Annotated in this window: 51 protein-coding genes and 2 tRNA genes (1 of these 53 cut by a window edge); 18 read left to right on the forward strand and 35 right to left on the reverse strand. The window is 62.6% G+C overall.

Annotation, left to right across the window (positions count from 1 at the left end):
- Positions 1 to 587 precede the first annotated feature (587 nt).
- From msrQ to mrcB, 9 genes are all read right to left on the reverse strand, one after another.
- Positions 588 to 1199 (reverse strand): protein-methionine-sulfoxide reductase heme-binding subunit MsrQ, encoded by a 612-nt coding sequence (gene msrQ, locus ACIQYU_RS23135; RefSeq protein WP_207834435.1) that lies wholly within the window; start codon positions 1197 to 1199, stop codon positions 588 to 590.
- Positions 1199 to 2212: a protein-methionine-sulfoxide reductase catalytic subunit MsrP gene (msrP, locus tag ACIQYU_RS23140; protein WP_207834433.1), complete on the reverse strand. Its 1014-nt coding sequence runs from the start codon at positions 2210 to 2212 to the stop codon at positions 1199 to 1201. Before msrP ends, msrQ begins: the two co-directional genes overlap by 1 nt.
- Before the next feature lie 79 nt (positions 2213 to 2291).
- Positions 2292 to 3143: a CDP-diacylglycerol--serine O-phosphatidyltransferase gene (gene pssA, locus ACIQYU_RS23145; protein ID WP_003250045.1), complete on the reverse strand. Its 852-nt coding sequence runs from the start codon at positions 3141 to 3143 to the stop codon at positions 2292 to 2294.
- Between the two features lie 150 nt (positions 3144 to 3293).
- On the reverse strand, positions 3294 to 4310 hold the full coding sequence (gene ilvC / locus ACIQYU_RS23150) for a ketol-acid reductoisomerase (protein WP_013974255.1): 1017 nt from the start codon (positions 4308 to 4310) through the stop codon (positions 3294 to 3296).
- Between the two features lie 55 nt (positions 4311 to 4365).
- Complete coding sequence (ilvN, locus tag ACIQYU_RS23155) at positions 4366 to 4857, reverse strand: acetolactate synthase small subunit (RefSeq protein WP_003250040.1); 492 nt, start codon at positions 4855 to 4857, stop codon at positions 4366 to 4368.
- Between the two features lies 1 nt (position 4858).
- Positions 4859 to 6583, reverse strand: a complete 1725-nt coding sequence (locus ACIQYU_RS23160; protein ID WP_207834424.1) for an acetolactate synthase 3 large subunit — start codon at positions 6581 to 6583, stop codon at positions 4859 to 4861.
- A 408-nt stretch (positions 6584 to 6991) separates the two neighbouring features.
- Positions 6992 to 7324, reverse strand: coding sequence for a YqcC family protein (locus ACIQYU_RS23165; RefSeq protein WP_207834413.1), 333 nt, complete (start codon positions 7322 to 7324; stop codon positions 6992 to 6994).
- Entirely contained in the window at positions 7324 to 8142 is an 819-nt protein-coding gene (locus ACIQYU_RS23170; RefSeq protein ID WP_267955817.1) for a M48 family metallopeptidase, read from the reverse strand. The genes ACIQYU_RS23165 and ACIQYU_RS23170 overlap by 1 nt, the downstream gene beginning before the upstream one ends.
- 15 nt (positions 8143 to 8157) lie before the next feature.
- Entirely contained in the window at positions 8158 to 10479 is a 2322-nt protein-coding gene (mrcB, locus tag ACIQYU_RS23175; RefSeq protein WP_063911765.1) for a penicillin-binding protein 1B, read from the reverse strand.
- Between the two features lie 116 nt (positions 10480 to 10595).
- On the opposite strand from mrcB, the gene ACIQYU_RS23180 reads away from it, so the two are divergent.
- Positions 10596 to 12158 carry a bifunctional aminoglycoside phosphotransferase/ATP-binding protein gene (locus ACIQYU_RS23180; protein ID WP_333956867.1) on the forward strand — a complete coding sequence of 521 codons (1563 nt, stop codon included), beginning with the start codon at positions 10596 to 10598 and terminating at the stop codon, positions 12156 to 12158.
- A 240-nt stretch (positions 12159 to 12398) separates the two neighbouring features.
- Positions 12399 to 12677, forward strand: coding sequence for a TfoX/Sxy family protein (locus ACIQYU_RS23185; protein WP_207834408.1), 279 nt, complete (start codon positions 12399 to 12401; stop codon positions 12675 to 12677).
- A 178-nt stretch (positions 12678 to 12855) separates the two neighbouring features.
- On the opposite strand, the gene ACIQYU_RS23190 is transcribed toward ACIQYU_RS23185, so the two are convergent.
- The 4 genes from ACIQYU_RS23190 to ACIQYU_RS23205 all read right to left on the reverse strand — a co-directional run bounded on the left by ACIQYU_RS23190 (position 12856) and on the right by ACIQYU_RS23205 (position 16510).
- Positions 12856 to 13737, reverse strand: coding sequence for a ChaN family lipoprotein (locus tag ACIQYU_RS23190; RefSeq protein WP_402802393.1), 882 nt, complete (start codon positions 13735 to 13737; stop codon positions 12856 to 12858).
- 87 nt (positions 13738 to 13824) lie between these two features.
- Positions 13825 to 14592 carry a heme ABC transporter ATP-binding protein gene (locus ACIQYU_RS23195; protein WP_402802394.1) on the reverse strand — a complete coding sequence of 256 codons (768 nt, stop codon included), beginning with the start codon at positions 14590 to 14592 and terminating at the stop codon, positions 13825 to 13827.
- Positions 14592 to 15575, reverse strand: coding sequence for an iron ABC transporter permease (locus tag ACIQYU_RS23200; RefSeq protein ID WP_207834452.1), 984 nt, complete (start codon positions 15573 to 15575; stop codon positions 14592 to 14594). Before ACIQYU_RS23200 ends, ACIQYU_RS23195 begins: the two co-directional genes overlap by 1 nt.
- Before the next feature lie 50 nt (positions 15576 to 15625).
- Positions 15626 to 16510, reverse strand: coding sequence for a hemin ABC transporter substrate-binding protein (locus tag ACIQYU_RS23205; RefSeq protein ID WP_241106008.1), 885 nt, complete (start codon positions 16508 to 16510; stop codon positions 15626 to 15628).
- A 148-nt stretch (positions 16511 to 16658) separates the two neighbouring features.
- On the opposite strand from ACIQYU_RS23205, the gene ACIQYU_RS23210 reads away from it, so the two are divergent.
- Positions 16659 to 17003, forward strand: coding sequence for a Rieske (2Fe-2S) protein (locus ACIQYU_RS23210; RefSeq protein ID WP_207834384.1), 345 nt, complete (start codon positions 16659 to 16661; stop codon positions 17001 to 17003).
- Here ACIQYU_RS23210 and sfsA read toward each other — a convergent pair.
- A complete protein-coding gene (sfsA, locus tag ACIQYU_RS23215) occupies positions 16966 to 17679 on the reverse strand; it encodes a DNA/RNA nuclease SfsA (protein WP_207834381.1) in 714 nt (237 codons plus the stop codon). The genes ACIQYU_RS23210 and sfsA overlap by 38 nt on opposite strands.
- Positions 17679 to 18851 carry a pyridoxal phosphate-dependent aminotransferase gene (locus ACIQYU_RS23220; RefSeq protein ID WP_063911773.1) on the reverse strand — a complete coding sequence of 391 codons (1173 nt, stop codon included), beginning with the start codon at positions 18849 to 18851 and terminating at the stop codon, positions 17679 to 17681. Before ACIQYU_RS23220 ends, sfsA begins: the two co-directional genes overlap by 1 nt.
- Before the next feature lie 210 nt (positions 18852 to 19061).
- Between ACIQYU_RS23220 and dksA the strand changes: the two genes are divergently transcribed.
- From dksA to ACIQYU_RS23285, 13 genes are all read left to right on the forward strand, one after another.
- Complete coding sequence (gene dksA, locus ACIQYU_RS23225) at positions 19062 to 19505, forward strand: RNA polymerase-binding protein DksA (RefSeq protein WP_025340685.1); 444 nt, start codon at positions 19062 to 19064, stop codon at positions 19503 to 19505.
- Between the two features lie 64 nt (positions 19506 to 19569).
- Positions 19570 to 20457, forward strand: coding sequence for a tRNA glutamyl-Q(34) synthetase GluQRS (gene gluQRS, locus ACIQYU_RS23230; RefSeq protein ID WP_207834450.1), 888 nt, complete (start codon positions 19570 to 19572; stop codon positions 20455 to 20457).
- A gap of 245 nt (positions 20458 to 20702) precedes the next feature.
- A complete protein-coding gene (locus tag ACIQYU_RS23235; protein WP_003250005.1) occupies positions 20703 to 20879 on the forward strand; it encodes a hypothetical protein in 177 nt (58 codons plus the stop codon).
- Positions 20863 to 23838 carry a sensor histidine kinase gene (locus tag ACIQYU_RS23240; RefSeq protein WP_207834379.1) on the forward strand — a complete coding sequence of 992 codons (2976 nt, stop codon included), beginning with the start codon at positions 20863 to 20865 and terminating at the stop codon, positions 23836 to 23838. The genes ACIQYU_RS23235 and ACIQYU_RS23240 overlap by 17 nt, the downstream gene beginning before the upstream one ends.
- 4 nt (positions 23839 to 23842) lie before the next feature.
- Positions 23843 to 25285: a sigma-54 dependent transcriptional regulator gene (locus ACIQYU_RS23245; RefSeq protein WP_063911775.1), complete on the forward strand. Its 1443-nt coding sequence runs from the start codon at positions 23843 to 23845 to the stop codon at positions 25283 to 25285.
- A 1005-nt stretch (positions 25286 to 26290) separates the two neighbouring features.
- Positions 26291 to 27679: a polynucleotide adenylyltransferase PcnB gene (locus ACIQYU_RS23250; protein ID WP_039615244.1), complete on the forward strand. Its 1389-nt coding sequence runs from the start codon at positions 26291 to 26293 to the stop codon at positions 27677 to 27679.
- Positions 27676 to 28155 carry a 2-amino-4-hydroxy-6-hydroxymethyldihydropteridine diphosphokinase gene (gene folK / locus ACIQYU_RS23255; protein ID WP_063911777.1) on the forward strand — a complete coding sequence of 160 codons (480 nt, stop codon included), beginning with the start codon at positions 27676 to 27678 and terminating at the stop codon, positions 28153 to 28155. The genes ACIQYU_RS23250 and folK overlap by 4 nt, the downstream gene beginning before the upstream one ends.
- Positions 28156 to 28417: 262 nt before the next feature.
- Positions 28418 to 29218: a 3-methyl-2-oxobutanoate hydroxymethyltransferase gene (gene panB / locus ACIQYU_RS23260; protein WP_063911778.1), complete on the forward strand. Its 801-nt coding sequence runs from the start codon at positions 28418 to 28420 to the stop codon at positions 29216 to 29218.
- The gene (panC, locus tag ACIQYU_RS23265; protein WP_207834375.1) at positions 29215 to 30078 is read left to right on the forward strand and encodes a pantoate--beta-alanine ligase; all 864 of its coding nucleotides are present in this window, start codon (positions 29215 to 29217) and stop codon (positions 30076 to 30078) included. The genes panB and panC overlap by 4 nt, the downstream gene beginning before the upstream one ends.
- Before the next feature lie 263 nt (positions 30079 to 30341).
- The gene (gene pgi / locus ACIQYU_RS23270) at positions 30342 to 32006 is read left to right on the forward strand and encodes a glucose-6-phosphate isomerase (RefSeq protein WP_063911780.1); all 1665 of its coding nucleotides are present in this window, start codon (positions 30342 to 30344) and stop codon (positions 32004 to 32006) included.
- A 198-nt stretch (positions 32007 to 32204) separates the two neighbouring features.
- Complete coding sequence (gene acs / locus ACIQYU_RS23275; RefSeq protein WP_333956857.1) at positions 32205 to 34139, forward strand: acetate--CoA ligase; 1935 nt, start codon at positions 32205 to 32207, stop codon at positions 34137 to 34139.
- Positions 34140 to 34181: 42 nt separating this feature from the next.
- A complete protein-coding gene (locus tag ACIQYU_RS23280; protein ID WP_402802400.1) occupies positions 34182 to 35051 on the forward strand; it encodes an oxygenase MpaB family protein in 870 nt (289 codons plus the stop codon).
- A 78-nt stretch (positions 35052 to 35129) separates the two neighbouring features.
- Entirely contained in the window at positions 35130 to 38066 is a 2937-nt protein-coding gene (locus tag ACIQYU_RS23285; RefSeq protein ID WP_402802401.1) for a DUF748 domain-containing protein, read from the forward strand.
- A 136-nt stretch (positions 38067 to 38202) separates the two neighbouring features.
- Here ACIQYU_RS23285 and ACIQYU_RS23290 read toward each other — a convergent pair whose 3' ends face one another.
- A complete protein-coding gene (locus ACIQYU_RS23290; RefSeq protein ID WP_010955354.1) occupies positions 38203 to 38616 on the reverse strand; it encodes a VOC family protein in 414 nt (137 codons plus the stop codon).
- Positions 38617 to 38676: 60 nt separating this feature from the next.
- Here ACIQYU_RS23290 and ACIQYU_RS23295 point away from each other — a divergent pair, with 60 nt between their 5' ends.
- On the forward strand, positions 38677 to 38979 hold the full coding sequence (locus tag ACIQYU_RS23295; protein WP_207834355.1) for a putative quinol monooxygenase: 303 nt from the start codon (positions 38677 to 38679) through the stop codon (positions 38977 to 38979).
- 70 nt (positions 38980 to 39049) lie between these two features.
- Here ACIQYU_RS23295 and ACIQYU_RS23300 read toward each other — a convergent pair whose 3' ends face one another.
- The 16 genes from ACIQYU_RS23300 to rlmE form a co-directional block, all read right to left on the reverse strand.
- Complete coding sequence (locus tag ACIQYU_RS23300; protein WP_063911786.1) at positions 39050 to 39400, reverse strand: BON domain-containing protein; 351 nt, start codon at positions 39398 to 39400, stop codon at positions 39050 to 39052.
- 263 nt (positions 39401 to 39663) lie between these two features.
- Positions 39664 to 41769 (reverse strand): polyribonucleotide nucleotidyltransferase, encoded by a 2106-nt coding sequence (pnp, locus tag ACIQYU_RS23305; protein ID WP_207834354.1) that lies wholly within the window; start codon positions 41767 to 41769, stop codon positions 39664 to 39666.
- Positions 41770 to 42019: 250 nt separating this feature from the next.
- Positions 42020 to 42289 (reverse strand): 30S ribosomal protein S15, encoded by a 270-nt coding sequence (gene rpsO, locus ACIQYU_RS23310; protein WP_003249971.1) that lies wholly within the window; start codon positions 42287 to 42289, stop codon positions 42020 to 42022.
- A gap of 147 nt (positions 42290 to 42436) precedes the next feature.
- Positions 42437 to 43354, reverse strand: a complete 918-nt coding sequence (truB, locus tag ACIQYU_RS23315) for a tRNA pseudouridine(55) synthase TruB (protein WP_013974284.1) — start codon at positions 43352 to 43354, stop codon at positions 42437 to 42439.
- Between the two features lie 3 nt (positions 43355 to 43357).
- Positions 43358 to 43756: a 30S ribosome-binding factor RbfA gene (gene rbfA, locus ACIQYU_RS23320; protein WP_063911788.1), complete on the reverse strand. Its 399-nt coding sequence runs from the start codon at positions 43754 to 43756 to the stop codon at positions 43358 to 43360.
- A gap of 116 nt (positions 43757 to 43872) precedes the next feature.
- Positions 43873 to 46413 (reverse strand): translation initiation factor IF-2, encoded by a 2541-nt coding sequence (infB, locus tag ACIQYU_RS23325; protein ID WP_207834352.1) that lies wholly within the window; start codon positions 46411 to 46413, stop codon positions 43873 to 43875.
- Between the two features lie 27 nt (positions 46414 to 46440).
- Positions 46441 to 47922 carry a transcription termination factor NusA gene (gene nusA, locus ACIQYU_RS23330; protein ID WP_063911790.1) on the reverse strand — a complete coding sequence of 494 codons (1482 nt, stop codon included), beginning with the start codon at positions 47920 to 47922 and terminating at the stop codon, positions 46441 to 46443.
- 59 nt (positions 47923 to 47981) lie between these two features.
- Positions 47982 to 48440: a ribosome maturation factor RimP gene (gene rimP / locus ACIQYU_RS23335; protein ID WP_003249960.1), complete on the reverse strand. Its 459-nt coding sequence runs from the start codon at positions 48438 to 48440 to the stop codon at positions 47982 to 47984.
- Between the two features lie 130 nt (positions 48441 to 48570).
- Positions 48571 to 48647, reverse strand: a tRNA-Met gene (locus tag ACIQYU_RS23340).
- Positions 48648 to 48747: 100 nt separating this feature from the next.
- Positions 48748 to 48833, reverse strand: a tRNA-Leu gene (locus ACIQYU_RS23345).
- 21 nt (positions 48834 to 48854) lie between these two features.
- The gene (secG, locus tag ACIQYU_RS23350; protein WP_015271857.1) at positions 48855 to 49253 is read right to left on the reverse strand and encodes a preprotein translocase subunit SecG; all 399 of its coding nucleotides are present in this window, start codon (positions 49251 to 49253) and stop codon (positions 48855 to 48857) included.
- Between the two features lie 4 nt (positions 49254 to 49257).
- A complete protein-coding gene (gene tpiA, locus ACIQYU_RS23355; protein WP_063911791.1) occupies positions 49258 to 50013 on the reverse strand; it encodes a triose-phosphate isomerase in 756 nt (251 codons plus the stop codon).
- A 65-nt stretch (positions 50014 to 50078) separates the two neighbouring features.
- Complete coding sequence (gene glmM, locus ACIQYU_RS23360; RefSeq protein ID WP_063911792.1) at positions 50079 to 51419, reverse strand: phosphoglucosamine mutase; 1341 nt, start codon at positions 51417 to 51419, stop codon at positions 50079 to 50081.
- A 16-nt stretch (positions 51420 to 51435) separates the two neighbouring features.
- Positions 51436 to 52287, reverse strand: a complete 852-nt coding sequence (gene folP, locus ACIQYU_RS23365) for a dihydropteroate synthase (RefSeq protein WP_207834350.1) — start codon at positions 52285 to 52287, stop codon at positions 51436 to 51438.
- 8 nt (positions 52288 to 52295) lie between these two features.
- Positions 52296 to 54200, reverse strand: coding sequence for an ATP-dependent zinc metalloprotease FtsH (gene ftsH / locus ACIQYU_RS23370; RefSeq protein ID WP_015271861.1), 1905 nt, complete (start codon positions 54198 to 54200; stop codon positions 52296 to 52298).
- A gap of 203 nt (positions 54201 to 54403) precedes the next feature.
- On the reverse strand, positions 54404 to 55030 hold the full coding sequence (gene rlmE, locus ACIQYU_RS23375; protein WP_025340705.1) for a 23S rRNA (uridine(2552)-2'-O)-methyltransferase RlmE: 627 nt from the start codon (positions 55028 to 55030) through the stop codon (positions 54404 to 54406).
- Between the two features lie 102 nt (positions 55031 to 55132).
- On the opposite strand from rlmE, the gene yhbY reads away from it, so the two are divergent.
- Positions 55133 to 55441 (forward strand): ribosome assembly RNA-binding protein YhbY, encoded by a 309-nt coding sequence (gene yhbY / locus ACIQYU_RS23380; protein WP_003249945.1) that lies wholly within the window; start codon positions 55133 to 55135, stop codon positions 55439 to 55441.
- A gap of 144 nt (positions 55442 to 55585) precedes the next feature.
- On the opposite strand, the gene ACIQYU_RS23385 is transcribed toward yhbY, so the two are convergent.
- The 3 genes in view from ACIQYU_RS23385 to carB are tightly spaced (each overlapping or abutting the next) and all read right to left on the reverse strand, a layout consistent with a single transcriptional unit that may run on beyond the window.
- Positions 55586 to 56026 (reverse strand): MFS transporter, encoded by a 441-nt coding sequence (locus ACIQYU_RS23385; RefSeq protein ID WP_207834348.1) that lies wholly within the window; start codon positions 56024 to 56026, stop codon positions 55586 to 55588.
- Entirely contained in the window at positions 56004 to 56486 is a 483-nt protein-coding gene (gene greA, locus ACIQYU_RS23390) for a transcription elongation factor GreA (RefSeq protein ID WP_013974292.1), read from the reverse strand. The genes ACIQYU_RS23385 and greA overlap by 23 nt, the downstream gene beginning before the upstream one ends.
- Positions 56483 to 57508, reverse strand: the end of a protein-coding gene (gene carB / locus ACIQYU_RS23395; RefSeq protein WP_207834346.1) for a carbamoyl-phosphate synthase large subunit. 2196 nt of this gene lie beyond the right edge of the window; only the last 1026 of its 3222 coding nucleotides appear in the window; its start codon lies beyond the right edge, outside the window — the gene reads right to left on this strand; its stop codon occupies positions 56483 to 56485. Before carB ends, greA begins: the two co-directional genes overlap by 4 nt.

Consider the following 57508-nt stretch of genomic DNA (forward strand, 5'->3'; position numbering starts at 1 on the left):
GCTGATAATCTTTGTGACTATCAGTCCGTACTCACAAGCACCCACACGAATTGCTTGATTCGATTTGTTAAAGAGCGTTTGGTCAAGAGCTTTTCATCTCAACCGAGGCGCGCATTCTACGCTTTCCTCATTTGCTGTCAAGCGTTTATTTTGAAGTTTTTTGCGAGAAACTCGTTTGACTTCAAACACTTGACTCGCTGCGATCTCTCGTAGCGGGAGGCGAATAATACAGCGTTTAAAACCGCTGTCAACCTTCATCTCAACCGCCATCGATCATTTGATCGAAGCCCTTTCAGCACCTTCCGAATCGTCTAACTCGTTGAATATCAAGGAGTTTGTCGTTCCGTTGCCGCTGGAAGTGGGGCGCATTATAAGGGGATTCGGATGGGCGTCAACCTTTAATTTCAAGAAATTGAAATATAAGAGAAAAAGACCGTTTCAGGGCCACCAGGTGCTTGCCACAAGCCTTGCTGCGCCTGTGAGATCGAGCGCCGCGCGGGCGGCGCTCGATCTCACAGGCGCCAGAAGACTAAAGGCAGGCACATCTCGAATCCAACTCAATTTCATGACAGGCCCCAAACAGCCCCTCAAACCGCCTTCCCCTGCCTCCGAGCAAGCTTGGGAAGCACCCGCGAAACCACAGGAACCCGCAACGCCATTAACACAACACCAATAAAGGCATAAACAGCCCACTCCCGCAGATCCGAGCGCACGATCCACAGAAAATGCAGCAAACCCAACCCAAGTATCACGTACACCAACCGGTGCAGCTTCTTCCACCTCGCCCCCAACCGCCGCTGGCTATACCGATTCGAGGTAACCGCCAGGGCCAGCAACCCGAGAAACCCAAGCGCACCCACAATAATGTAAGGCCGCTTGCGCAACTCCACCGCCAACTGCCCCCAATCCAGCCCAAGGATAAAGAACAGATAAGCCAGGATGTGCAGCACGATATAGGCAAACACCCACAGACCCAGCTGCCGGCGCACCACGATCCAGCCAGACCAGCCCGTCAGTTTCTGCAGCGGGGTCATGCTCAAGGTAACCAGCAGAAAGGTCAGCGCCCCGAGCCCAAGGCGGTCCATCATGATCTTCCCGGGATCAGGCCCCAGCAGATTCATCGCTGCCTCATACAACCACCACACCGGGAACAGGCATCCCACGACAAAGATGGCCAGACGAAACCAGGGGTAACGCATCAATAGTTCTTCCGCAGATCGAGCCCGGTATACAGCGACGCCACTTCATCGGCATAGCCATTGAACATCTGGGTTTCCCGCACATTGGGACTGAACAGCCCGCTGGGCAGCCGCCGCTCGCGCGCCTGGCTCCAACGCGGGTGGTCGACCGTCGGGTTCACATTGGCATAGAAACCGTATTCATCCGGCGCCAACCCTTCCCAGGTGGTGCCGGGCTGGTCGGCCACCAGGCTGATACGCACGATCGACTTGATGCTCTTGAAACCATACTTCCACGGCACCACCAGCCGCAACGGCGCACCATTCTGACTGGGCAGCTCCCGGCCATACATCCCGACCGCCAGGATCGCCAACGGATGCATCGCCTCGTCCAGGCGCAAGCCTTCTCTATATGGCCAGTCGATCAAGGCGAACCCCGAGCGCTGCCCCGGCATGTGCTCCGGATCCTTCAGGGTTTCGAAGCGCACATAACGCGCCCTGGAAGTCGGCTCGACCTGCTTGAGCACCTGCGCCAACGGAAAGCCCAGCCACGGAATGACCATCGACCATGCCTCTACGCAACGCAGCCGGTAGATGCGCTCCTCAAGCTGGTACGGTTTGACGAAGTCCTCCAGCGCATAGCGCCCGGGCTTACCCACTTCACCATCGACCACAACGCTCCACGGTTCGGTTTTCAGGCTGTCGCCATTGGCCGCCGGGTCGCCCTTGTCGGGCCCGAACTCATAGAAGTTGTTGTAGTGGGTGGCATCCTTGAACGGCGTGATTGCCTCCCCCTTGACCGTTACTGCCTGCCATTGCGTGGCCGCGAGCTTTTCATTGAACCAGCCCGGCGCCTTGCCCGCCTCGACATCGGCGTAACGGCTGGCCTCGGCCGCGCGCGTCATGCCCGGCAAAGCGCCCAGGGCCAGGCCGGCCAACGAGCCACCCAGCAGGGTACGACGGGAGAGGTAGATGCCTTCGGGGGTGATCTCCGACGCCTTGCACTCGGAAGACCTGGGTAGCTTGATGAGCATGAGCGGCTCCACAGCACTGGATAACGGATGTACCAGTAAGACTATGGAGCCGGCGGGTTATTCCAGCATTAAATGATTGTCACGCTTTGCGACGACGTGCCTTCAGCAGGAACTGGATCGGCCCCGAAGCCGCATAGGCAAGGAAGATCAGCAGCAGGATACGCGGCGGGTCGCTGAACACCACGGCAAACACCAGCACCACGGCCAGGATCGCCACGAACGGCACACGGCCCTTGAGGTCCAGTTCCTTGAAGCTGTTGTACTTGATGTTGCTGACCATCAGCATGCCGGCAGCAGCCACCAGCAGTGCCACCAGGAACGACAGCTTGGAGCCCTGGATGCCGTAGTCACTGAACGCCCACACGGTACCCGCGACCACGCCCGCGGCAGCCGGGCTGGCCAGGCCGATGAAGTAGCGCTTGTCGGCGGTGCCGACCTGGGTATTGAAGCGTGCCAGGCGCAGTGCTGCACCGGCCACATAGATGAAGGCGACCATCCAGCCGACCTTGCCCATGTCGCCCAGCGCCCAGCCAAAGGCCAGCAAGGCCGGAGCCACACCAAAGGCGACCATGTCCGACAGCGAGTCGTACTCGGCACCAAAGGCGCTCTGGGTGTTGGTCATGCGCGCGACACGGCCGTCGAGGCCGTCGAGCACCATGGCCACGAAGATGGCGATGGCAGCAAAGGCAAAGTACTTGCTCGCCTCGCGCGGGTCACCGGCGCTCAGGGCGCTCTGCGCGCTCATCGAGCTGATGATGGAATAGAAACCGGCAAACAGGTTGGCGGTGGTAAACAGGTTGGGCAGCAGATAGATGCCGCGATGGCGCACCTTGCGCCCTTCGGCGTCATGCCCTTCTTCAACGTGCTCATCGACAGGTAGCAGGCTTTCGGCGTCGGAGGGCTTGTTCGGCTCTTCGGGACGTTCGCTCATGGAGGGTACCTTGCAACAGGATGGAAAATGTTCGACACGGGCCTGCAAAACAGGTTCTGACGGCAAGCCACTGGTCTGCTTTATACCAGAAGCTGACTGCCAGAACGAAAAAACGCGGCCGAAGCCGCGTTTTTCATCTTTCGACAAGACTTAGTTCTTGGTCTTGTCGACGATTTTGTTAGCCGAGATCCACGGCATCATCGAACGCAGTTGCTCGCCGATGATTTCGATGCCGTGAGCGGCGTTGTTACGGCGCTTGGCGGTCATCGATGGGTAGTTGGTAGCACCTTCGGAGATGAACATCTTCGCGTACTCGCCGTCCTGGATGCGCTTCAGGGCGTTGCGCATGGCCTTGCGGGATTCTTCGTTGATGACTTCCGGACCGGTTACGTACTCACCGTACTCGGCGTTGTTGGAGATCGAGTAGTTCATGTTGGCGATGCCGCCTTCGTACATGAGGTCAACGATCAGCTTCAGCTCGTGCAGGCACTCGAAGTAGGCCATTTCCGGCGCGTAGCCAGCTTCGACCAGGGTCTCGAAACCGGCCTTGACCAGCTCGACGGTACCGCCGCACAGAACGGCCTGCTCACCGAACAGGTCGGTCTCGGTCTCGTCCTTGAAGGTGGTTTCGATGATGCCGGTACGGCCGCCACCTACGCCCGAAGCGTAGGACAGGGCGACGTTCTTGGCGTTGCCCGAAGCGTCCTGGTAGATAGCGATCAGGTCAGGGATGCCGCCGCCTTTCACGAACTCGGAACGCACGGTGTGGCCAGGGGCTTTCGGCGCGATCATGATCACGTCGAGGTCGGCACGCGGAACGACCTGGTTGTAGTGGATCGAGAAGCCGTGGGAGAAGGCCAGGGTAGCGCCCTTCTTGATGTTCGGCTCGATTTCCTGCTTGTACAGCTGGCCCTGGAATTCGTCCGGGGTCAGGATCATGACCAGGTCGGCAGCAGCGACGGCAGAGGCAACGTCGGTCACTTTCAGGCCGTGGGCTTCTGCCTTGGCAACGGTGGCCGAACCTTTACGCAGACCGATGGTGACATCCACACCGGAGTCCTTCAGGTTGCACGCCTGAGCGTGGCCCTGGGAACCGTAACCGATGATGGCGACTTTCTTACCCTGGATGATGGAAAGGTCGCAGTCTTTATCGTAGAAAACTTTCATGAAAATACCCCTGGTTATATCTCGGCCCCTGCGGAGCCATCGCTAATTTTTGAATTTAGATGCTGAGCACTTTGTCGCCACGGGCAATGCCGGTAACGCCGCTGCGCACGGTTTCGAGAATCGATGCAGTGCCGATCGCCTGGATGAAGCTGTCCAGTTTGTCGCTGGTGCCGCTCAGCTGTACGGTGTACACGCTGGCGGTCACATCGACGATCTGGCCACGGAAGATATCCGTGGTGCGCTTGATCTCGGCGCGCTGGGCACCGGTGGCCTTGACCTTGACCAACATCAGTTCACGCTCGATATGAGCGCTTTCCGACAGGTCGACGAGCTTGACCACTTCGACCAGCTTGTTCAGGTTCTTGGTGATCTGTTCGATCACTTCGTCATGGCCAACGGTGGTCAGCGTCAGACGCGACAGGGTCGGGTCTTCGGTCGGCGCCACGGTCAGGCTTTCAATGTTGTAGTTACGCTGGGAGAACAGGCCGACCACACGGGACAACGCACCTGGTTCGTTTTCCAGCAGCAGGGAAATGATGTGCCGCATATCAGGTACGCTCCGTCTTGCTCAGCCACATGTCACGCATCGAGCCATCCTTGATCTGCATCGGATAGACGTGCTCACTGCGGTCAACCGCGATGTCGATGAACACCAGGCGGTCCTTCATCGCAAACGCTTCTTCCAGCTTCGGCTTGAGGTCCTTCAGGCTGGTGATGCGGATACCCACATGGCCATAGGCCTCGGCCAGCTTGATGAAGTCAGGCAGCGACTCGACGTACGAGTGCGAGTGACGACCGTTGTAGGCCATGTCCTGCCACTGGCGGACCATGCCCAACACACCGTTGTTCAGGTTGACGATCTTCACCGGCAGGCCGTACTGCATGCAGGTGGACAGCTCCTGGATGTTCATCTGGATGCTGCCTTCGCCGGTCACGCAAGCAACGTCCTGGTCCGGGAAGTTGAGCTTGACGCCCATCGCCGCCGGGAAGCCGAAGCCCATGGTGCCCAGGCCACCGGAGTTGATCCAGCGGTTCGGCTTGTTGAAGCGGTAGTACTGCGCCGCGAACATCTGGTGCTGGCCCACGTCGGAGGTGACGAAGGCATCGCCATTGGTCACTTCGCACAGGGTCTCGATGACTTTCTGCGGCTTGATGACATTACCGTCGCCCTTGTCGTAAGGGAACAGCTCGCCATTGCCACGCCATTCGTCGATCTGCTTCCACCAGGCATCCAGCGCCGCCTTGTCAGGCTGCTCGCCGATTTCCTTGAGGATGCCGAGCATTTCGCTGAGCACGCTGTCGACCGGGCCGACGATTGGCACATCGGCCTTGATCATCTTGGAGATCGACGCCGGGTCGATGTCGATGTGGATGATCTTGGCGTTCGGGCAGAACTTGGCCGGGCCGTTGACCACGCGGTCGTCAAAGCGGGCACCGACGGCGAAGATGACGTCGGCATGGTGCATGGCCATGTTGGCAGTGAAGCTGCCGTGCATGCCGAGCATGCCGAGGAACTGGCGGTCGGTACCCGGGAAGCCACCCAGACCCATCAGGGTATTGGTGACAGGCAGGTTCAGCGACTTGGCGATATCGGTCAGGGCTTCGGAGCCACCACCGAGAATCACGCCGCCACCGGAGTAGACGATCGGGCGCTTGGCCGCCAGCAGCATCTCGGCCGCCTTGCGGATCTGGCCGGAGTGGCCGCGTACCGCCGGGCTGTAGGAGCGCAGCTTGACCTTTTTCGGGTAGACGTATTCGAACTTCTCGGCCGGGTTGGTCATATCTTTTGGAATGTCGACCACGACCGGACCTGGGCGACCGGATTGCGCCAGGTAGAATGCTTTTTTCAGAACTTCGGGGATTTCGCTGGCATGTTTGATCATGAAGCTGTGCTTCACGATCGGCCGCGAAATACCGATCATGTCGGTTTCCTGGAAGGCATCGGTCCCCACCATGGTGCTAGGCACCTGGCCGGACAGAATGACCATCGGAATCGAATCCATGTAGGCGGTGGCAATACCGGTAATGGCATTGGTCGCGCCCGGGCCGGAGGTTACCAGCACCACGCCGGCCTTGCCGGTGGCGCGGGCGTAGCCGTCCGCCATATGGGTAGCTGCCTGCTCATGACGAACCAGGATGTGCTCGACTTCCGGTTCCTTGAACAGCGCGTCGTAAACATGCAGGAGAGCACCACCAGGGTACCCGTAGATGTGCTTAACGCCTTCGTCACGCAAGAAGCGGACGACCATCTCAGCGCCAGATAAAAGCTCCACGTTGTTCACCTCTAAAACGCCAGAATACCGCCCTCACTGGACGGGTCTTAATAGGTTTACTGCCAAGCAGAGCATGAGCGAACGTCAGCACTGACTGAGCAAGTATTGGGAGCGCCCCAGAGTGTTGCGGGGTTTTCCCACCCAGCGCGAGGTAACGCGTTGCGGGGTGTAACAGGTCGGCGCGGGTGTGCGCCTCATGATCTGCTTAGCGGGTCTGCTTCTGGCAGTCCCTCTACAGCGGAGATTGGATTCTTCTGATTCGGCGCCAACAAGTCAAGAAAAATTATTGCCAATTTTTCCCCAAGATGAATTCCTGCCACCACTAAAAATCGCTTCAGCAGCAGAATTAATAAGATTTCCATAAAAAAGGGCCACAATCTGCGGCCCTTGAAGGAAAAACTGAAGAAATCAGGCGGAAGGAGCAATCAATTGGTCAAATGCTGCCAACAGGCGGCGCAGCTCACGACTTTGCTCTGGCCGGTCGGTAAACACGGTTTCGGCCATGACCAGGATGCCGGAGGCGTTGGGCAGCGGCTGACCCAACTCGATGATGATCTTCATGCGCGGCAGGAAGATCCATTGCAGCCACTGCTCGAAACTGAGGGTATCGACAGCGAAAGGCACCGTACTGGCCAGTGCCTCATCGCTGGGTGGCTCGTCACCCCACCAGCCTTGCACCTGCAGTTCACGCTCGATCAGCATCAGGTGGTCGGCAATATCCAGAATACGCTGCTCGATCATCACGAATTGACCCGGGCCTTTTGCCGGGCCAGGGCGGCGCCAGCGCTGTCACCCTGCTTTTCGCGGGCCTGGGCGATGGTGTTCCACAGCTCGGCCTGCAGGCTCGGGCGGCCGTTGGCGTAAGTCAGGGCGCGACGCGCCAGCTGCTCGGCCTGCGGCGCATCACCTTGCGACAGGCGCACCTGGGCCAGGCGGTACAGCACCTGTGGCTCGCGCGGGGCAATGCGCTGGGCGCGCTCCAGGCTCGAGGCGGCACCGTTGAAGTCACCACTGCCCTGCTGCGTCTTCGCGGTAGTCAGCAGCGCCAGCACCGGGCCGTCCAGTTGCTCATCGGCCGACAGGCCACCCGCAGCAGCGCTGCTACGTGGGATACCGGTTGGCGCACTGGTGCTTTGCGAAGCGCTGTTCATCGCCGCGATGTCGAAGGGTTCGTCGGCGATCGGGTTGGGGTTGGTGGTCATCGGTGCCGAACCGACCGGCGCTGTAGTGATCGGTCCGGAGGTGATCGGCCCCGGGGTAATCGGCGAGGTGCTGATCGGCGCCGCGCCATTGGCCGCCGGGAACGTCTGGATGCCCGAAGCGCCAGCGCCCTGGGGGATCATCACGGTGACGCCGGAATCCTCAGGCAGCGTTTGCGCCTGCGCGGTGCCCGCGTTATAGCCACCCGCAGAGCGGTTGGCCGTCACGCGTTCACTGTTGGACACGCGGGTGCTCGAGTCGACCACCGGAATATTGCCGCGCGGGACGCTGGCGCACCCCTGGAGCACCGCCAGCGCCGTCACGGCAGGAAACAGCCACTTGTTCACGTCACACCTCATCAATGCAGCCTGTGCTTAATTCATCCAGCCCTTGACCCAGTCCATGACCGATTCAACTGGATCCTGCTCGCCGCCACAGGTCGCGCCGGCGGGCGGTTCACTGCCGCGAATATACGGCATCTGCACCGCTCCCGGACAGCTGCCATCAGACCCATGGCCACTGTATGGGTCGATCCAGGCCTGCACCACGTTATCCGGTTGCGGCATGTCCAGCGGCAGCGGGTCGGCCTTTTTCATGAAGCTGGTCCACACTTGCAGGGCACCGGTGGCGCCGGTAAATGGCGTTTTGCCGTTATCGTCACGGCCCATCCACACCACCGCCAGCAGGTCCTGGCTGAAGCCGGAGAACCAGCTGTCGCGCGAATCGTTACTGGTACCGGTCTTGCCCGCCAGGGTGAGGTTGCGCGGCAACGTGTTGTATACCGAGCGGCCGGTGCCCTCGCGCATCACCCGCTGCATGGCGTTCTGCACCAGGTAGATGGCCCCCGGGTCGAAGGTTTGCTGGATCTGGAACGGGTAGCGCTTGAGCGGCTCACCTTCGGCGGTGAGCACGCTGCGGATACCGCGCATCGGGGTGTTGAAGCCGCCGTTGGCGATGGTCTGGTACATGGTCGCGACCTGCATCGGCGACATGCCGCCGGCACCCAGCAGCATGGCCGGGAACGCCGGCCAGTCGACATTCACGCCCAGCCGGCCAATGGTCTTGATCACGTTGGGCACGCCCACTTCCAGGCCGATCTTGGCAGTCGACAGGTTGTAGGAGTTGGCCAGACCCTGATACAGATAGATGGTGCCATGCGGGCGGCGGTCATAGTTTTGCGGGCGCCAGACCTGGCCATCGGCACCTTTGACCGAGAACGGTTCGTCCTGCACCCAGCTGGTCAGGGTGTACTTGGTCGGTTGCTCCAGCGCGGTCAGGTACACCGCCGGCTTGACCAGCGAGCCGATCGGCCGCACGGCATCGATGGCGCGGTTGAAGCCGGCGAAGCCGGCCTGGCGGCTGCCGATCAGCGCCTGCACTTCACCGGTTTCCGGGTTGGTCACGACCATCGCCGACTCCACCTCGTCAGCGCCCTTGCGGCCCGCCAGGCGCTTGAAGGTCTCGCTCATCGAGGTTTCGGCCTTCATCTGCAGGATCGGGTCGAAGCTGGTGAAGATGCGCAGGCCTTCTTCGGTCAGGTCTTCATCGCGGTAGTCCTGGCGCAGCTGACGCTTGACCAGGTCGAGGAAGGCCGGGAACGAGCTGTCGGCCAGGCTGCCACGCTTGGTCACGCCCAGCGGCATCTTCTTCGCGGCATCGACTTCTGCCTGGCTGGCCACGCCCTGCTCGGCCACCAGATCGAGCACCAGGTTGCGGCGGGCCAGGGCGCGGTCAGGGTAGCGACGCGGGTTGTAGTAGGACGGCCCCTTGACCATGCCCACCAACAAGGCGATCTGGTGCAGTTTCAGCTCCGACAGCGGTTGGCTGAAGAAGAACTGGCTGGCAAGGCCGAAGCCGTGCACCGCACGCTGGCCATCCTGGCCGACGAACACCTCGTTGAGGTAGGCCTCGAGGATCTCGCGTTTGTCGTAGTGCAGTTCCAGCAGCACGGCCATCATCGCTTCGGTCAGCTTGCGGCTGAGGCTACGCTCGCTGGTGAGGTAGAAGTTCTTCACCAACTGCTGGGTCAGGGTACTGCCCCCCTGGCGCATGGAACCTGCCGAGGTGTTGACCCACATGGCGCGGGCGATGGACTTGGGCGACACCCCGAAGTGGCTGTAGAAGTCGCGGTCTTCCGTCGCCACCAGGGTTTCGAGCAGGTACGGCGGCACCTGGTCGATCTTGATCAGGATGCGGTCTTCGAGGTTTTTCGGGTAGATGCCGCCGATCATCAGCGGCTCCAGGCGCACTACGTCGAGCGTCTTGCCGTTGGCGCCGGAAAGGCCCGCCACGTAATCGCCGGAGAAGCGCACACGCACGAACTGCGCCGGCTCCATGCCCTCGTAGAACTGGAAGCCACGGGTATTGAGCTCGACGGTATTGCCGTTGACTGCCGCCGCCCCCGGGCCGTTGGCCGCGCTTTCACGCCGGTAACCGAGCGCGTCCAGCTCGGTGAGGAAGTCGTTCTTGCTCAGTTTCTGGCCGGTGAACAGTTCCAGCGGCCGGGCATACACCTTGGCCGGGATGGTCCAGCGCTTGCCGGAAAACTTCTCCTGGACGATGGCATCGAGGTAAACCGCGAAGCCGGCGACGATCACCAGGCCGACCAGGCTGAGCTTCAAAGCCCAGCCCAGCCAGGCGCGGGAGCGGCCGGTCGGGCGTTTCTGAGGGGTACGGGGATTTCGGGTTCGGGTCATGACGGCGGATTATACGCACTTTATAAAGGCTGGGCAGACGCCCCCGGCGGTAGGCAGGGACGGCACCATTGACCATAATGGCGCATTCGAATTCCCTGCCCCCGGAAGGATTTCCCGTGAGCCAAGCCCTTATCACTGCGTTGCAGAACCCAGCCCTGTACCCTCACCCCGTGGATGGGTTCCAGCTCATCGAGACGCATATCTCCTGGGTATTGCTCACCGGCGAGTATGCCTACAAGGTCAAGAAACCGATGAACTTCGGCTTCCTCGACTTCACCAGCCTGGACCAGCGCCAGCATTTCTGTAACGAGGAATTGCGCCTGAACCAGCGCCTGACCGACGGTCTGTACCTGGAAGTGTTGCCGATCACCGGCAGCGTTGACGCACCACAGATCGGTGGTGAAGGCGAAGCCATCGAATACGTGCTGAAGATGCGCCAGTTCCCCCAGGGGCAGATGCTCAACACCCTGCAGGCCAATGGCGAGCTGAATGCTGCGCACATCGACCAGATGGCCCGGCAGATCGCCGAATTCCATCTGCAGGCCCCGCGTGTGCCGGTGGAGCACCCACTGGGCACACCAGACAGCGTGATGGCGCCGGTGGAGCAGAACTTCGAGCAGATTCGCCCGTTCCTCAGCGACAAGGCCGACCTGCAACAGCTCGACGCCCTGCAGGCCTGGGCACGCAGCAGTTTCGAGCGCCTGCATGGCCTGCTGGAAAAGCGCAAGGCCAATGGTTTCATCCGTGAATGCCACGGTGACATCCACTTGGGCAACGCCACCCTGATCGATGGCAAGGTGGTGATCTTCGACTGCATCGAGTTCAACGAACCGTTCCGCCTGACCGACGTGTATGCCGACACCAGCTTCCTGGCCATGGACCTGGAAGACCGTGGCCTGAAATGCCTGGCCCGGCGCTTCATCAGCCAGTACCTGGAACTGACCGGCGACTACGAAGGCCTGGAACTGCTCAACTTCTACAAAGCCTACCGCGCGCTGGTGCGGGCCAAGGTGGCGCTGTTCAGCATGCCGGCCGATGCCGATGGCGTGCAGCGCGCCACCACCCTGCGCACCTACCGCAACTATGCCAACCTGGCAGAAAGCTACAGCGCCATCCCGTCGCGCCTGCTGGCCATTACCCACGGCGTTTCGGCAGTGGGCAAAAGCCACGTGGCCATGCGCATGGTCGAGGCCCTGGGTGCCGTCCGCGTGCGTTCGGACGTGGAGCGCAAGCGCCTGTTCGGCGAACAGCAGCAGGCTGACGCTGGTCAGCTGAGTACCGGCATCTATGACCAGGACGCCAGTGTCGCAACTTACCAGCGCCTGCACGAGGTGGCGGCGACCGTGCTGCGTGCCGGCTTCCCGGTGGTGCTGGATGCCACCTACCTCAAGCGTGAACAGCGCCAGGCCGCAGCGGACATCGCCAGCCAGACCGGGGTGCCGTTCCTGATCCTCGACTGCCATGCGCCGGATGCGGTCATCGCCAGCTGGCTGGAGCAGCGCCAGGCAGAAAACACCGACCCGTCGGATGCCACCCTGGAAGTGGTCAAGGCCCAGCAGGCCAGCCGTGAGCCGCTGGATGCACAGGAACTGGTGCAGAGCACCCGCGTCAATACCCAGAATGCCGGTAGCATGGACCAGGTGATCGAGCAGATTCGCCAGCGCCTGCCTGGCCTGTAAGCTCAGCGTTTTCCTGGGCCGACCTCTTCGCGAGTGAACCCGCTCCCACAAGGTTATCTGCAAGCCTCACGACTGACGCAGTACCTGTGGGAGCGGGCAAGCCCGCGAAGAGGCCGGCACAGGACATCTCGTCGCCCCCGATGGCAAAAGGCCGCGCATTTCCTAACCCCCGCTACACTCCTCTCTGACCTGCTCGCGATTTATCCCCCAATCCCCGTTCAGCCATCGCAAGGAGGCTCGATGAACGATGAATTGCAGCATCTGAAGAACCTTGGCAAGACCTCTGCGCAGTGGCTGCATGCAGCCGGCATCCACAGCGCATCGGATCTGCGCCGCCTGGGCGCGGTGGGTGCGTACCAGGCCGTGAAGACACGAGGGTTCCGCGCATCGAAGGTGCTGTTGTATGCCATTGAAGGCGCCCTGCTGGACATGCACTGGAACGATTTGCCGCTCGAACGCAAAGAAGCGCTCAACCAACAACTGGATGCGAAAAGCCCTGCGCAAAAAAATAAAAAATAATCACAGGAAAGGGATTGACGCCGAAATGAGAATCGTTATGATTATCACAACTGGTCGCGAGACTGGTTGGATAAGCTAAGAGCCCCTGGTTCGGACTCTCAGATTATCTCCTCATCAGGCTAATCACGGTTATTGACCCGGCAATTTGCCGGGTCTTTTTTTGCCCTTTGCAGCCCTGTCACCGCAGTTGCGCACAATAGTCCTGCTCCGGCATCGCTGCTGTGTACCACACATAATCAGCCTCGCCCGTGTCGACCTGCTCACCCACCTCGGCCAGCAGCAGTACCTTGCTCTCCCCTTGTGCTTGCAGGTCAGCCAGGTGCAACGGCCCCCCCAGGTCCTTGCGCACGTGATAAGCCCCGGCCAACAGCAGTGCCGGCTGCGGCGCCGCCAGCAAGCGCTCGGCCATGCGCCGGTCGCGCTGCTGCTGCACGGCCAGCATTGCCGGCAACTGGCTTTCTGGCAGCATCCCGCAATGCCCGACGCGCACCTGCTCCAGCAGGGCGGCCTTGACCGCCGGCGCATTGGACCGTTCGCCCGGTAACGAAGGCGGCTGTCGATAGGCCTGGCGCATCTCGCCGGGTGAGAGGTTGGCGGCCAGCAAAGGCACCCGCTGCTGCAAGGCTTCAGTCACGATTGGCCCGTACAGCTGCCAATCCCAGCCATCCTGCCAGGCCAGGGCCTTGGGCAGGTCTGCCGGCAAAGGTTGCCCCGCGAGCTTGTCCAGCAGCGGTTGCTGCTCGGGCTGCAGCATTTCCAGCAGCAGGCTGCCCTGCGCGCGCTGGCCTTGCAAGGCGCGCAGCAGCCACAGCTGCAGCGCGTGATGGTCGGGGTTGTCGTGTTTCTCGCCGACCAGCACCCGGGGGGCGGCAGACAGGTGCTGCACCAGCTGCTCAGGGCTGATCAGCTGGCCACTGGCAAGATCAACGATATGTCCCAGCTCGGCATGGCTGCGCCCTTCACTGCTCTGCCAAGCGGGCAGCGGTGGCAGGCTGGCCTGGCAGCCACCCAGTACCAGTACCAGGCCCAGCGAGAAAGCGGACAGCAGCGGATGTCGCATTGGGCAGTACCTCCATGTCATTCAACAATGTATAGGCCTGCACCAGCTCTTGTGGGAGCGCACGCCTCGGCGTCTTGAATACCCACATCAACGGGTGATGATCAGCGGATGGCCACGCTCCGGGTGCGCCTGAACCAGTACATCGATCCCGTATACCGCCTTCAACGCCGCCGGCGTCAGCACGGCTTCGGGCGCTGCAAAGGCATGGCAGCGCCCCTGCTCCAGCAGCAGGATACGGTCACAGTAGCGCGCCGCCAGGTTCAGGTCATGCAGGATCACCAGCACCGCGGCGCCACGGTCGGCAAAGCGGCGCACGGCTTCCAGGGTGGTGTGCTGGTGCAGCGGGTCGAGCATCGAGGTCGGCTCGTCGAGCAGCAGCGTAGTGCCTGCTTCGCCCGGCCACAGCTGCGCCAGCACCCTGGCCAGGTGCACCCTTTGCCGCTCGCCGCCAGACAATGCCAGGTAACTGCGCTCTACCAGGTGCCAGGCATCCGCCGTCCGCAAGGCCGCCTCGACGATTTCCGCGTCGCGCCGCTGCCCGGTGCCATGGGGCATGCGCCCCATGCCCACCACTTCCTCGACCCGGAACGAGAACCCCAGGCTGGACACCTGCGGCAACACCGCCAGGCGCCTGGCCCGTTCCGGCCCGGCCCAGTCGGCCAGTGGCCTGCCCTGTAGCGTCACCCGCCCGCGATCGGGCGCCAGCTCACCACACAGCACACCCAGCAGGCTGCTCTTGCCGGCACCGTTGGGGCCGAGCACGCCTACCACCTGCCCCGGGCTCAGCTGCAGATGAATGTCATGCAGCACTTCGTTGCTGCCCCGCCGCAAGTGCAGGCCCTCGGCTTGCAACATCAGCTGCGTCCTCGTATCAGCAAGAAAAGGAAGAACGGCGCACCGATAAAGGCCGTGACGATGCCAATCGGCAGCTCGGCAGGCGCCAGCAGCAGCCGCGCCGCCAAATCGGCGAACAGCATCAGCACGCCGCCGGCCAACAAGGAAGCTGGCAGCACCACACGATGATCAGGCCCGGCCAGCAGGCGTACCAGGTGCGGCACCACCAGGCCGATGAAGCCGATCAGCCCGGCAGCGGCCACCGCCGCACCCACACCCAGCGCCGTGCAGAACACCAGCTCGCGCTTGAGTCGCTCCACATCGATGCCCAGGTGGCGCGCCTCCGACTCACCCAGCAGCATGGCATTCAGCGCCTTGGCCCGGCGTGGCAGCCATACCGCCACACCCGCTGCCACCAGCAGCAACGGCCATAGCCGCTGGTAACTGGCACCGTTGAGGCTGCCCAGGTTCCAGAAGGTCAGCGTACGCAGGGTGGCATCGTCGGCCAGGTAGGAAAACAACCCCACGGCAGCACCGCCCAGCGCGGTCATGGCCACACCGGCCAGCAGCATCGTGGCAACGTTGGTCTGGCCGTCGCGCCGCCCCAGGCGATAGACCAGCGCAGTCACACCCAGCCCGCCGATGAAAGCGCACAGCGACAACAGGTAAGGGGCAAGCATATCCGGCATGCCGCCCAGCCAGCTGCCGCCAACGATGGCCACCGCCGCGCCCACCGCCGCACCGGCGGCAACCCCTACCAGCCCGGGGTCGGCCAACGGGTTACGGAATAGCCCCTGCATGGCCACCCCGGACAACGCCAGCACCGCGCCCACCGCCAACCCCAGCAAGGTGCGCGGCAGGCGGATCTGGCCGAGGATCATCTCGGCCTGCTGCAGGCCATCAGCGGCGATGGGCAGCCCGAGCAGGCGCAGGCCGGCACGCAGGGTATCGAACAGCGGCAGGCTGACCGGCCCCAGGGCCAATGACAACCAGACCGCCAACAGGCACAACAGGCTCAGGCAGATTAACAGCGTGCGTGGCTGGACCCGCTGCTTCATTGAGCGAGGCTGGCCTTGGCAGCCGGGTAGAAGGTGGCCGCCAGCGACTGCAGGGTTGCCGGCAGGCGCGGCCCGAGCCCGCCGACCAGCAGCGTCGGGTCAAGCGACACCAGGCGCTTTTCGCGCACGGCGCGCGAGGCCGCCAGTGCGGGGTTCTCTTTCAGCAACGCCTGCAAGGCCTGCTCATCGGCCAGCGCCCGGTCGGAAAACACGATCACATCCGGGTCCAGCGCCGCCAGTGCTTCGCTGGAGAAATTCCTGTAGCCCTGATGTTCTGCCAGGTTGCGCCCGCCTGCCTGGCTCAGTAGCCAGTCACCGGCGGTGCCCTGCCCGGCGATCAGCGGCCTGGCCCCGGCATGCCCGACCAGTAGCAACACCCCTGGCGCCTTCTGTCCGGCCTGGGCCTGCCTGACCTTGGCCTGCAAGGCATCGAGCTTCTGGTGGTAGCCCGACGCCAACACCGCGGCTTGCTGTTCGGCGCCCAGCAACTGCCCCAGGTGCTTGAGGTTTTCATCCACCGCCGCCAGTTCGGCCTTGCTGGAGAACTGTTCGACCCGCACGCCAGCCTTGCGGATTTGCGCCAATACTGGTGGCGGGCCCATTTCCTCGGTGCCTACCAGCACATCCGGGCGCAGGCTGAGAATGCCTTCCGCCGACAGCTGCCGCTGGTAGCCAACGCTGGGCAGTGACTTGAGCGATGACGGGTGCTGGCTGGTGGTGTCCACCCCCACCAACCGCGCCTCACCGCCCAACGCGCTGATCCATTCGCTCAGTGCGCCACCAGCGCTGACCCAACGCTGCGGCGTCTCGGCCGCCAAGGCCTGGTTGGAGAGCACAAGGCTTGCGCACAGGACGAGCAAGGCGACAGGATGGCGCATCATCGGGTTCCTTCTGCAGGCGGGCCGCACGCCTTGTGGCGGGCGACGGAACTGCGCACCATAGGCAGCCGGGCGCAGCGAATGCGGGCAATTTGATAATTATTCGCATTGATGCGTCAAGCCACCCCTTGTTTCACGAGTCGTCGTTGCCATGCACTTCCTTTGTACCTCCCACGGCCTGGCCGAAGGCCAAGGCCGCGCCTTCAGCGTAGACGGCATCGAACTGTTCGGTGTGCGCCGCCAGGGCCAGGTGTACCTCTACCGCAACCGTTGCCCGCACCGTGGCATCCCGCTGAACTGGGCAGAGGATGCGTTTCTCGATGACAGCGCCAGCCTGATCCATTGCGCCCATCATGGCGCGCTGTTCCTGATCGAAAGCGGCGAATGCGTGGCCGGGCCGTGCGAGGGCGAGCAACTGCAGGCCCTGGGCTGCCACGAGGACAGCCAGGGCATCTGGTTCAAGGGGTCAGCAGCACCGGCAGGCGGCGGTCGATGACGATGCCTTCGGCGTCCAGGCGCGTACCGTAGGCCAGCACCTCCACCCCTTCCGCCACCGCCGCGCGCAGGGCCTGGGCATAGGCCGCATCGATTTCCTCGGCCGGGCGCACGGCGTCGACAGCGGTCAGGTTCACGCAATACAGCTGCACCGCCCGTACGCCCTGCCTGGCCAGCTTCGCCAGCTCGCGCAGGTGCTTGGCACCGCGCTGGGTCACCGCATCAGGGAAGGCCGCGACCGTGCTGTCGGGGTAACCCAGGGTCACGCTCTTGACCTCGACATAGGCCGGGGCACCGTCGAACTCCAGACGAAAGTCGATGCGGCTGCCCTCCTCACCGTAAGCCACCTCACGCCTGAGCGCGCTGAAACCGGCCAGTTCGGCGATGATGCCGGCACGCAGGGCCTCTTCGACCAGCGGATTGGCCCGCCCGGTATTCACACAGGCCAGCCGCCCCTGCGGGGTTTCGCTGATTTCCCAGGTGCCCGGCAATTTGCGCCTGGGGTCGTTGGAGCGGCTGAACCACACCTGCCCGCCTTCACGCATGCAGTTGAGCATGGAGCCGGTGTTCGGGCAGTGAATGGTCAGCTGCTCGCCGCCGGGCAGTTCGATATCCGCCAGAAAGCGCTTGTAGCGGCGCAGCAGGCGGCCCTGTTCGAGTGGGGGATGGAACTGCATCAGCCTTGCCAGCTCCGCAGGCCGCGGGCAATCCGCTGCACTGCCTCTTCCAGGCGCGGCAGGCTCTGGGTGTAGGCAAAACGCACATGGTGCCCGGCCAGGTGGCGGCCGAAGTCCAGGCCCGGGGTGAAGGCCAGGTGCTCGGTCTCCAGGAAGTGCCGGCAGAAGGCGAACGCGTCACCGCCAAAGGCACTGATGTCGGCATACAGGTAGAACGCCCCCTGCGGCTCGACGGCAATGCGGAAGCCCAGTTCGCGCAGGGCGGGCAACAGGTAGTCGCGACGGCGGGCGAACTCGGCGCGGCGCTCCTCGAAAATGGCCAGGGTTTCGGGCTGGAAACACGCCAGCGCGGCATGCTGGGCCATGCTTGGCGCACTGATGTACAGGTTTTGTGCCAGCTTCTCCAGGTCGGCCACCGCGCCAGGGGGCGCTACCAGCCAGCCGAGGCGCCAACCGGTCATGCCGAAATACTTGGAAAAACTATTCAGGACGAATGCCGAGTCGTCCACTTCCAGCACGCTGGGTGCGTCCATGCCATAGGTCAGCCCGTGGTAGATCTCGTCCACTACCAGGTGGCCATGCCGTTCGCGGGTAGCGTGGGACAGGCTGGCAAGCTCGTCACGCCCCAGCACGGTGCCGGTCGGGTTGGCCGGCGAGGCGACCAGGGCACCGACCGTGTCCTTGTCCCAGTAGCGGTCGACAAGGTCGGCGGTCAGCTGGTAGTTCACATCCGGGCCCACCGGCACCAACTGCGCCCCGCCCTCGACCAGGCGCAGGAAGTGGCGGTTGCACGGGTAGCCCGGGTCGGCCAGCAGCCAGTGCTTGCCCGGGTCGACCAGCAGGCTGCTGGCCAGCAATAGCGCACCAGAGCCACCCGGGGTGATGAGGATGCGTTCAGGGTCGATACTCAGGCCATAACGCTGACCATAGAAGCCGGCAATGGCTTCGCGCAGCGCCGGCAGGCCGCGTGCGGCGGTGTAGCGGGTGTGCCCGGCGGCCAGTGCCGCCTGGCCGGCGGCAACGATGGGCGCGGCCGTGGTGAAGTCCGGTTCGCCGATTTCCAGGTGAATCACGTCGTGTCCGGCCGCCTGCAGCTCGTTGGCCCGGGCCAGCAACGCCATGACGTGGAAGGGTTCGATGGCGCGGCTGCGCGCACTGTAGGGGTGGGCCATGACCTTCTCTCAAATGGGTCTAAACTGGAGATTCTACCTCTGCACGCTACCGAACGTGCGGCTCACGCCGCTGTCAATTACCAGGATAGGGCGGGGTAGCGCACCCCTGATCTATCTGGTAAGTTCGGCGGCTCGCAGTCGCAGGGCCGGCGGGTGCCGGAGATGGAGCAGCCTGCGCATTGGATCAGATGAGTGAGAGGCGGTCTATTCATGTCCACCGTAGAAAAGCAAAAAGCCCAGACCATGTACGGTGTCGAGCCCTACGTAGAAACCAAGGGTGAAGAGTACATGGGCGAGCCCATGAAAAAGCACTTCACCAAGCTTCTCGGCGCCTGGAAGCAAGAGCTGATGAACAGTGTCGACCGCACTGTGGACCACATGAAGGACGAGGCAGCCAACTTCCCCGACCCGGCCGACCGCGCCAGCCAGGAAGAAGAATTCGCCCTGGAGCTGCGCAACCGCGATCGCGAGCGCAAGCTGATCAAGAAAATCGACAAGACCCTCGACAAGATCAAGGCCGACGAGTACGGCTGGTGCGAATCGTGCGGCATCGAGATCGGCCTGCGTCGCCTGGAGGCACGCCCTACCGCCGACCTGTGCTTCGACTGCAAGGAAATCGCCGAGAAAAAGGAAAAAACGGTCGGCAAAGGCTGATCTTTCTTTCCACCTGAACGGGGCGCATCATGCGCCCCGTTTCATTTATATGCCCAGCCTGACCATGACCGACTCCAGCTACATCGGGCGTTTTGCCCCCACCCCCAGCGGCTTCCTGCACTTCGGCTCGCTGGTCGCCGCCCTCGCCTCCTGGCTCGATGCCCGCGCCGTCAACGGCCGCTGGCTGCTGCGCATGGAAGACACCGACCCACCCCGGGAAATGCCCGGTGCCCGTGATGCGATCCTGCAGACCCTGGAGCGCTACGGCCTGGAGTGGGATGGCGAAGTGGTGTTCCAGAGCCAGCGGCACGATGCCTATGCCGCGGTGGTCGACCGCCTGTTCAACATGGGCCTGGCCTACGCCTGCACCTGCTCGCGCAAGCAGCTGGAGGGTTACAACGGTATCTACCCAGGCCTGTGCCGCAACGCCGGGCATGCCCGTGAAGGTGCGGCAATCCGCTTGCGCGTGCCGGAGCTGATCTACCGCTTTACCGACCGGGTGCAGGGCGAGTACCAGCAACACCTTGGGCGTGAGGTGGGCGACTTCGTCATCCAGCGCCGCGACGGGCTGTATGCCTACCAGCTGGCGGTGGTGCTGGACGATGCCTGGCAAGGTGTTACCGACATCGTGCGTGGCGCCGACCTGCTCGACAACACCCCGCGCCAGCTGTACCTGCAAGAGTTGCTGGGCTTCTCGCAGCCGCGTTACCTGCATATTCCGCTGATCGTGCAGCCGGACGGGCACAAGCTGGGCAAGTCGTACCGCTCGCCGCCGCTGCAGGCAGACCAGGCGACACCGCTGTTGCTGCGGGCGTTGCGGGCGCTGGGGCAGGAAGCAGACCCCGAGTTGTTGCTGGCAACGCCGGCTGAAGTGCTGGCGGTGGCGCGCAAGCAGTGGCGGCCCGAGGCGATTGCGCAGCGGACCACGGTGCCAGAGGCTGATTTGCGCTGAGGCAGGCCCGGCCCTTTCGCGGGTAAACCCGCTCCCACAGGGTCCTCACCAAACCTGAGGAAAGCGCATTACCTGTGGGAGCGGGTTCACCCGCGAAGAGGCCGGCACAGGTAGCCCACCCCTCAAAAACAAAAGCCCAATAAATTCAACCTCTTGGCGAACCCCATGGATTCCCGCTAGCATCCCCCCAGCCATTTGCGCCAATAATAAGTCCAAGCCCGCAGCGCCCAACCATCGAGGCCAGCATGTACATCTATCGTTTGGTCCTGCTTCTGGTCGTGGGGATCTACCTGTTCTCCCCGGCCATCATGGACTGGTGGATCGAACCGACCGGAGCCTGGTATCGCCCTTACCTGCTCTGGCTGATCCTGATCGTCGTCACCTTCATCCTGCAGAGCCAACGAGATGCCGATGAGCTTTAGCCTGACCCAGATGATCCTGATCAGCGCCGCGTACCTCATGGTGCTGTTCGGCGTAGCCTGGATCAGCGAGCGGGGGCTGATCCCGCGTTCTATCATTCGCCACCCGCTGACCTACACCCTGTCGTTGGGCGTGTACGCCAGCGCCTGGGCCTTCTATGGTTCGGTGGGCCTGGCCTACCAGTACGGCTACGGCTTCCTTGCCTGTTACCTGGGGGTGTCCGGCGCGTTCCTGCTGGCGCCAGTGCTGCTCTACCCGATCCTCAAGATCACCCGTACCTACCAGCTCTCCTCGCTGGCCGACCTGCTGGCGTTCCGCTTCCGCAGCACCTGGGCCGGGGCGCTGACCACCATCATCATGCTGATCGGCGTGCTGCCCTTGCTGGCCCTGCAGATCCAGGCGGTGGCCGATTCGATCAGCATCCTCACCGGTGAGCCGGTCAAGGCCCGGGTGGCCTTCGCCTTCTGTACGCTGATCATCCTGTTCACCATCTTCTTCGGCTCACGGCACATCGCCACACGCGAAAAGCACGAAGGGCTGGTGTTCGCCATTGCCTTCGAGTCGGTGATCAAGCTGCTGGCCCTGGGCGGTATCGGCCTGTACGCCTTGTATGGCGTGTTTGGCGGCCCGCACGAACTGGAAGTGTGGCTGTTGCAGAACCAGACCGCCCTGGCTGCCCTGCATACCCCACTGCAGGAAGGCCCATGGCGCACCCTGCTGCTGGTGTTCTTCGCCTCGGCCATCGTCATGCCGCACATGTACCACATGGCCTTCACCGAAAACCTCAACCCGCGCTCGCTGGTCAGCGCCAGCTGGGGCCTGCCGCTGTTCCTGCTGCTGATGAGCCTGGCCGTGCCGCTGGTGCTGTGGGCCGGCCTGCGCCTGGGCGCCAGCACCAACCCCGAGTACTTCACCCTGGGCCTGGGCATTGCCGCCAACAACCAGGCACTGGCACTGCTGGCCTACATCGGCGGCTTGTCGGCCGCCAGCGGGTTGATCATCGTCACCACCCTGGCGCTGTCAGGCATGGCCCTCAACCACCTGGTGCTGCCGCTGTACCAGCCGCCGGCCGAAGGCAACATCTACCGCTGGCTGAAGTGGACCCGCCGTGCGCTGATCGTCGCCATCATCACCGCCGGGTTCATGTTCTACCTGACCCAGAACAACCACCAGAGCCTGGCCAACCTGGGCATCGTCGCCTTCGTCGCCACGTTGCAGTTCCTGCCGGGCGTGCTGTCGGTGCTGTACTGGCCGACTGCCAATCGCCGCGGCTTCATCGCCGGCCTGCTGGCCGGCACCCTGGTGTGGATGGTGACCATGCTGCTGCCGCTGCTGGGCAACCTGCAGGGCTTCTACATCCCGCTGCTGGACATGATCTACGTGCTGGACGACACCAGCTGGCACATGGCGGCCATCGCCTCGCTGGCGGCCAACGTGCTGTTGTTCACCCTGATTTCGCTGTTCACCAACGCCAGCAACGAAGAGGTCAGCGCCGCCGAAGCCTGCGCGGTGGACAACGTGCGCCGCCCGCAACGCCGCGAGCTGCATGCCGCCTCGCCACAGGAGTTCGCCACCCAGCTGGCCAAGCCGCTGGGCGCCAAGGCCGCGCAGAAGGAAGTGGAGCAGGCCCTGCGCGATCTCTACCTGCCGTTCGACGAGCGCCGCCCCTATGCCTTGCGCCGCCTGCGCGACCGCATCGAGGCCAACCTGTCCGGCCTGATGGGGCCAAGCGTGGCCCAGGACATGGTCGAGACCTTCCTGCCGTACAAGTCCGGTAACGAAAACTACGTGACCGAGGACATCCACTTCATCGAAAGCCGCCTGGAAGACTACCACTCGCGCCTGACCGGCCTGGCCGCCGAGCTCGACGCCCTGCGCCGCTACCACCGCCAGACCCTGCAGGAACTGCCCATGGGCGTCTGCTCGCTGGCCAAGGACCAGGAAATCCTGATGTGGAACAAGGCCATGGAAGAGCTCACCGGCATCGCCGCCAAGCACGTGGTCGGCTCGCGCCTGGTCACCATCGACGAACCTTGGCGCGGCCTGCTGCAAGGCTTCATCAACGTGCCCGACGAGCACCTGCACAAGCAGCGCCTGGCGCTGGACGGCCAGCCGCGTTGGCTGAACCTGCACAAGGCCGCTATCGACGAGCCGCTGGCCCCGGGTAACAGCGGCCTGGTGCTGCTGGTGGAGGACCTTACCGAAACCCAGGCGCTGGAGGACAAGCTGGTGCACTCCGAGCGCCTGGCCAGCATCGGCCGCCTGGCCGCCGGCGTGGCCCACGAGATCGGCAACCCGATCACCGGCATCGCCTGCCTGGCGCAGAACCTGCGCGAGGAGCGTGAGGGCGATGGCGAAATCATCGAGCTATCCAGCCAGATTCTCGAACAGACCAAGCGGGTATCGCGCATCGTCCAGTCGCTGATGAGCTTCGCCCATGCCGGCGGCAGCCACCAGAACAGCGAAGAGCCGGTATGCCTGGCCGAAGTGGCGCAGGACGCCATCGGTCTGCTGGCGTTGAACCGGCGCAATTTCGAAGTACAGTTCTTCAACCTCTGCGACCCGGAGCACTGGGCCGAAGGGGACCCGCAGCGCCTGGCCCAGGTGCTGATCAATCTGCTCTCCAACGCCCGCGATGCCTCGCCGCCCGGCAGCGCCGTGCGCGTGCGCAGCGAAGTCAGCGAACACACCGTCGACCTGATCGTCGAGGATGAGGGCAGCGGGATACCGAAGAACATCATGGACCGCCTGTTCGAACCCTTCTTCACCACCAAGGACCCGGGCGAAGGAACCGGACTGGGGCTCGCTCTGGTCTATTCCATCGTGGAAGAGCATTATGGGCAAATCACCATCGACAGCCCGGCCGATATCGAACGGCAACGTGGCACCCGGATCCGCGTGACCCTGCCCCGGCATGTCGTAGCGACGTCCCCTGAAATTCGAGACCGTCGAGAGAATTGAATCAATGCCGCACATTCTGATCGTCGAAGACGAAACCATCATCCGCTCGGCCTTGCGTCGTCTGCTCGAGCGGAACCAGTACCAGGTCAGCGAAGCCGGCTCGGTGCAGGAAGCCCAGGAACGCTTCAGCATTGCCACCTTCGACCTGATCGTCAGCGACCTGCGCCTGCCAGGCGCGCCCGGCACCGAACTGATCAAGCTCGGCCAAGGCACCCCGGTGCTGATCATGACCAGCTACGCCAGCCTGCGCTCGGCGGTAGACTCGATGAAAATGGGCGCGGTGGACTACATTGCCAAGCCCTTCGACCACGACGAGATGTTGCAAGCCGTGGCGCGCATCCTGCGCGATCGGCAGAATGCCCCGGCCACCGCACCGGCGGCCGAGCCACGCGCCACCAATGGCAAGGCCGCCCCGGCCGACAAAGGCAGCGCGGCAGCCGCCAATGGCGAAATCGGCATCATCGGCTCGTGCCCGCCGATGCAGGACATGTACAGCAAGATCCGCAAAGTCGCGCCCACCGACTCCAACGTGCTGATCCAGGGCGAGTCGGGCACCGGTAAAGAGCTGGTCGCACGCGCCCTGCACAACCTGTCGCGCCGGGCCAAGGCACCGATGATTTCGGTGAACTGCGCGGCTATCCCCGAGACACTCATCGAGTCCGAACTGTTCGGCCACGAAAAAGGCGCGTTCACCGGCGCCAGCGCCGGGCGTGCCGGCCTGGTGGAGGCCGCCGATGGCGGTACGCTGTTCCTCGACGAAATCGGCGAACTGCCGCTGGAAGCCCAGGCCCGCCTGCTGCGCGTGCTGCAGGAAGGCGAGATTCGCCGGGTAGGTTCGGTACAGTCGCAAAAGGTCGATGTGCGCCTGATCGCCGCGACCCACCGTGACCTGAAGAACCTGGCCAAGGCCGGCCAGTTCCGTGAAGACCTGTATTACCGCCTGCACGTGATCGCCCTGAAACTGCCTGCACTGCGCGAGCGCGGCAGCGACGTAAACGAGATCGCCAGCGCCTTCCTCGCACGCCAGAGTGCGCGCATCGGCCGCGACGACCTGCACTTCTCGGCCGAAGCCGAGCAGGCCATTCGTCACTACAGCTGGCCGGGTAACGTGCGAGAGCTGGAAAACGCCGTTGAGCGTGCGGTGATCCTCAGCGAGAGCGCAGAAATTTCCGCCGACCTGCTGGGCATCGACATCGAACTGGGCGACCTGGAGGACGACGAAATCCTCGACAACGCCCTGGCCGTGGCCAGTGCGGCCAATGCCAGCCATGAGCCGACCGAGGACTTGTCGCTGGAGGACTACTTCCAGCACTTCGTGCTCGAGCACCAGGACCACATGACCGAGACCGAGCTGGCCCGCAAGCTCGGGGTCAGCCGCAAGTGCCTGTGGGAACGTCGCCAGCGCCTGGGCATCCCGCGGCGCAAGAGCAACGCTACCAGCGAGTAACTCAACCTGCCCGCCACCGTACGCCGCAGCCTATGTGGCGCCTGTGAGATCGAGCGCCGCCCGCGCGGCGCTTCGCGGGGCAAGCCCGCTCCCACATCTGTTTCAGGCCAATCATTCCTGTGCCAGATGGGTTGCAGCCTTGGTGCATGGCTGAAGATTGATGAAGAGCTGTCGCGCCCCCCCTTGATATCGAATGGAACAGACAAGGCGGGCAGAGGAGACCTCACAGGAGTGACTGGCCCGAAACAGATGTGGGAGCGGCCTTGTGCCGCGAAGCGCCGCGCGGGCGGCGCTCGATCTCACAGGCGCTGAACGTGTCACGGCGACCCCCCAGGTAACACCTCAGTCCCCGCAAAAATCTGTTACCCACCCTTTCCGCCGTAACAGTTCCCGAGGCGTACGGTAACGAAATTTCGACATTTTCGACCCCTGAAAAACTGTTCACCACCTCCAATCCATTGATTTTACTGGGTTTGTAAAAGTTGGCACGGCACCTGCTATATGTCTGGTACAAGAACAATAACAAGCACTGCAACTCAGAATAAGAACAAGACGAAACGGCTCACGCACAATAAAAACAAGACGGCGGAGGCGCAGCTAACTGATTCTTTTGGAGAGGATGCGTGTTTGGGGCTTGCCCCACAACCAGGCAGAGAACAACAAAAACTGCACTAAAAAGCAGCGCCTGAACTGGTTGGATCGACAGATCAACGTGACATCAGCGACCAAAGCAATCCGTTTGCTCTTAACCCCTGGATTGGGGGTCGTCCACAAGCTTCGAGATTTGTGGACAGGGCACTCAACAAAAACAAGAAGCCCAGCAAAAAAACAATAAGAGCACGCAACGACTTCTTGGGGAGCTTAGGCTCCCCTTGTCGTTTCTACCCTTCCGGCAGGCATCCCGCTACCCGCCTACACCATTCCTTGAGTAAATGCTAGAATCCCCGCCCATCATGCGGCCATTCTCCTATTCTTGGCCGAACATTCCTTCAAACAGTGCATCCCATGCTGAAGAAGCTGTTCCAGTCGTTTCGCCCGCCCGTACCGGGCCCGCACCACAGGCGCACCACGCCTGAGGTGATCAACAAGAGCCAGCACTCGCTGCAGCGCCACCAGTTCAGCCGCCACGCGGTGAACATCGTGGAGCGCCTGCAGAGCGCCGGCTACCAGGCTTACCTGGTCGGTGGCTGTGTCCGCGACCTGATGCTGGGCATCACGCCGAAAGACTTCGACGTCGCCACCAGTGCCACCCCCGAACAGGTCCGTGCCGAGTTCCGCAACGCGCGCATCATTGGTCGCCGCTTCAAGCTGGTCCACGTGCATTTCGGCCGTGAGATCATCGAAGTCGCCACCTTCCGCGCCCACCATTCGGAAGACGACCAGGGCGACAGCCACCGTTCGTCGCACAATGCCAGTGGCCGCATCCTGCGTGACAACGTATACGGCACCCTGGAAGAAGACGCGCAACGTCGCGACTTCACCATCAATGCCCTGTACTACGACCCGGTCAGCGAGCGCATCCTCGACTACGCCAATGGCGTGCACGATATCCGCAACCGCCTGCTGCGCCTGATCGGTGACCCTACCCACCGCTACCAGGAAGACCCGGTGCGCATGCTGCGCGCGGTGCGTTTCGCCGCCAAGCTCGACTTCGGCATCGAAAAGCACACGGTCCAGCCGATTCGCGAACTGGCCCCGCTGCTGCGCGAGATTCCGCCAGCGCGCCTGTTCGAAGAGAGCCTCAAGCTGTTCCTTTCCGGCCAGGGCGCCATCGTCTTCGAAATGCTGGTCGACCTGCAGTTGTTCGAGCCGCTGTTCCCGGCCAGTTCGCATGCCCTGGACGAGCGCCCGACCTACACCCACACGCTGATCAGCCAGGCGCTGAACAACACCGACCTGCGCGTGAAGCAAGGCAAACCGGTAACCCCGGCGTTCCTCTTCGCCGCGCTGCTGTGGCCAGCCCTGCCGGCCCGCGTGCTGCACCTGCAGAACCAGGGCGTGCCGCCGATCCCGGCCATGAACGGTGCGGCCCACGACCTGATCGCCGAGCAATGCGCGCGCATCGCCATCCCCAAGCGCTTCACCCTGCCGATCCGCGAGATCTGGGACATGCAGGAGCGCCTGCCACGCCGCAGCGGCAAGCGCGCCGACGTGCTGCTGGACAACCCGCGCTTCCGTGCCGGTTACGACTTCCTGCTGCTGCGGGAAAGCGCCGGGGAAGAAACCGACGACCTCGGCCAGTGGTGGACCGACTACCAGGATGCCAACGACAGCGAGCGCCGCGAGATGATCCGCGAGCTGGGCAGCCGCGACGAAGGCACCGGCGCCGGCCCGCGCAAACGCAAGCGTAGCGGTGGCAAACGCAAGCGCAGTGGCGACGAGGCGTTCGAGTGAGTACCCGCGCCTATATCGGCCTGGGCAGCAACCTGGACGCACCTGCCGAGCAGCTGCGCAGCGCCTTGCAGGCCCTCGACCAGGTCGAAGCCACGCGGCTGGTGGCTGCCTCGGCCCTGTACACCAGCGATTCGCTGCTGCCCGGCCAGCCGCGCTATACCAACGCCGTCGCTGCGCTGGACACTGCCCTGCCGCCGCTGGCCCTGCTCGATGCACTGCAGGCCATCGAGAACGGTCAGGGCCGCGTGCGCAAGGAGCGCTGGGGCCCGCGCACACTGGACCTGGACATCCTGCTGTTCGGCGACCAGGTGCTCGACGAGCCGCGCCTGAAAGTGCCGCATTACCACATGCATGCCCGGCCTTTCGTGCTGTACCCACTGGCTGAACTGGTACCGGGCGATTTCCGTCTGGCCGATGGCCGCGCCCTCGCGCAACTGCTCGACGACTGCCCGTTCGTCGGCCTGGAACGCCTGTAAACCGGGCGTTCCAGCCTTGCACACTGGCGCGGTAACGCCAGTAACACCCTGATCGTAACAATGCGGTAACAGGGTGATTGACTTCCCCCACCTCGCTCACGACTATAGGCGTCCCGTGTGGCACCAAAGTGCCGCATACCCGTATTTAGGCCCGGACGGACCTGTGCCCGAACATCACGCGCGATGATGTGCCGCTCCGGAAGATGACTACACGCGTTGAATGCAGTCGTTTTTTACAGCGCCTGAACGAGGAATTTCCTACATGCCTGAAGTAACCCTGACCACCCTCAATGGCCTCAAGGCCAAGGGTGAAAAAATCACCATGCTGACCTGCTACGACGCGACCTTCGCCAGGGCCGCCAGCCAGGCCGGTGTCGAAGTGTTGCTGGTGGGCGACTCGCTGGGAATGGTCCTGCAAGGCCACGACAGCACACTGCCGGTGACCACCGCGGACATGGCCTACCACACCGCCAGCGTCAAACGTGGCAACGACGGCGCACTGATCCTCGCCGACCTGCCGTTCATGGCGCATGCCACCCCGGAGCAAGCCTTTGCCAACAGCGCCACGCTGATGCAGGCAGGCGCCCACATGATCAAGATCGAAGGCGCTGCCTGGCTGGCCGAGACCATCCGCCTGCTGGCCGAGCGTGGCGTGCCGGTGTGCGCACACATGGGCCTGACCCCGCAAACTGTCAACGTGCTGGGCGGCTACAAGGTCCAGGGTCGCCAGGAAGCCCAGGCCCGGCAGATGCGCGCCGACGCCATCGCCCTGGAACAAGCCGGCGCGGCCATGCTGCTGCTCGAATGCGTACCCAGCGAACTGGCGGCGGAAATCACCAATGCCGTGGGCATCCCGGTGATCGGTATTGGCGCCGGCAGCGGCACCGATGGCCAGGTACTGGTCCTGCACGACATGCTCGGCCTGTCGCTGAGCGGCCGGGTACCGAAGTTCGTGAAGAACTTCATGCAAGGCCAGCCGGATATCCACAGCGCCCTCGTCGCTTACGTCGAGGCAGTCAAGCAGGTCAGCTTCCCAGGCAGCGAACACGGGTTCAGTGCATGAATACAGTCAAGACCGTCCGCGAACTGCGCGCCGCAGTCGCCCGCGCCCGCGGTGAAGGCAAGCGCATCGGCTTCGTACCGACCATGGGCAACCTGCACAGCGGCCATGCCGCCCTGGTGACCAAGGCCGCGCAGCGCGCCGATTTCGTGGTCGCCAGCATCTTCGTCAACCCGCTGCAGTTCGGCCCCAACGAAGACCTCGACAAGTACCCGCGCACCCTGGCCGCCGACCAGGAGCGCCTGCTTCAGGCCGGCTGCAATTTGCTGTTCGCGCCTACCGTCGAAGAGATGTACCCCGACGGCATGAGCGTGCAAACCCGCGTCAGCGTGCCCCACCTTTCCGAAGGCCTGTGCGGCGCCAGCCGGCCCGGGCATTTCGAGGGCGTGGCCACCGTGGTCAGCAAGCTGTTCAACATGGTCCAGCCCGACCTTGCCGTGTTCGGCGAAAAGGACTTCCAGCAGCTGGCGGTGATTCGTGCCATGGTGCGCGACCTGAACATGCCGATCCAGATCATCGGCGAGCCCACCGTGCGGGCCGAGGACGGCCTCGCGCTGTCGTCGCGCAATGGTTACCTCACGCCTGAACAGCGTGCTACGGCGCCAGTGGTGTACCGCACCTTGCAGCAGATCGGCGAGGCTATCGGCCATGGCCAGGTTGATTTCCCGGCGCTGACCGAGCAAGGCAAGGCGCAGCTGACCGCTGCCGGCCTACGCCCGGACTACCTGGAAATTCGCCATGCGTTGACCCTGCGCCCGGCAAGCTTTGGCGACCGCGACCTGGTGATCCTGGTGGCGGCCTACCTGGGTAACACACGGTTGATCGACAACCTGTACCTGCATCTGGAAGAGAAGACCGCGTAACGGCCTGGGGCTGCCTTGCAGCCCATTCGCCGGCAAGCCAGCGCCCACCTCGAGCGCATCGGCCTCGAACCATGCGCTATCCCTGTGGGAGCTGGCTTGCCAGCGATGAGGCCAGTACCGGTAACACAAAGACCACTGCGCCCCCCAAATTCCCCCGCCTACCCATTCCCTGCAAGTGGCCTTTGCCTATAATGGTGCCAGCCTGAACCCGGCAATGGCTGCCGTGTCCAAGGCCTCATCACGCACCAAGGGAACCCCGCGCAATGGCGTATTACCGTACACCCCACGATGTGACGGCCCTGCCCGCCTGGCAGGCGCTCCAGCAACACCGCGACGCCATGCAAGGTTTCAGCATGCGCGAAGCCTTCGCCGCCGATGCCAAGCGCTTCGACCAGTTCTCCCTGAGCTGCTGCGGCCTGTTCCTCGACTATTCGAAAAACCTGATCACCGAACAAAGCCGCGACCTGCTGGTCAACCTGGCCAACGAAGTGGGCCTGCAGGACGCCATCAAGTCGATGTTCAGCGGCGAAATCATCAACGCCTCCGAAGGTCGCCCGGTACTGCACACCGCCCTGCGCCGGCCGGTAGGCGACAAGCTCAGCGTCAACGGCGTGAACGTCATGCCGGAAGTGCACAAGGTGCTCAACCAGATCACTGAACTGGTCGGCCGCATCCACGACGGCCTGTGGCGCGGCTACAGCGAAAAACCGATCACCGACGTGGTCAACATCGGCATCGGTGGCTCGTTCCTCGGCCCCGAGCTGGTCTCCGAGGCGCTGCTGCCCTACGCCCAGCGCGGCGTGCGCTGCCACTACCTGGCGAACATCGACGGCAGTGAGTTCCACGAGCTGTCGGCCAACCTGCGCGCCGAAACCACCCTGTTCATCGTCTCGTCGAAGTCGTTCAACACCCTCGAGACCCTGAAGAACGCCATGGCCGCGCGTACCTGGTACCTGGCCCAGGGCGGCTCGGAAGCCGAGCTGTACCGCCACTTCATCGCCGTCTCCAGCAACAAGGCCGCCGCCGTGGCCTTCGGCATCCGCGAAGAAAACATCTTCCCGATGTGGGACTGGGTGGGCGGGCGCTACTCGCTGTGGTCGGCGATCGGCCTGCCGATCGCCCTGGCCATCGGTACCGCCAACTTCAAGGAACTGCTGTCCGGTGCCTACACCATGGACCAGCACTTCCAGACTGCGCCGTTCGACAAGAACATGCCGGTGCTGCTGGCCCTGCTGGGCGTGTGGTACGGCAACTTCTGGGGCGCCCAGAGCCACGCGATCCTGCCGTACGACCACTACCTGCGCAACATCACCAAGCACCTGCAACAGCTGGACATGGAGTCCAACGGCAAGAGCGTGCTGCAGGACGGCACCCCGGTGAAGACCGATACCGGCCCGGTGATCTGGGGCGGCGTCGGCTGCAACGGCCAGCACGCCTACCACCAGTTGCTGCACCAGGGCACCCAACTGATTCCGGCCGATTTCATCGTGCCGGTGGTGAGCTTCAACCCGGTGGCCGACCATCATCAGTGGCTGTACGCCAACTGCCTGTCGCAGAGCCAGGCGCTGATGCTGGGCAAAACCCGCGAGGAAGCCGAAGCCGAGCTGCGTGGCAAAGGCCTGAACGAAGCGGACATCGAAAAGCTCGCCCCGCACAAGGTGATCCCGGGCAACCGCCCGAGCAACACCCTGGTGGTGGAACGCATCAGCCCGCGCCGCCTGGGCGCGCTGGTGGCGATGTACGAGCACAAGGTCTTCGTACAGAGCGTGATCTGGGGCATCAACGCCTTCGACCAGTGGGGCGTGGAACTGGGCAAGGAACTGGGCAAGGGCGTTTACCAGCGTCTTGTAGGAAGCCTGGAAGACAGCGCCGAAGACGGTTCCACCCAAGGCCTGATCAACTACTTCCGCGGCCGTCACCGCGGTTGATCTGAAACCTTCGACCGCTTCTTCGCGGGCTTGCCCGCTCCCACAGATACTGCACAGGCCTCAAGAACTGTTCAGTACCTGTGGGAGCGGGCAGGCCCGCGAAGAGGCCGGCACAGGTTGAACACCTCTCCCAGCTACACTGTCCTATCGAATAGCCGTTGCAGTCCATCGCCCCTTACAAGAGCAGGACCACCCGCCATGTTCGATATCCGCAACTACCCCCAGGCCCTGGCCGTCAGCCAGTCCGCCGCCCTCACTCCCGACGAGTACCGCCGCCTCTACCGCCAGTCGGTGGACGACCCCGATACCTTCTGGGCCGAACAAGCCAAACGCCTGGACTGGATCAAGCCCTGGTCGAGCGTGCAGCAATGCGACCTGAAGACCGGCAACGCCCGCTGGTTCGATGGCGGCCAGCTCAACGTCAGCTACAACTGCATCGACCGCCACCTGGCCCGACGCAGCGAACAGACCGCCCTGCTGTGGGAAGGCGACGACCCCAAGGATTCCAAGGCCATCACCTACCGCGAACTGCATCGCCAGGTCTGCCGCCTGGCCAATGCGCTGAAAGCACGCGGGGTGAAGAAAGGCGACCGGGTGTGCATCTACATGCCGATGATCCCCGAGGCTGCCTTCGCCATGCTTGCCTGCACCCGTATCGGTGCCATCCACTCGGTGGTGTTCGGCGGCTTCTCGCCCGACGCCCTGCGCGACCGCATCCTGGATGCCGACTGCCGCACGGTAATCACCGCCGATGAAGGCGTGCGCGGCGGCAAGCGCATCCCGCTGAAACAGAACGTCGACAAGGCCCTGGCCAGTTGCCCTGCGGTCAGCAGCGTATTCGTGGTGCGCCGCACCGGCGGCGATGTTGCCTGGGCCGAGGGCCGTGACCTCTGGTACCACGAGGCAACGGAAAAGGCCGGCGACGATTGCGCTGCCGAGCCAATGGGCGCCGAAGACCCGCTGTTCATCCTCTACACCTCCGGCAGCACCGGCAAACCCAAGGGCGTGCTGCACACCACCGGCGGCTACCTGCTGCAGGCAACCCTCACCTTCAAGGTGGTGTTCGACTACCGTGAAGGCGAGGTGTTCTGGTGCACTGCCGATGTCGGCTGGGTCACCGGCCACAGCTACATCGTCTATGGCCCGCTGGCCAATGGTGCGATCTCGCTGATGTTCGAAGGCGTGCCCAACTACCCGGATACCTCGCGCTTCTGGCAGGTGGTGGACAAGCATCAGGTGAACATCTTCTACACCGCCCCGACCGCCCTGCGTGCCTTGATGCGCGAAGGCGACGGGCCACTGCAAGGCACCTCACGGCAGAGCCTGCGCCTGCTGGGCAGCGTCGGCGAGCCGATCAACCCCGAAGCCTGGGAGTGGTACTTCGAGGCTGTCGGGCAGCAGCGCTGCCCCATCGTCGATACCTGGTGGCAGACCGAAACCGGCGGCATCATGATCACCCCGCTGCCCGGCGCGCAGGTGCTCAAGCCCGGCTGTGCCACCCAACCCATGTTCGGCGTGCAACCGGTGCTGCTGGACGAAAAGGGCAAACTCATCGAAGGCCCCGGTGCCGGCCTGCTGGTCATCAAGGCCAGCTGGCCCGGGCAGATCCGTAGCGTCTATGGCGACCATCAGCGCATGGTCGACACCTACTTCAAGCCGATGCCCGGCTATTACTTCACCGGCGACGGTGCCCGCCGCGATGCCGATGGCGACTACTGGATCACCGGGCGTATCGATGACGTGATCAACGTTTCCGGCCACCGCATCGGTACCGCCGAAGTGGAAAGCGCGCTGGTGCTGCATGACAGCGTCGCCGAAGCGGCCGTGGTCGGTTACCCCCACGACCTCAAGGGCCAGGGCGTGTATGCCTTCGTCACGCCCATGAATGGCGTAACACCGGACGACGCGCTCAAGGCCGAGCTGCTGGCGCTGGTCAGCAAGGAAATCGGCAGTTTTGCCAAGCCCGAGCTGATCCAGTGGGCCCCGGCGCTGCCCAAGACACGCTCTGGCAAGATCATGCGGCGTATACTGCGCAAAATCGCCTGCAACGAGCTGGAAAACCTGGGCGATACCTCGACCCTGGCCGACCCCAGCGTGGTGCAGGGCCTGATCGACAAACGCCTCAACCAGTAACCGGCGGCCGCTGTTTATGGCCGCCCTGAACCACAGGTCGCCATGGAAGCCCTTCGCCGTCGCATCGAAACCCAGGTCATGAGCCTCACCGGGCTGGCCCTCGGCCAGCTCGACCTGGAATCGCCCAAGGGCGACCCCGGCCTGTTCGGCCCGCACAGCATCAGCTGGCAGGTACATGGCGACTTCCCGAGCATGCTGGTCGGTGGCATCAGTGCCCTCATGCTGCAGTTGCTGCACCCGCTGGCACTGGCCGGGGTGTGGGACCATTCCAACTTCCGTGAAGACCTGCTCGGCCGCCTGCGCCGCACCAGCCAGTTCATCTCCGGCACCACCTTCGGCGCCACCCGCGATGCCGAGTGGCTGATCGACAAGGTGCGCACCATCCACCTGCAGGTGACCGGCACCGCGCCGGACGGCCGCCCGTATGCGGCCAGCGACCCGGACCTGCTGACCTGGGTGCATGTGGCGGAAGTCAGCAGCTTCCTCGTCGCCCATCTGCGTTACCGCAACCCGCACCTTGCGCGCGCCGAGCAGGATGCCTACTACGCCGAGATCGCGCTGATCGCCGAGCGCCTTGGTGCCCGCGACGTGCCGCGCTCGTGCCAGCAGGTCGAGGACTACCTGCAGCGCATGCGCCCGCAGTTGCAATGCGATGCCCGTAGTCACCAAGTGGTCGACATCCTGCTCGACGCCCCGGCTCCCAGCCGCCTGGCACAGCCAGTGGGCAAGCTGATGCTGCACGCCGGCATCGACCTGCTGCCGGCCTGGGCCCAGGCCATGCTCGGCCTGCAGCACGGCCCTTTGCAGCGGCGCATGATCCGCCTGGGCCTGCAACGCACCGCACCGATACTGCGCTGGGCGATGCGCGACGGCTCGGCACACCGGGCCAAACGGCGCATGGGTATCGAATGAGATCAAATGGTCGCCTCAGCGGAACTGATTTAACGTGCCATACTCCAAGCTCTCCTGCTTAGACAGACGAAGCGACACATGTACAAAGGATTGACTCGCGCCGCTGGCGCACTTCTGGCCCTCGTAGCCCTCTACAGCCTTCTTGGCTTTCTCATACTCCCCGGTGTCGCGCTGCGCATCGCCAACCAGCAGTTGGCCCAGTACGCAACCGTGCCTGCCCACCTCGAACGGATCGAGCTCAACCCCTTCAGCCTCGAGCTGACGCTGTGGGGCCTGCAGATCGGCGAGCCGGGCAAGGAGCAGGTCGGCTTCGACCGGCTGTACGCCAACCTCTCGCTCGACAGCCTGTGGAGCGGTGCCCTGCACCTGGACGCAGTGGAACTGGTCAAACCACGCAACGAAGTGCTGTTCGCCAAGGACGGTACCCTCAACCTGACCCGCCTGTTCAAGTTGCCCCCAAGCGAAGCCAAGCCCGACGAGCCGCCCAGCGACCCGTTCCCGCTGCGCATCGGCAGCATCAAGCTCAGCGACGGTTACCTGCACTTCGAGGACCTGCGCCCGAGCGAGCCGATCGAGTTCCTCTACGACAACATGAACCTGGAGCTGAATAACCTCAGTACCTTGCCCAACGACAATGCCGACATGAACCTGGTGGCCATCGGCCCCAACGGCGGGCGCATCGACTGGAAAGGCACCCTGAGCCTGGCGCCGATCGCCTCTGAAGGCACACTGAAGGTCACCGACGGCAACATGAAGGCGTTCTGGCCCTATGTACGCGATGCCGTACCACTGGTGCTGGAAAACGGCGTGGTCAGCCTCGACACCCACTACAAGCTCAACCTCGCCAAGCAGACCGAACTGTTGCTGGACAACGCGTCGGTGCGCATTGCCCCGTTCGCCATCAAGGCTCCGGATGGTCGCCCGCTGGCGCGCCTGGCCAGCCTGGAAGTGAGCGAGACCTCCGTCGACCTGGTCAAGCAACTGGTCACCGTGGGCAAGATCCGCAGCGAAAAACTGGAAACCTGGGCCGCACTGGAAAAGGACGGCCAGCTCGACTGGCAGAAGCTGTTCGCCAGCCAGCCGGCCAAGGCCACACCGAAGGAAAAGGCCGAGCCTGCCGCCGCCGAGCCCACCCCGGAACAGCAAGCCGCCAAGGAGCCGGGCAAGCCCTGGCAGGTGCTGCTCAAGGACGTGCAACTGCGTAACTATCTGGTGCACCTGGCAGACCGCACCCAGAAAGAGCCGGTGGCCCTCGACGTCGGCCCGCTCAACGCCGACCTGCAAGGTTTCGACAGCCTCAACCAGTCGCCCTTCACCCTCAAGCTCGATACCGGCGTGGGCAAGCAGGGCAAACTGCAGGCGGCCGGCCAGGTCAACCTGGCACCCATATGGGCCAAGCTGGACGTGAGCAGCCGCGACATCGACCTGCGGGTGGCCCAGGCCTATATCAGCCCGTTCATCCTGCTGGAGCTGCGCAGCGGCATGCTCGCCAGCGACCTCAAGGTCGACCTGAAGAACACCGCACCGCTGGCCTTCAGCATCACCGGCAAGGCGCAGGTCAGCCAGTTGCACACCCTCGACACCATCAAGAGCCGCGACTTCGTCAAATGGCAGCAGGTGAACGTCGATGGCCTGTCCTACGTGCACGGCGATGCGCTGTCGATCGACAAGGTAACCCTGCTGCAGCCCTATGCGCGCTTCATCATCAATGAAGACCGCACCACCAACATCAATGACCTGCTGATCCCGCAGCCGGCCGGCGCCCCGGCGACCAGCCAGGCCAGGCCGACCGCAGCCAGCAACGACAAGCCGCTGGGTATCCACATCGGCCAGATCGACATCAACGACGGCTCGGCCAACTTCGCCGACCTGTCCCTTACCCCCAACTTCGCCACGGCCATCCAGCAGCTCAACGGCCAGATCGGCACCATCGACAACCGCAAGCCGGTGCCGGCCAAGGTCAACGTCAAGGGCAAGGTCGACCGCTATGCGCCGGTCACCATCAAAGGCGCCCTCAACCCGTTCAACCCGCTGGCCAGCCTGGACATCGCCACCAGCTTCAAGCGGGTCGAGCTGACCACACTGACACCCTACTCCGGCAAGTTCGCCGGCTTCCGTATCCGCAAGGGCCGGCTCAACCTCGACCTGCACTACCTGATCACCAACGGCCAGCTGAAGGCCGAGAACAAGGTGGTGGTGGAGCAGTTGCAGTTGGGCGAGAAGGTCGACAGCCCGGACGCTGTGGACTTGCCGATCCGCCTGGCGGTGGCGCTGCTGAAGGATACCGAAGGCAAGATCTCGATCGAGCTGCCGGTGTCCGGCGACCTCAACAACCCGCAGTTCAGCGTGATGCCGATCGTCTGGCAAACCCTGCGCAACCTGGTGTTGCGCGCGGCACAGGCGCCGTTCAAGTTCATTGGCGGGCTGGTTGCCGGCAGTGGCTCGGAAGACCTGGGCAACGTGGCCTTCGCCCCAGGCTCCAGCGAGCTCAGTGGCGACGCCCAGGCATCGCTGGACAAACTGGCATCGGCCCTGAAGGAGCGCCCGGAACTGCGCCTGGAAATCGAAGGCACCAGCGCCCAGGCCAGCGATGGCCCGCTGATCGCCCAGCAGCGCCTGGAGCGTGAGTACCAGGCCACCTGGTACAAGATCCTGCAACGTCGCGGTGACAAAGTGCCGGCCAATGCCTCGATGCTGGTGGTCGACGACAGCGACAAACCGGCGATGCTCGAAGGCATCTACCGTAACCGCCTGAAGCAGCAGCCGCCTGCCGAATGGGAGCAACTGGGCAGCGACGAGCGCACCGCCAAGCTGCGCGAGGCGGTGATCAAGTCCTGGGCCGAGAGTACCGCGCTGCTGCGCACACTGGGCCAGGAGCGGGCCAGCAGCATCAAGGATTACCTGGTGGACAAGGGCCAGCTGGAAGATGACCGGGTGTACTTCATCGATACCAACCTGGGCCAGGCCGAGAGCGATGGGCGGGTGGTGACGCCGATGCATCTGGATGCCGAATAATCTCTACCAGCAGGTCTGGCCTCTTCGCGGGTAAACCCGCTCCCACAGGGAATGCGCCGGCCTTGAGCTGTGCGCTATCCCTGTGGGAGCGGGTTCATCGGGGCGCCGAACCGCCGCGAATAGGCCGGTACAGGCTTCACACCAACCGCTGCCCCGACACCGCCGGGTGATACAACGGCTGCACCTTGTTCCCCGCCGGGTCCAGCAGGTGGAAGCTGCGCGCCCCATCACCATGGTTGAACGGCCGGTCCAGCAAGGTCACGCCGTGCGCCTTGAAGTACTGGTACCAGGCCTCCAGCTCCTCCACGCTATCGACGATGAACCCATAGTGGTCCAGGGTCTGCAAACCATTGGCCGCCCCTGCCCCGCGCCCCAGCGACAGGTTGTCGTTACCACAAGTGAGATACACCAGGTCTTCGTTGGCGCGGTTCAGCACCTCCATGCCCAGCACATCGACATAGAAGCGTTCGCACTCCTCGAGGTTGGGCACCAACAAGGCAATATGACGCAGGCCATTCAGGCGACCTGGGCGTGCAGGCAATTCGGACATTGGCGAGGCTCCATTTTTGTATACAATTCACAATAGAATTTAAAACAAAAGGAGAGCCTTGTGTATAGCCTGTTCATCAAGACCCGTGTGAAGCCCGGTTGCGCCGAGGGTTTTCTGACCGCGATCAAGGTCAATGCCGCTGCATCCGTCGCCACCGAACCTGGCTGCCTGGTGTTCGATGTGTCGCAGGACCGGGTCGACCCGGAGGTGATCTACCTGTACGAGATCTACCGTGATGATGCGGCGTACGAAGCGCATACCCAGACCGCGCATTTCCGCGACAGTCGGCCGTTGGTTGAGCCCTTGATCCTTGAGCAGGAATGCTTCGAGAGTGATGTGATTGCGCGGAATCCGGTGTTTTAAGTGAAGAGGGGCTGCTGTGCAGCCCCTTCTTGAATGGGTGGCCAAATCCGTTTGGCCGACGGGACATTCCTTATTCGGACTTCAGGCCATCAGCCGACACGGCCTGCACGCCCTTGATCTTCTTGGCGATGGCAATGGCCGCCTCTTTCTGTGCTGCGGTCACCGCCGTGTCAGAAGACAGCGACACGACACCCTTGTTGGTTTCGACCTTGATATCGCCACCAGGCACACCTTTCTCGGTCATCAGGTCAGCCTTTACCTTGGTAGTGATCCAGGTATCGGAGGCTGCTTCCTTGGTCTTGGTCACCTCACCGGCCGCCAGCGTCATCGGGGCCTGGGTGGACTGCTGGGCGAATGCCGCGTTAGCCATGGTCAGGGTCAGAGCGGTAGCAGTAGCGGCAGCAATGGCGAACTTCTTCATAGGGATCACTCCTGTTTTTCGAAAGGTCTGCGCCGTACATCCTGGCGACAGGTATGAGGATAGCTGCATGCGCTATGCCAGCTATTCCCTTTAGTCCTTTTCCTTTCAAATCAATTACTTAGCAAACAGCCAGCATTCCCGGAGTCGTGCATTTTGCAATCCGCACGATAATCCTGCATGCAAGATGCAAGTCCGCAAAAGGTTCCCTTTCACCCATGAAAAAAGGGCCCCGAAGGGCCCTTTTCCTGTTGCGTGGCAGTCGCTTAGACGCCCGAGGCCTTGGCCGCGGCAACGTCCTTGATCGACAGCTTGATACGGCCGCGGTTGTCCACGTCCAGTACCAGTACTTCGACTTCCTGGCCTTCCTTGAGGATGTCGGTGACTTTCTCGACGCGAGCATCGCTCAGCATGGAGATGTGCACCAGGCCGTCCTTGCCAGGCAGGATGTTGACGAAGGCACCGAAGTCGACGATGCGCTCGACCTTGCCGACGTAGATCTTGCCGATCTCGGCCTCGGCGGTGATACCCAGGATGCGCTGCTTGGCAGCATCTGCCGCTTCCTTGGTTTCGCCGAAGATCTTGATCGAACCGTCGTCTTCGATGTCGATCGAAGCCTTGGTCTCTTCGCAGATGGCGCGAATGGTGGCGCCGCCTTTACCGATGACGTCACGGATCTTGTCGGTGTCGATCTTCATCGCGATCATGGTCGGCGCGTTGGCCGACAGCTCGCTACGCGACTGGGCGATGATCTGGTTCATCTGGCCGAGGATGTTCAGGCGCGCTTCCAGGGCCTGGCCCAGGGCGATTTCCATGATCTCTTCGGTGATGCCGTTGATCTTGATGTCCATCTGCAGCGCGGTAACACCCTTGGCGGTACCGGCTACCTTGAAGTCCATGTCGCCCAGGTGGTCTTCGTCACCCAGGATGTCGGTCAGGACGGCGAACTTGTCACCTTCCTTGACCAAGCCCATGGCGATACCGGCAACCGGTGCCTTCATCGGTACACCGGCGTCCATCAGGGCCAGGGAAGCACCGCAGACCGAAGCCATGGAGCTGGAACCGTTGGACTCGGTGATTTCCGAGACCACGCGGATGGTGTACGGGAAGTCGCTGTCGCTCGGCAGCATGGCCTGCACGCCACGACGGGCCAGGCGGCCGTGGCCGATTTCACGACGGCCGGCGCCGCCCATGCGGCCGCACTCACCCACCGAGAACGGCGGGAAGTTGTAGTGCAGCATGAACGGGTCTTTCTTCTCGCCTTCCAGGGTGTCCAGCAGCTGGGCGTCACGGGCAGTACCCAGGGTCGCGACGACCAGGGCCTGGGTTTCGCCACGGGTGAACAGCGCCGAGCCGTGGGTCTTCGGCAATACGCCAACTTCGATGTTCAGCGGGCGCACGGTGCGGGTGTCACGGCCGTCGATACGCGGTTTGCCGTTGACGATGTTCTCGCGGACGGTGCGGTATTCCAGCTCGCCGAAGATCTCTTTGATGGCACCGGCGGACGGGCCGGTCTCTTCGTTGCTCAGACGGGCAACGGCCTCGTCACGCAGCTGGCCCAGGCGGTTGTAGCGATCAGCCTTCTGGGTGATGGTGTAGGCCTGCGAAACGGCTTCGCCGAACTCGGCGCGCACCAGGTTCATCAGCTCGACGTTGGCCGGGGCTGGCTGCCAGTCCCAGGTCGGCTTGCCGGCTTCGGCGGCCAGTTCCTTGACCGCCTGGATCACGGCCTGGAATTCGTCGTGGGCGAACAATACGGCGCCCAGCATCTGGTCTTCGGTCAGCTCTTTGGCTTCCGATTCAACCATCAGTACAGCCGATTCGGTGCCGGCAACGACCATGTCCAGGCTCGAGGCAGCCAGTTGCTCGTAGGTCGGGTTCAGCAGGTAGCCGGTGCTTTCGTGGAAGGCAACGCGAGCGGCGCCGATCGGGCCTTCGAACGGAATGCCGGAGATGGCCAGGGCAGCCGAGGTACCGATCATCGCAGCGATGTCCGGGTCGGTCTTCTTGCTGGTGGAAACCACGGTGCAGACGACCTGCACTTCGTTCATGAAGCCTTCCGGGAACAGCGGACGGATCGGACGGTCGATCAGGCGCGAGGTCAGCGTCTCTTTCTCGGAAGGACGGCCTTCACGCTTGAAGAAGCCACCCGGGATCTTGCCGGCGGCGTAGGTCTTTTCCTGGTAGTGAACCGACAGCGGGAAGAAGCCCTTGCCTGGATCAGCCTGTTTGGCGCCTACCACAGTCACCAGCACGGTGACGTCGTTGTCGACGGTAACCAGCACGGCGCCGGTTGCCTGACGGGCAATGCGGCCCGTTTCGAGAGTAACGGTCGATTGACCGAACTGGAAAGTCTTGATTACCGGGTTCACGGTTTCCTACCTTTTTCAGTGGCTCTTGGGGGAACTGGTTTCTTGCGAATTCTTGGGCAGAACGGGGAATCGGCCCCATTGACCGTCCAGATACAACACGAGGCTGGGAGCCTGGCACCAAGCGGAAAAACCGCTCAGCATTGCCAGGCTGCCAACCTCGAAGATACGCGTGGCGTGTCCAACGGCAGCACTGCAAAACAGCCCTGTCGAAGCCTGCGACACGCCATGCACACCACTGACCAGGCCGCTATTAGCGACGCAGGCCCAGGCGACCGATCAGGGCGCTGTAACGAGTGGTGTCTTTGCCCTTCAGGTAGTCCAGCAGCTTACGACGCTGGTTGACCATACGGATCAGACCACGACGGGAGTGGTGGTCTTTGTCGTTGGCCTTGAAGTGGCCTTGCAGCTTGTTGATGTTGGCGGTCAGCAGAGCAACCTGCACTTCCGGGCTACCGGTATCGCCGGCGGCTTGCTGGTATTCGGCAACGATCTGAGCTTTTTCTTCAACGCTGAGGGCCATGTGGCTTCTCCTGATAACGGATCCCGCATGCGGGGTCCAATAGGCCAGGGACTGATCCCTGTATTAATAAAAAAGGTGTGACCGTGCCTACTGACAGCCACCCTTGGTGCCGTGGGGTTCGGCAACTGCCTGGCCCCCCGGTTTCGGTCATTCCGACCGAATCAGCCGACGCGGCGCAATGCGCCCGTCTTCGCTCACTTCACCGATACCGATGAAGCGTGCATTGTGATCCTGTACCCGGACCATGCCAAATTGTGGCGCGTCCGGTGCGCGTACCGCCTGCCCATGCAGCCAGTAGAACGCGCTGTGCTCGGACAGGCACACCAGCGGCCAGTCCTGCAGGCCGCTGTCCGAGGGCATCAGGAAGCGGTCGAGCGCTTCATTGCCGCCTTCGGCGTGGGCCTGTTCAAGTTCCTCGAGGGTGACCGTCTGTGCCAGCGCGAAAGGCCCGGCCTGGGTCCTGCGCAGCTCGGCAACATAGGCGCCGCAGCCAAGGGCCTCGCCAATATCCTCCACCAGGGTACGGATATAGGTGCCTTTGCTGCATCCTACGCTCAACCGTGCACGGGTGCCTTCGCACTCGAGCAACTCCAAGCGGCCAATAGTAACAGAACGCGCCTCGCGCTCCACTACCTCTCCTGCACGTGCCAGCTTGTACAGCGGCTGGCCGTCACGCTTGAGCGCCGAGTACATCGGCGGTATCTGGCTGATCTGGCCACGAAAACGTGGCAGCAGGGCCTCGATGTCGGCGCGACCAACGGTCACCTCGCGGGTCTGCAGCACCTCACCTTCGGCATCGCCGGTGTTGGTCGTCTGCCCCATCTGCATGACCGTTTCGTAGCCCTTGTCGGAATCGAGCAGGTACTGCGAAAACTTGGTCGCTTCGCCAAAGCACAGCGGCAGCACGCCGGTTGCCAACGGGTCGAGGCTGCCGGTGTGACCAGCTTTTTCCGCATTGAGCAGCCAGCGCACCTTTTGCAGGGCGGCGTTGGAGGTGAAGCCCAGCGGCTTGTCGAGCAGGATGATGCCGCTGACGTTGCGGCGGATACGTTTGACCTGGGCCACCGCTTACTCCTCGGCGTCCGGCTGGTCGGCATCCTTGTGCTGACGGTCTTCAGCGACCGCGCGCTCGATCAGTGCCGACAGGTGGGCACCACGGCTGACGCTCTCGTCGAAGTGGAAATGCAGTTGCGGCACGCTGCGCAGTTGCATCACACGGCCCAGGTGCAGGCGCAGGAAGCTCGCGGCGCTGGTCAGGGCCTTGAGGGTCTGCGGTACGGCGTCGGCGCCGTCCTGGCCCATCACGGTGATGAATACCTTGGCGTGGCCAAGGTCGCGGCTGACGTCGACGGCAGTGATGGTCACCAGGCCGACGCGCGGGTCTTTGACTTCACGGCGGATCAGCTCCGACAGCTCGCGCTGCATCTGGTCGCCGATGCGTTGGGTACGGCTATATTCTTTTGCCATTCTTGCTACCTGTAACTTAAAGCGGCAAACGCCCGGTCAAGCTGAAGCCTGACCGGGCGCTACCTTCAGAGGCGCTGCCAGCCGCCCTGGGGCGGGGCCTGCACCACGCTCGCCCCTTACAGGGTACGAGCCACCTGGACTTTCTCGAAGACTTCGATCTTGTCGCCGACCTTGACGTCGTTGTAGCTCTTCACGCCAATACCGCACTCCATGCCGTTACGCACTTCGGAGGCGTCGTCCTTGAAGCGACGCAGCGACTCCAGCTCGCCTTCGAAGATCACAACGTCTTCGCGCAGTACGCGGATCGGACGGTTGCGGTACACGGTACCCTCGATGACCATACAGCCAGCGATGGCGCCGAACTTCGGCGAACGGAACACGTCACGCACTTCGGCGACACCCAGGATGTTCTCGCGAACATCGCTGCCGAGCATGCCGGTCAGGGCCTTCTTGACGTCTTCGATGATGTCGTAGATCACGTTGTAGTAACGCATATCCAGACCTTCCTGCTCGACGATCTTGCGCGCGCCGGCATCGGCACGCACGTTGAAGCCGAACAGTACTGCATTCGAAGCCAGCGCCAGGTTGGCGTCGCTTTCGGTGATACCACCGACGCCGCCACCGATCACGCGCACCTGAACTTCGTCGTTGCCCAGACCCGACAGCGAACCCTGCAGTGCTTCCAGGGAACCACGCACGTCGGTCTTGAGGACGATGTTGAGGGTCTTCTTCTCTTCCTGACCCATGGTCTCGAAGATGTTTTCCAGCTTGCCGGCGTGAGCACGGGCCAGCTTGACCTCGCGGTACTTGCCTTGACGGAACAGGGCAACTTCACGGGCCTTCTTCTCGTCAGCAACCACGGACAGCTCGTCACCGGCTTCCGGGGTACCGTCCAGGCCGAGGATTTCGACCGGGATCGACGGGCCGGCTTCCTTCACAGGCTTGCCGTTCTCGTCGAGCATGGCACGCACGCGGCCATAGTTGGAACCGCACAGGACCATGTCGCCCTGACGCAGGGTACCGTCCTGAACCAGGATGGTCGCCACCGGGCCACGGCCCTTGTCCAAGCGCGATTCGACAACCACACCACGACCTGGGGCGGTCGGGGTAGCGGTCAGCTCGAGGATCTCGGCCTGCAGCAGGACCGCTTCGAGCAGTTCGTCGACGCCGGTACCCATCTTCGCCGAAACCTTGACGAACGGAGTGTCACCACCCCAATCCTCGGAGGTGACGCCTTCGACGGCCAGCTCGTTGCGGATGCGGTCGATGTCGGCACCCGGCTTGTCGATCTTGTTCACCGCGACCACCAGCGGAACGCCAGCTGCCTTGGCATGCTGAACGGCTTCGCGGGTTTGCGGCATCACGCCGTCGTCCGCCGCCACCACCAGGATGACGATGTCGGTAGCCTTGGCACCACGGGCACGCATTGCGGTGAACGCAGCGTGGCCTGGGGTATCGAGGAAGGTGACCATGCCGCGGTCGGTTTCCACGTGGTAGGCACCGATGTGCTGGGTAATACCACCGGCTTCGCCAGCGGCAACCTTGGCACGACGGATGTAGTCGAGCAGCGAGGTCTTACCATGGTCAACGTGACCCATGACGGTAACGACCGGCGCACGCGATTCCACTTCACCTTCGAACTTCAGCGATTCGGCCAGGGAGTCTTCCAGGGCGGTATCGCTGACCAGGGTCACCTTGTGGCCCAGTTCTTCGGCGACCAGCTGAGCGGTTTCCTGGTCGAGCACCTGGTTGATGGTGACCGGGGTACCCAGCTTGAACATGAACTTGACCACTTCAGCGGCCTTGACCGACATCTGCTGGGCCAGTTCCGAGACGGTAATGGTCTCGCCGATGGTCACGTCACGGATGACTGGACCGGTCGGGTTCTGGAAGCCGTGCTGGTTGCGCTTCTTCAGCTTGCTCTTGCCACCGCGGCCACGGCGTACGCCATCGCTCTCTTCATCGGTGGTGCGCGGCGCGGCACGTGGAGTCGGGGCCTTTTCCTTCTCCTTGACCTTGACCTTGATCGACACGCGCGGGGCCTCGCCACGACGCTCGCCACCACGACGGTCTTCGTCACGGGTGCGGCCTTCGTTGCGACGGGCTTCGTCCTTCTTGCGCTCGGCAGCGCGGGCTGCGGCATCTTCGGAGGCCGGGGCGTCGGCAACTACCGGAGCCGGGGCAGCGGCAGGCGCCGCCGCTGGCTTGGCGGCAGGCGCAGGGGCTACAGCAGCGGTTTCGGCAGCCTGACGGCGAGCCTGCTCTTCGTTACGCTGGCGAACTTCGGCCTCGACCTTCTCGCGAGCGGCATTTTCAGCCGCGCGGCGCTCTTCCAGCTCACGCTTCTGCTCAGCCTGGATTTCTTCCGGGCTGCGCTGCACGAATACTTTCTTCTTGCGTACTTCTACGCTGATGCTCTTGCTACCGGCGACACGCAGGGTGCTGGTGGTTTTGCGCTGCAAGGTAATCTTGCGCGGCTCTTCCGCCTTGCTCTTGTGGCTGCTCTTCAAATGAGTCAGCAGGGTCTGCTTCTCATTGTCGGTCACTACCTGACCGGCGTCGGTGTGCGGCAGACCTGCCTCACGCATCTGCTGCAGCAGGCGCTCTACCGGTGCCTCGACCTCTTGGGCCAGTTCTTTCACCGTGACTTGCGTCATGCACTTCTCTCCTCAGGCCGCGCCTAATTACTCGAACCAGTGGGCTCGGGCGGCCATGATCAACTTGCCGGCACGCTCTTCGTCGATGCCGTCGATGTCGAGCAGATCGTCTATCGACTGCTCGGCCAGGTCTTCGCGGTTAACCACGCCGCGCACCGCCAGTTCCGCCGCCAAGTCCTTGTCCATGCCCTCAAGGGAGAGCAGGTCTTCAGCCGGATGGGCGTCTGCCAGTTTTTCTTCGGTAGCGATGGCCTTGGTCAACAAACGGTCCTTGGCTCGAGCGCGGAGCTCGTTGACGATATCTTCGTCAAAGCCATCGATGTTGAGCATTTCTTCCAACGGTACGTAGGCAATTTCTTCGAGGCTGGTGAAGCCTTCGTCGACCAGCACTTGGGCCAGCTCCTCGTCGACTTCCAGTTCATCGATGAAATTGCGCAGGATGTCACCGGTTTCGGCCTGCTGCTTGGCCTGGATGTCCTTCTCGGTCATCACGTTCAGGGTCCAGCCGGTCAGCTGACTGGCCAGGCGAACGTTCTGACCGCCACGACCAATGGCCTGGGCCAGGTTGTCCTCGGCAACGGCGATGTCCATGGCATGGGCATCTTCATCAACGATGATCGCCGCGACTTCAGCCGGCGACATGGCGTTGATGACAAACTGCGCCGGGTTATCGTCCCACAGGACAATATCCACACGCTCACCACCCAACTCCCCGGATACAGCCTGGACGCGCGAACCACGCATGCCGATACAGGCGCCTTGCGGGTCGATGCGCTTGTCCTTGGAGCGGACGGCGATCTTGGCTCGCGAACCCGGATCACGGGAGGCAGCCATGACTTCAATGAGGCCCTCGGCAATTTCCGGCACTTCGATGCGGAAAAGCTCGATCAGCATCTGTGGCGCGGTGCGCGACAGGATCAGCTGAGGACCACGGTTTTCGGTGCGAATTTCCTTGAGCAGCGCACGCAGGCGCACGCCAACACGGAAGGTCTCGCGCGGAATGATGTCTTCGCGGGCCAGCAGGGCCTCGGCGTTGTTGCCCAGGTCAACGATGACGTTGTCGCGGGTAACCTTCTTGACGGTACCGGAGATGATCTCGCCAACGCGCTCGCGGTAGGCATCGACCACCTGGGCACGCTCGGCCTCTCGGACCTTCTGCACGATGACCTGCTTGGCGGTCTGGGCGGCGATACGACCGAACTCGATGGACTCGATCTTCTCTTCGATCACGTCACCAACCTTGGCATCAGGGTGGGTTTCGTGAATCTTGCTCAACCAGGTCTCGATCGCCGGATCATCAAGATCGGCTTCGTCGACCACGGTCCAGCGACGGAAGGTCTCGTAGCTACCGGTGTGGCGGTTGATTTCCACACGCAGGTCGACTTCGTCTTCAAAACGTTTTTTGGTTGCAGTGGCCAGTGCCACTTCCAGCGCTTCGAAAATGACGCCGGGTGGTACACCTTTTTCGTTGGATACCGATTCAACAACCAGCAGTACTTCTTTGCTCATCGTACGCCTCGCCTTGCGCAAGCCATTGGGCCCGGATCGTCCGCCGGACCCGGCACGTCTCAGTCAAAACTGGGAATAATATTGGCCTTGTCGATCGAGTCGATCGGCAACAGGAACTCTTGATTGTCCACCTGGACCACCACGTCCTGCTCCTCCACACCGCGGAGAAGGCCCTGGAAGTTACGACGACCCTCAAAGGGTGAGCGCAGCTTGATCTTCACTTGTTCGCCGGCATGCGAGGCAAACTGTTCCAGAGTGAACAGTGGGCGATCCATGCCTGGAGAAGACACCTCGAGGGTGTATTCACTGCTGATCGGATCTTCCACATCGAGAATTGCGCTGGCCTGACGGCTGACCGCTTCGCAGTCGTCCACCAGGATGCCGCCTTCCTTGTCGATGTAGATGCGCAGTACCGAATGCTTACCCTGGGAAACGTATTCGATCCCCCAGCACTGATAGCCCAGACCCTCGACAACCGGGGCCAACAAGGCCTGCAACTGTTCTAGCTTGCTCGACACCTGAACCCCCTCGTGCATGCTGTGCAAATAAAAAATGGGCGAAGCGCCCATCCCTGAAAGCGCCGTTGGACAACGACGCCGAAAACTGTTCGGTTAGCAAAAAGCCCCTGAAAAGGGGCTCCGCTGAAGCTGGTTGCGGGGGCTGGATTTGAACCAACGACCTTCGGGTTATGAGCCCGACGAGCTACCAAGCTGCTCCACCCCGCGACAAAGCTGGGGCAAAAGTATAAGACCGAACCCTGCTGAGGGTCAAATCCGAACCTTCACCTGCAAGAAAGCCCGCTAAAGCGGGCTCTCAAGCTTTAATTGGTACCGAGAAGGGGACTCGAACCCCTACACCCTATGGGCACAACCACCTCAAGGTTGCGTGTCTACCAATTCCACCACCTCGGCAATACTACTACTTGAAACCCGTTACTTCTGCTCTTGTGCCGGAGGAGGTACATCACCCGTGTTAGGAGTGGTTTCGCTCTTCTGCTGCTGGAGCACCGGTACATCATCATTAACTGCCGGTTTCTGCGGCTCTTTCACTTCTAGCACTGCTGGATCCGGAAGACCCGCTTGGCTAAGCTGGTGAGCTTGTTGCTTCGCGAAGTATCCTAACCCAAGTGCTGTCAAAAAGAAAGTGGCAGCGAGTATAGCAGTTAATTTACTCAGGAACGTTGCAGAGCCCTGGCTCCCGAACACGGTATTTGAAGCACCCGCGCCGAAAGATGCACCTGCTTCCGCACCCTTACCCTGTTGCAACAGAACCAGCACTACAAGCGACAGCGCTGCCAACAGATGAAAAACAACGATGACTGTTTCCAGCATTTGTTCAGTTTCCTGCGGCGCGACAAATTGCACCGAATTCGTCTGCGTTCAGGGAAGCCCCACCAATGAGCCCCCCATCGATATCCGGCATGCCGAACAGTTCGGCCGCATTGGCCGCCTTCACGCTGCCGCCGTAGAGCAACTGCACCTTCGCAGCCACTTCAGCATCTTCTGCCGCCAGCTGGCCGCGGATGGCTGCGTGCACATCCTGGGCCTGCTGTGGCGTGGCCGTAAGGCCGGTGCCGATGGCCCATACAGGCTCATAGGCAATTACTGCATTGGCAAAAGCCTTAACACCGAATGCTTCGATGATACTGCTTAGTTGACGCCCAACAACTTCGAGCGTTTTGCCAGCCTCGCGCTCTTCAAGGGTTTCCCCGATGCAAAGCACTGGCTTCAAACCTTTGGCCTGGGCCGCTGCAAACTTGCGATTGAGCACTTCGTCGGTTTCACCAATTATCTGGCGACGCTCCGAATGACCAATCAACACCAACTTGCAACCTGCTTCAACCAGCTGTTCCGGAGCAACTTCTCCGGTCAGCGCACCCTGTTCGGGTTGTACTGCAGAATTCTGTGCGCCGACAGTAATTCCCTTACCTGCCAGACCATCGATCACTTGATTGATGAACAGGGCCGGTGGAAACACTGCGACTTCCACTCCGCTCGGCAAGGCCAGATTTCTCAAGCCTTCGGTCAGCTCAGCGACGCTAGCGCGGGTACCGTGCATCTTCCAGTTACCAGCTACCATAGGGCGACGCATGCTTTACCTCGTCGGTCAAAGTGGGCGCAGATAGTACCCAACCCTATCTGCGCTGGCAAGCGCCTTCAGACACAAACTTCGCCGACCAGTTTGGCCAGCGCTTCTGCATGCGCACGCACCTGGCTTTCGTCCTCGCCCTCGACCATCACCCGCACCAACGGCTCGGTACCGGATTTACGCAGCAGCACGCGGCCGCGGCCGGCCAAGGCCTCGGTCACCTTGGCACTGGCTTCCTTGACCGACGGGTGCTCCAGCGGGTCGACCTTGCTGGCGCCATAGCGCACGTTGATCAGCACCTGCGGGCACTTGCGCAGGGCCTGACGGGCCTGGGCCAGGGTTTCGCCACGGCGCTTGAGCGCCATCAGCACCTGCAGGGCAGCGATGATCGCGTCACCCGTGGTGGTGTGGTTGCAGCACACGACGTGACCGGAGTTTTCACCACCGACCAGCCACTCACGCTCCAGCAGTTCGGCCATGACATAGCGGTCGCCGACCTTGGCCCGCACGAACGGGATATCCAGGTCCTTCAGCGCAAGCTCCAGGCCCAGGTTGCTCATCAGCGTGCCCACTACCCCACCCTGCAGCTTGCCACGGTCCTGCAGGTCGCGAGCGATGATGAACAGCAGCTCGTCACCATCGACGATGGCACCGGTATGGTCGACCATCAACACGCGATCGCCGTCACCGTCGAAAGCGATGCCCAGGTCGGCATGGCCCACCAGCACGGCAGCCTGCAGCGATTCGATGTGGGTCGAGCCGCAGCCTTCGTTGATGTTCAGGCCGTCGGGCTGAGCGTGCAGCACGGTCACCTCGGCACCCAGCTCGCGGAACACGCTTGGCGCAACCTTGTAGGTGGCACCGTGGGCGCAATCGACAACCAGCTTGAGGCCGTCGAAGCTGGTGCTGGTCGGCACGCTGCTCTTGCAGAACTCGATATAGCGGCCGGCGGCATCGTTGATGCGCGAAACCTTGCCCAGCTTGCCCGACTCGACAACGGTCATCGGCTGGTCGAGCAACTCCTCGATCATCAGCTCGACTTCGTCCGGCAACTTGGTCCCCTGGCCCGAGAAGAACTTGATGCCGTTGTCATCGTGCGGGTTGTGCGAGGCACTGATGACGATGCCGGCTTCGGCATGGAAGGTACGCGTCAGGTAGGCGATGGCCGGTGTCGGCATCGGCCCGAGCAGCATCACGTCGGCACCCGCCGCGGACAGGCCGGCTTCGAGTGCGGACTCGAACATGTAACCGGAGATACGCGTGTCCTTGCCCACCAGCACCCGGCAGTGGCCTTGCTTGCGGAAGGCCATGCCGGCCGCCCAGCCAAGCTTCAGCATGAAGTCAGGCGTGATCGGGTATTCGCCGACGCGGCCACGAATGCCGTCGGTACCAAAGTATTTTCTGCTCATAGGGGCTCCAATGTTCTTATTCGGCGTTTTGCACCGCAGCGATCATGCGCACTACATCAACGGTTTCGGCCACGTCATGGACACGAAGAATGCTCGCCCCCTTGGTCATGGCCAACGCCGCCAGCGCAAGGCTGCCGTACAAGCGCTCGCCGACCGGACGTTCCAGCGTCAGGCCGATCATGCTCTTTCGTGAAACACCCACCAGCAGCGGGCGCCCAAGGCGATAGAGCGCTTCCATGTGCTTGAACAGGCTCAGGTTGTGCGCCAGTGTCTTGGCGAAACCGAAGCCCGGATCAAGAATGATTCTGTTAGCGTCGATGCCCGCCGCAGCACAGGCGGCCATTCGCTGCTCAAGATAACGCGTAACCTCGACGGTCACATCTTCGTAATGCGGGTCGTCCTGCATGTTACCCGGCTCGCCGCGCATGTGCATGAGGCACACCGGCAGGCCGGTATCCGCGGCCGCGTCCAGGGCGCCATCGCGCTCCAGGGCTCGCACGTCGTTGATCAGCCCGGCACCAAGGCGCGCCGATTCACGCATGACCGCTGGCGTGGAGGTATCGACCGAGATGACCACATCGAGGCGGCTGTTGATCGCCTCGACCATGGGTGCCACCCGCTCCAGCTCCTCGGTCACCGATACCGCGCGCGCGCCCGGCCGCGTGGACTCGCCGCCGATATCGATCAGCGTGGCGCCTGCAGCAACCATCGCTTCGGCATGACGCAACGCCTCGTCGCGCTGGTTGAAGCGCCCACCATCGGAGAAGGAATCAGGGGTGATATTGAGAATACCCATGACATGGGTACGCGACAAATCAAGAACCCGGTTGCCGCAAGGCAACCGGGTCGGGTACTGCACTGAGCTCATAGATGCCCTTAGTGTTGAGCCGCTGGACCGCCGATCGGCGATTCTGGGCGATCACCCTGGGCGGCAGGCTTGCCCGAAGCAGAGTCATCATCCCAGTCGCGCGGTTCGCGCGGGGTACGGCCGGCCATGATATCGTCAATCTGCTCGGCATCGATGGTCTCGTACTTCATCAGCGCTTCGGCCATGGCATCGAGCTTGTCACGGTTGTCGGTGAGCAGCTGCTTGGCCGTGGCGTAGCACTGGTCGATGATGCTGCGCACTTCCGAGTCGATCAGCTTGGCGGTTTCACCGGAAACGCTGGCGTGCTGGCTGGCAGCGCTGCGGCCCAGGAACACTTCGCCCTCTTCCTCGGCATACATCAGCGGGCCGAGTTTTTCGGAGAGGCCCCACTTGGTCACCATGTTGCGGGCGATCTGGCTGGCACGCATGATGTCGTTGGACGCACCGGTAGTGACACCGTCGAAGCCCAGGGTCATTTCCTCGGCAATACGGCCACCGTACAGCGAGCAAATCTGGCTGATCAGTGCGCGCTTGGACAGGCTGTAGCGGTCCTCTTCGGGCAGGAACATGGTCACGCCCAGGGCACGACCACGCGGAATGATCGAAACCTTGTAGACCGGATCGTGCTCAGGCACCAGGCGACCGACAATGGCGTGGCCAGCCTCGTGGTAGGCGGTGTTCTGCTTTTCTTTCTCGGACATGACCATGGTCTTGCGCTCGGCGCCCATCATGATCTTGTCCTTGGCCAGCTCGAACTCTTTCATTTCGACCAGGCGCTTGTTGGCGCGCGCGGCAAACAGCGAGGCCTCGTTGACCAGGTTGGCCAGGTCTGCGCCGGAGAAGCCAGGGGTACCGCGGGCGATGACCGCCGGATTGACGTTCTCGCCGACCGGTACCTTGCGCATGTGTACCTTGAGGATCTGTTCGCGACCACGAATGTCCGGCAGGCCAACCACCACCTGGCGGTCGAAGCGGCCGGGGCGCAGCAGCGCCGGGTCGAGCACGTCCGGACGGTTGGTAGCAGCGATGACGATGATGCCATCGTTCATCTCGAAGCCGTCCATCTCCACCAGCAGCTGGTTGAGGGTTTGCTCACGCTCGTCGTGACCGCCACCCATGCCGGCGCCACGGTGGCGACCAACGGCGTCGATCTCGTCGATGAAGATGATGCACGGGGCGTGCTTCTTGGCCTGCTCGAACATGTCGCGCACACGACTGGCACCGACACCGACGAACATTTCCACGAAGTCCGAACCGGAAATGGTGAAGAACGGCACCTTCGCCTCGCCGGCGATGGCCTTGGCCAGCAGGGTCTTACCGGTACCGGGCGGGCCGACCATCAGCACGCCACGCGGGATACGGCCACCCAGGCGCTGGAACTTGCCCGGATCGCGCAGGAACTCGACCAGCTCGCCAACCTCTTCCTTGGCTTCGTCGCAGCCTGCAACGTCGGCCAGGGTGGTCTTGACCTGGTCTTCGGACAGCAGACGCGCCTTGCTCTTGCCGAAGCTCATCGGCCCGCCTTTGCCGCCCGCACCGCCCTGCATCTGGCGCATGAAGAACATGAACACGGCAATGATCACCAGGATCGGGAAGCTGGCCACCAGCAGCTGGGTCCAGATGCTCTGCTGCTCAGGCTGCTTGCCTTCGATGATGACGTGGTTGTCGACCAGGTCGCCGATCAGGCCGTTGTCGGTAATGGCCGGGCGCACGGTCTTGAAGTTGTCGCCGTCGGCGCGCTTGCCGGTAATGATGTAGCCGTCGACGGTCACACGCTCGACCTTGCCATCCTTGACCTGCTGGATGAAGTCGGAATAGTTGAGGGTCTGCGGCTCGTTAGGGCTGGAGAAGTTGTTCATCACCGTCACCAGGACAGCTGCGATGATCAACCACAGGATCAGATTCTTTGCCATGTCGTTCAATTCGCTACCCTCTGAGGTCGGCGCACGACGCAGCCGTTCCTCGCATGATATTCATCGCCCTAACTTACTACATTACCTACGCAGCCGCAGGCACCGTCTGTAACCCTTTGTGAAAGCTAGACTACACGAAGTTCGGACGATCCTGACGCAGCGGCCGATTGGAAATAACTATCGGCCACCCCGCTTCACGCCTTTCACGCCCCTTTGAAACCCCTGCCCAGCAGGTACTGCTCGCGGGAACGGTCACGCGACGACGACGGTTTGCGCATCTGTACCTTGTCGAACTTGCTGCGCACGTCCTTGAGGTACACGTCAAAGCCTTCGCCCTGGAAAATCTTGATCAGGAAGTCGCCGCCGGGCTTTAGCACGCGGGTTGCCAGATCGAGGGCCAGCTCGCAGAGGAACATCGCACGCGGCATGTCCACTGCGGGCGTACCACTCATATTGGGGGCCATGTCGGAAATCACAAGGTCTACGTGCGAATCGCCGACCGCCTCGAGAATGCGCTGCAGCACTTCATCATGGGTGAAATCGCCCTGGATGAAGGTCACATCCGGGATCGAATCCATTTCCAGGATGTCGGACGCGATCAGGCGGCCCTGGCCACCAATCAGACGACTGGTCACCTGCGACCAGCCACCAGGAGCCGCACCGAGGTCGATCACGCTCATGCCTGGGCGGATCAGCCGGTCCTTTTCCTGGATCTCCAGCAGTTTGTAGCTCGCACGCGAGCGGTAGCCATCCTTTTGTGCCTGTTTCACAAAAGGATCGTTGAAATGCTCTCGCAGCCAGTTTGCGCTGCTTTTGGAACGTTGTACCACGGGGCACCTCGATGATATGCGTCGTGATTGACTGGGCGGAGCCGGTGGCCCTCGGGTAAAATGCCGGTCAATTTTACAGAATCAGACGGAAAGGGTCAGATTATGCCGCTCAATAACGAGCAGAAGAAGCAATACAAGTCCATTGGTCATGACCTGAAGCCGGTCCTGATCGTTGCTGGTAACGGTTTGAATGAAGGCGTCATCGCCGAACTGGAGCGCGCCCTGGTCGACCATGAGCTGATCAAGGTCGAAATTCGCTCGGAAGACCGCGAAGAGCGGGCCGAGACCATTGCCGAACTGTGCAAGGCCGGCCGTGCCGAGCTGGTGCAGACCATCGGCAAGAAAGCGCTGATCTACCGCAAGAACCCACAGCCGAACAAGCAGCTGTCCAACATCCACCGTTACAAGTAACGGCAAAGGGGCTGCTGCGCAGCCCATCGCGACACAAGGCCGCTCCCACAGGGATTGCACCGACCTGCGGCACAACGCAATCCCTGTGGGAGCGGCCTTGTGTCGCGAAAGGGCCGCAAAGCGGCCCCAGCGATCTCGAGCCGTTTAGCGGCGCATCTTGACCGGCACCGGCTGGGCCACCAGCACGATGCCGGAAAAGCCCAGCACCAGGAAACAGAGCAGCTGCCAGCGCTCGCCAACGGATATTCCGTAACGCAAGGTGTAATACCCCACGCAGGCACCGAAGCCGAGCAACAGCATCTGGCCACGGAACTGCCGCCACCAGGCCGCCAGGCCGTCCACCCTCGCCAGCACTGCCAGCTGGGTCAACAAACCAAGCAACGCCACGCCGATCAACCAGCGGTCGATCTGCCCGGCGATGTCCTGCACCAGCAGCGGTGCCAGGCCACTGACCTTGAGCGCGGGCACCAGCCCCACGTGAAACACCCACAGGCCACCGACCCAGAAAACCTGAGCCAGCTGCCAGAGGATCCCCTCGAGGGATGGCGCCCGCAGGCGCCGGTCAGATGTGCTTGACTTCGACAATCTCGTACTCGACCGTGCCGCTAGGCGTCTTGACGACGACAGTATCACCTTCTTCCTTGCCGATGATGGCACGGGCAATCGGTGCTCCGCTCGAGAGCTTGCCCTGTTTCACGTCGGCTTCATCCTCGCCGACGATCTGGTAGCTCACCTCTTCATCGGTTTCGGTGTTGGCCAGTACCACGGTGGTACCGAAAATCACCTTGCCGGTGTGAGGGATAGTGGTCACGTCGATCACCACCGAGTTCTGCAGGCGGCCTTCGATATCACGGATACGCGCCTCGACCATGCCCTGCTCCTCACGGGCAGCATGGTATTCGGCGTTTTCCTTGAGGTCGCCCAGCTCGCGCGCTTCACCGATGGCCTGGCTCAGGCGCGGGCGCTCGGTCTTGCTCAGGAACAGGTGCTCCTCTTCCAGGGCGCGGGCGCCCTGGACGGTCATCGGGTACTTGGTAATGCTCATGCTTTCAGTCCTGCATGCAGATCCTGCAGGCGACGAACGGTCTTTTCCGGACCGAATTTCAACGCCTCGCAGATGGCTTCACCGGCCGCAATGGTGGTAGTGCAGTAAATCTTGTGCTGCAGCGCATTGCGACGAATCGAGTAGGAATCGGCGATCGACTGGCGGCCTTCGGTAGTGTTGATGATCAGCGACACTTCGTCGTTCTTGATCATGTCGACCACGTGCGGGCGACCTTCGGTCACCTTGTTCACACGGCGCACTTTCAGGCCAGCCGCTTCGATAACCTTGGCGGTGCCGGCAGTTGCAACCACTTCGAAGCCCAGGGCGATCAGGTCGCGGGCAACGCCAGCCACTTGCGGCTTGTCGTCGTCACGCACGCTGATGAACGCGGTACCGCCGGTTGGCAGCACTTCGCTGGCACCCATCTGGGCCTTGGCGAAGGCTTCACCGAAGCTGTCACCAACACCCATGACTTCACCAGTCGATTTCATCTCAGGGCCGAGGATCGGGTCAACCCCCGGGAACTTGGCGAACGGGAAGACGGCTTCCTTGACGCTGTAGAAGTTCGGGATGATTTCCTGGGTGAAGCCCAGCTCTTTCAGGGTTTTGCCGGCCATGACGCGAGCCGCGATCATCGCCAGGGAGGTGCCGATGCACTTGGACACGAACGGCACGGTACGCGAGGCGCGCGGGTTGACTTCGATCACGTAGATCTTGTCGCCCTGCAGGGCCAGCTGCACGTTCATCAGGCCGACCACGCCCAGTTCCAGGGCCATTTTCTTGACCTGTACGCGGACTTCGTCCTGCACTTCCTTGCTCAGCGAGTAAGGTGGCAGCGAGCACGCCGAGTCACCGGAGTGAACGCCGGCCTGTTCGATGTGCTGCATGATCGCGCCGATCACCACGTCGGTGCCGTCGCACACCGCATCCACGTCCATCTCGATGGCGCAGTTGAGGAAGTGGTCCAGCAGTACCGGGCTGTCGTTGGACACCTGTACGGCTTCACGCAGGTAGCGCTTGAG

This window comes from Pseudomonas sp. NPDC096925 (genome assembly GCF_044762545.1).
Classification (GTDB): domain Bacteria; phylum Pseudomonadota; class Gammaproteobacteria; order Pseudomonadales; family Pseudomonadaceae; genus Aquipseudomonas.

What these genes read in the sequence shown, in the direction of transcription:
- infB (WP_207834352.1), bottom strand. Translation starts at nt 46,413, where the DNA reads ATGACGCAAGTCACGGTGAAAGAACTGGCCCAAGAGGTCGAGGCACCG.
- mrcB (WP_063911765.1), bottom strand. Translation starts at nt 10,479, where the DNA reads ATGACCCGAACCCGAAATCCCCGTACCCCTCAGAAACGCCCGACCGGC.
- ACIQYU_RS23290 (WP_010955354.1), bottom strand. Translation starts at nt 38,616, where the DNA reads ATGTCCGAATTGCCTGCACGCCCAGGTCGCCTGAATGGCCTGCGTCAT.
- ACIQYU_RS23250 (WP_039615244.1), top strand. Translation starts at nt 26,291, where the DNA reads ATGCTGAAGAAGCTGTTCCAGTCGTTTCGCCCGCCCGTACCGGGCCCG.
- ftsH (WP_015271861.1), bottom strand. Translation starts at nt 54,200, where the DNA reads ATGGCAAAGAATCTGATCCTGTGGTTGATCATCGCAGCTGTCCTGGTG.
- folP (WP_207834350.1), bottom strand. Translation starts at nt 52,287, where the DNA reads ATGAGCTCAGTGCAGTACCCGACCCGGTTGCCTTGCGGCAACCGGGTT.
- ACIQYU_RS23210 (WP_207834384.1), top strand. Translation starts at nt 16,659, where the DNA reads ATGCACTTCCTTTGTACCTCCCACGGCCTGGCCGAAGGCCAAGGCCGC.
- ACIQYU_RS23220 (WP_063911773.1), bottom strand. Translation starts at nt 18,851, where the DNA reads ATGGCCCACCCCTACAGTGCGCGCAGCCGCGCCATCGAACCCTTCCAC.
- ACIQYU_RS23190 (WP_402802393.1), bottom strand. Translation starts at nt 13,737, where the DNA reads ATGCGACATCCGCTGCTGTCCGCTTTCTCGCTGGGCCTGGTACTGGTA.
- msrP (WP_207834433.1), bottom strand. Translation starts at nt 2,212, where the DNA reads ATGCTCATCAAGCTACCCAGGTCTTCCGAGTGCAAGGCGTCGGAGATC.
- msrQ (WP_207834435.1), bottom strand. Translation starts at nt 1,199, where the DNA reads ATGCGTTACCCCTGGTTTCGTCTGGCCATCTTTGTCGTGGGATGCCTG.
- ilvC (WP_013974255.1), bottom strand. Translation starts at nt 4,310, where the DNA reads ATGAAAGTTTTCTACGATAAAGACTGCGACCTTTCCATCATCCAGGGT.
- sfsA (WP_207834381.1), bottom strand. Translation starts at nt 17,679, where the DNA reads ATGCAGTTCCATCCCCCACTCGAACAGGGCCGCCTGCTGCGCCGCTAC.
- ACIQYU_RS23185 (WP_207834408.1), top strand. Translation starts at nt 12,399, where the DNA reads ATGAACGATGAATTGCAGCATCTGAAGAACCTTGGCAAGACCTCTGCG.
- ACIQYU_RS23205 (WP_241106008.1), bottom strand. Translation starts at nt 16,510, where the DNA reads ATGATGCGCCATCCTGTCGCCTTGCTCGTCCTGTGCGCAAGCCTTGTG.
- ACIQYU_RS23280 (WP_402802400.1), top strand. Translation starts at nt 34,182, where the DNA reads ATGGAAGCCCTTCGCCGTCGCATCGAAACCCAGGTCATGAGCCTCACC.
- secG (WP_015271857.1), bottom strand. Translation starts at nt 49,253, where the DNA reads ATGCTGGAAACAGTCATCGTTGTTTTTCATCTGTTGGCAGCGCTGTCG.
- tpiA (WP_063911791.1), bottom strand. Translation starts at nt 50,013, where the DNA reads ATGCGTCGCCCTATGGTAGCTGGTAACTGGAAGATGCACGGTACCCGC.
- nusA (WP_063911790.1), bottom strand. Translation starts at nt 47,922, where the DNA reads ATGAGCAAAGAAGTACTGCTGGTTGTTGAATCGGTATCCAACGAAAAA.
- gluQRS (WP_207834450.1), top strand. Translation starts at nt 19,570, where the DNA reads ATGACCGACTCCAGCTACATCGGGCGTTTTGCCCCCACCCCCAGCGGC.
- ACIQYU_RS23300 (WP_063911786.1), bottom strand. Translation starts at nt 39,400, where the DNA reads ATGAAGAAGTTCGCCATTGCTGCCGCTACTGCTACCGCTCTGACCCTG.
- greA (WP_013974292.1), bottom strand. Translation starts at nt 56,486, where the DNA reads ATGAGCATTACCAAGTACCCGATGACCGTCCAGGGCGCCCGCGCCCTG.
- glmM (WP_063911792.1), bottom strand. Translation starts at nt 51,419, where the DNA reads ATGAGCAGAAAATACTTTGGTACCGACGGCATTCGTGGCCGCGTCGGC.
- ACIQYU_RS23240 (WP_207834379.1), top strand. Translation starts at nt 20,863, where the DNA reads ATGCCGATGAGCTTTAGCCTGACCCAGATGATCCTGATCAGCGCCGCG.
- rpsO (WP_003249971.1), bottom strand. Translation starts at nt 42,289, where the DNA reads ATGGCCCTCAGCGTTGAAGAAAAAGCTCAGATCGTTGCCGAATACCAG.
- ACIQYU_RS23170 (WP_267955817.1), bottom strand. Translation starts at nt 8,142, where the DNA reads ATGAGGTGTGACGTGAACAAGTGGCTGTTTCCTGCCGTGACGGCGCTG.
- dksA (WP_025340685.1), top strand. Translation starts at nt 19,062, where the DNA reads ATGTCCACCGTAGAAAAGCAAAAAGCCCAGACCATGTACGGTGTCGAG.
- panC (WP_207834375.1), top strand. Translation starts at nt 29,215, where the DNA reads ATGAATACAGTCAAGACCGTCCGCGAACTGCGCGCCGCAGTCGCCCGC.
- pgi (WP_063911780.1), top strand. Translation starts at nt 30,342, where the DNA reads ATGGCGTATTACCGTACACCCCACGATGTGACGGCCCTGCCCGCCTGG.
- yhbY (WP_003249945.1), top strand. Translation starts at nt 55,133, where the DNA reads ATGCCGCTCAATAACGAGCAGAAGAAGCAATACAAGTCCATTGGTCAT.
- ACIQYU_RS23165 (WP_207834413.1), bottom strand. Translation starts at nt 7,324, where the DNA reads ATGATCGAGCAGCGTATTCTGGATATTGCCGACCACCTGATGCTGATC.
- ACIQYU_RS23235 (WP_003250005.1), top strand. Translation starts at nt 20,703, where the DNA reads ATGTACATCTATCGTTTGGTCCTGCTTCTGGTCGTGGGGATCTACCTG.
- ACIQYU_RS23245 (WP_063911775.1), top strand. Translation starts at nt 23,843, where the DNA reads ATGCCGCACATTCTGATCGTCGAAGACGAAACCATCATCCGCTCGGCC.
- ilvN (WP_003250040.1), bottom strand. Translation starts at nt 4,857, where the DNA reads ATGCGGCACATCATTTCCCTGCTGCTGGAAAACGAACCAGGTGCGTTG.
- acs (WP_333956857.1), top strand. Translation starts at nt 32,205, where the DNA reads ATGTTCGATATCCGCAACTACCCCCAGGCCCTGGCCGTCAGCCAGTCC.
- rbfA (WP_063911788.1), bottom strand. Translation starts at nt 43,756, where the DNA reads ATGGCAAAAGAATATAGCCGTACCCAACGCATCGGCGACCAGATGCAG.
- ACIQYU_RS23285 (WP_402802401.1), top strand. Translation starts at nt 35,130, where the DNA reads ATGTACAAAGGATTGACTCGCGCCGCTGGCGCACTTCTGGCCCTCGTA.
- ACIQYU_RS23195 (WP_402802394.1), bottom strand. Translation starts at nt 14,592, where the DNA reads ATGTTGCAAGCCGAGGGCCTGCACTTGCGGCGGGGCAGCAACGAAGTG.
- panB (WP_063911778.1), top strand. Translation starts at nt 28,418, where the DNA reads ATGCCTGAAGTAACCCTGACCACCCTCAATGGCCTCAAGGCCAAGGGT.
- pssA (WP_003250045.1), bottom strand. Translation starts at nt 3,143, where the DNA reads ATGAGCGAACGTCCCGAAGAGCCGAACAAGCCCTCCGACGCCGAAAGC.